Raw genomic sequence first — 56,143 nt, forward strand, 5'->3', positions numbered from 1 at the left:
ATCGACTCCATCTCGCCGTAAGACGCCTTGAAATCCGCCATCATCAACCCAATCACTCAAACCTTCGCCACCCGGAACCGGGCGGCCATCACGAGACTATGGCAACCCGCCGCACCTCGAGAATGGGGAGGACTCCCCATCCACGGTCGCCCGCCTGCGCCTGCTTCTCGCTGATGATCCCCGATGCGCGCAACTGAGCCAGCACCTCGCGTCGTGCGAGGACGATCTGCTCCCGCTCCTCAGGCGAGGTCCATGTATCGACCCGGCGCCACCACTCGTCCATCTTCTGGTAGTACTCGGGCAGGTCGCCCGGTTCGAGGATGTCCGATTCGAGGCCCTGCCAGGTCTGCGTCGCCGCCAGATCGTTGCGTTTCGCCGTCCGCCAGAGCATGAGCGCACCGAGGCCCGAGCCCGCGATCAAGGCCGCACCGAAATACACCTGAGCGGCGTCGTAGGGGTTCGGCTCCCACCGCCAGAGGATGCTCACCCCCGCCACGATCCAGTAGATCGCGAAGAAGAGCGTCATGGCCGCCGGCCACGCCCGTCGCGGCCACCAGTACGTACTCGTCCGATACGGCTCGAGCCAGACGAGAAGGCCGAGCACGAGGACGGTCGCGATCCCGGATACCAGCGACCCGCCGACGATCTGGAGGATCGTGTCGCCGTTCGACCGCGGGACGGGCAGCGTCGACCCTGCCGAGATGATCGCGAGCACGAACGCGACGGGCAGGAGGACATCATGCAGCCGTGTGGCCTGCTTGCCCGACGATCGGGACGGTGCGGGCGGCGCTGCGGTGCGGCGTCGATTCAGCTCGGCGATCGTGGCGCGGCGTGCGACCAGGTATTCCTCGGCTGCTCCCTGCACGGAGGCGAACAGCGCGATTCGTGAGACGTCGCGCATTGCAGCCTCACCGTCGGCGTAGTTCGAGACCTGGACTTCTCGCCGGATGCGCCGCGAAGCGGCGGGGTCGAGTTCGCTCACGGCCGCGGCTCCGCCCAGATCGATGCCCGACCATCGCGCAGCACGGCTCGCTCCTCATGCTCGGTGAGGAATCCGCCCCTGCGCAATTCGGCCAGCACCACCACTCCCGCCGATGCGATGAGCGCTCGCTCATCAGGAGTCGTGCGATCGTCGACGCGACGCCACCAGTCGTCCATCCGGCGGAGGTACTCCGGCACGTCGCTCCGGTCGATGAGCTCGGGTGCCACCTGCATCTCCCGGTCCAGCGCCGCGCGATCGTCGACCCGCGCCCGCCGCCAGAGGAACACCGCACCCACACCCGAGAGCGCGACCAGCGCCATGCCCGAGTACACCGCGACGGCATCGTCGGGGTTCGGTTCCCACCGCCACGGGATGCTGACCCCGACGAAGATCCAGTAGATCCCGAATCCGAGGGTCAACGAGGCCGGCCAGCCACCGATCGGCCACCACCGCGTACTCGTTCGGTACGGCTCGAGCCAGACGAGGAGCGCCAGGACCAGCCCCGTGGCGATGCCCGACACGAGGGCCCAGTCCTCGATCGGAAGCAGCGTGTGCCCATCTTTCCGCGGCACGGGCATCGTGAGCCCGGCCGAGAGGATCGCGAGCCAAGCGGCGTTGAGCAGCAGGATGTCGTGCAGCCGCGTCGCGAGCTTGACGGGCGACGACTCACCGGCGTGCTGAACGCCGGCCGCGTCGGGCCGCGTCGAACGAGCGCGGTTGAGATCGGTGATGACCTCGCGCCGGACGGCGAGATGCTCGCGGGCCGCGCGGGGCACCGCCGCGAACAGTGCGATACGCGAGACGTCGCGCATCGCCGCCGCGCCGTCGACGTACGTCGAGCGGACCAGTTCTCTGCGGAGGCGCCGGATCACGGCTCGATCGAGTTCCTTCACCGGCGCAGCATCCGGTTCTCCGGCTCGGCCGCCGGCATCACCCGGCCGCACGCGTCAGCAGAGCCCCCGCGCGAGGCATTCCTCGGCAGCGGCCTCATCGAGCAGGTGCCGCAGGTAGAGCACGCCGAGTCCGTCGATGACCGCCGAGCGGCGCACGAGGGCTTCGGGCGCCGTCTCGTCCGAGAGGATCGATCCGAGTTCTGCCAGCGTGGCCTCATCGAGCTGATCCGAAGCCTGCGAGGCCGCCGCGAGGGCGCGCTCGGCTTCGCCGACCGCCGCGGCCACGTTGCTCGTATGCCAGGCGCGGAATTCGAAGTAGGCACGTAGGTGGAGCACAATCGCGCCGACGAACATCGCCGTGCCGATCACGATGGGTGCGGTGACCCACCAGCCGTCGCGCGCGACATTCCACCAGAGCGACGCGAGGCCGAGGGCGGTGAGCACCACGACGACGATCAGGAGGCGAGGCGGGTAGTGCATCGCGAGCACGCTTCGCCGCTTCGGCTCGACGAAGGTCATCCACAGGGCGGCGAGGAGGCTGAGCGCGCCGCCCCAGAGCGCGGCCGCCTCCGGATCCAACAGGAACCCGCCGTCGGGGTCGGGGAATGCGAGCACCGCTCCGACGACCGCAACCAGGATCACGAGCGCGATCGGCCACATCGAACGGCTCCGTTCCGCCCCACCCGCTCCACCGTTGCCGATGCCCGCAAGGAACTCGGAGTCGGCCCGTCGGACGATCTCCAACCTCGCTTCGGCATCGCGACGAGCGAGCTCCGCGATCCTGTCGTCGGACCGTTCAGCGGTCGCCTCGCGCTGCAGCCCGAGCATGATGGGCACCAGCCCCGGCCCGTCGACTTCGTCGCCCTGCGCATACGTCCGCACGGCGCGTCGAGTCGTTGCTCCCCCGTCGCCGATCTCGGCGATGACCGCGGCGGACGCGGGCACTCGCCCGACGACGTCGATCCACGGCGCAACGACCGGGTCTTCAAGGCCGGTCTCTCGCATGTCTCCTCCTCGGCTCACTTGGATCGATCCACTCGGCTCACGCCTCGACGAGCGGCAGCTGCACGGTGACGAACGCGCCGTTCTCGACGAAGATGCCGCGGCCCTCGGGGTACTCGTGGCGGGCGACCTTCGGGAACGGCACCTTGAAGAGCGAGTCGCCGTCGTAGGTGTCGGGCCGCAAGGCGATGCCACGGCGCCCGGCCTTCAGCTCGCCGACGAGGCCGTATCCCGAGCTGAGCTGCGAGACGTCGCCGTCGCCGACCAGGAAGTGGTCGCTGCGGTTGATCGCCTGGAACAGCTCCTTCAGCGGCCGCTCGGCATCGGTGTCGCCGAACTCGCTGACGTTCTCGACGACGATCATGATGCGGCCCGGGATCGACTCGTCGGGCACGATGCCCGCGAGTTCCTTCGCCAGCGCACGGGCGTCCTCGATGTTCGTCGCACTCCGACGCCACGGGGCGAAGTCCTTCAGCGCCGCGCGGCGGCCGCCGAAGTGGAAGAGCTCCACCTTCGGGTCGAAGCGCTGCATCGACCTGACGAGGGCGCGCACGGCGTTCGTCTTGCCGCTCCGGGGCGGCCCGGCGATGACGAACGTGCCGATCGGCTCGAAGCCCTTGGGGCCGAGGATGTCATCGGAGACGCCGATGACGGGAGCGCCGTCGACGGAGTCGGGCAGGTCGGCGGTCGCCAGCTCCGTCGGGAGGGCTCCGATCTCGGATGCCTCGACGGCACCGCGAGCCCGCAGCGCGTCGGCGAACTCCTGCATCGCGCTCGTCTGCTCGGCGACGTTCGCGGTGCCGCCGATCGCGGCCAGCTGGGTCTCGAGCCCGTCGACGATCGCGCGCCCGGGAGCGCTGCGCTCGTTGAGCACGTCTTTCGGCGCCCCGAGGATCGAGTAGGCGCCCTCGTCCGACATCCGCAGGATGATGCGCTTCGTGACGTTCGCGCTCACGGCGGTGGGTACCGCGCCGTAGCGATCGGCGGTGGCGATCGCGTGGATGCCGAGCGGACGGCCCTCACCGAGCAGCCGCATGAAGATCGCGTAGAACGGCGCGCGGGCCGACGTCGTCTCCCACTCCTGCTTGAACGTGCCGAAGCCGTCGATGAGCAGCAGGATGCGCGCCTCGTCGGTGCGCCCGGTGATCGCCCGATACTCCGTGAGGGTTGCAGCGTTGACGGCCGAGAACCGCTTCGCCCGATCGTCGAGCAGCGAGCGGATGGTGCGGAGCATCCGCTGCACGCGCTCAGCGTCGTCGCCGGCGACGATCGACCCCACGTGCGGGAGCGACTCGATCGCCCGGAGGGAGCCGGTGCCGAAGTCGGCGCCGTAGACGATCACTCGACCGCGCTCGGGAGCGGCACCCGCCGCCATCGCGATGGAGCGCAGCGCCGTCGACTTGCCAGCACCGCTCGTGCCGTAGACGAGCATGTGGCCGTCGACGTCGGGCTCGAAGTACACGGCCTCCTGGAGCTGCCGCTCGGGGATGTCGGCGAGGCCGAGCGGGATGCGCGAGTCGCCCTCGAGCGGGAGTGCCCGCAGGTCGACGGCGGTCGCCAGGTCGTCGAGCCACGGGCGACGAGGCGCGGGAATGCGCGCGTCGACCGCCGCGGTGATCAGGTTCTTCACGAGCCGCTTCTGGTCGTTCGGGCCGAGGTCCTCGTCGTGCGTATCCGAGTCGGCGCCGGCCGCGCCCTCCCAGACGACGGCCCCGCCGAAGCGGAGCTCTGCGACCTTCGCCTGCGCCGCCTCGGGTGCATCGCTCGTCCAGCCGCCGGCATAGCCGGACTGGAACGAGACGAGACGACCCGGTCCGGTCTTGGCGATGCCGCGCCCGGGGATCGACGGGTCGAAGGTGCCGGCCACGGGGTCGCCGACGACGTCGTTCGAGTCCGCGACATCCGCCATGCGCAGTGCGACGCGGAGGTTGGTGTTGGCGCGCAGGTTGTCCTTGATGACGCCCGCAGGGCGCTGCGTCGCCATGATCAGGTGGATGCCGAGCGAGCGACCGCGCTGCGCGATGTCGACGACGCCGTCGACGAACTCGGGCACCTCGCCGGCGAGGGCCGCGAACTCGTCGATCACGAGCACGAGCGCGGGCGGGGTCTCGGGGTCCTGACGCTTCTCGAGCTCGAGCAGGTCCTTCGCCTTCTTGCGGTTGAAGAGGTGCTCGCGGTGGTGCAGCTCGGCCCGGAGGCTCGTGAGCGCGCGGCGCACGAGGTGCGGGCTCAGGTCGGTGACGAGACCGACGCAGTGCGGCAGGTCGACGCAGTCGGCGAACGCCGACCCGCCCTTGTAGTCGACGAAGAGGAACGTCACGCGGTCGGGGCTGTACTCGGCGGCCATGCCGAGCACCCATGCCTGCAGGAACTCGGACTTGCCCGAACCCGTGGTGCCGCCGACGAGCGCGTGCGGACCCTGCGTGCGCAGGTCGAGCGACATGGCGTCGGGGCTGCCCTGGCCGATGTAGGCCTTCAGCGTGCCGCTGCGCTTCAGCCGCGGACGAACACCGCGAGATCTGTCGAGCACCGAGTTGTTCTGGCGCCAGCGTTCGACGGCCGCACTCGGCTGGCTGGCCATGTCGGCGCCGAGCAGCTTCAGGAGCGAGACGCTGCGCGGCAGGTCGCTCGAGTCCGCGGCGACCGAGCTCGAATCCGCCACGGGGGCGAGTCGCTTCGCGAAGACCTCGGCGTACTGGTTAGAGACGCCCTCGACGGCGACCGTCGTGTAGTCCTCACCGGCGCGGACGTAGCCGACTCGCGCCCGGTCGAGACCGTCGGTCGCGTCGATGAACGTGCGGCACGCGGCCGGCAGCGACTCGACGGTCGGCGCGAGGAAGATCGTGTAGATGCCGGCATCGGCGCCGCGTTCGATGACCTGCGTCAGGCGCGGACGGTCGACCGGGGCGTCGTTCGAGGCGATGAGCACGAGCGCGATGTCGCCTTCGAGCTTGCCGGGAGAATCGGATGCCTCGCCGACGCGTGAGCCCAATGCGAGCGAGGTGTCCTCCTCACGCAGGGGCCCGCGACGGCTCGGCGTGCCCGAGAGCCGCTCGAGGATCGCCTCCTCGAGCCCGTTCAGGAGCGCGGTGCCGGCCGACTGGCTGTCGGCGAGCGCGAGGTCGGCGAACGGCGACTTCGGGCTCGTGGTGTGCGGGAGCCACTTCATCCACTCGATCTCACGCGCCCACGCCGGATCGACGATCGCGGCCGTGACGATCTCGTTCGGCGCGTGCAGGCCGAACAGCTGCACGCCGAGGCCCCTGAGCACGTCGGCGGCGAGGTGCCGTGGCCCGGCGATGCCGATCGCGCCCGAGCTCGGCAGCATCTCGACGAGCGGCACCTCGTCGATCAGGGCGTGCCGCTCGCGGAGCTTGTCGACCTGACGCGCGTACTGCGCGATGCCCTTCAGCTCGCTCGTCTCCTGCACGGTGTTGCGGCTCCTGGCCCGCCCGACGCCGAGGCGCAGCGAGAGGAAGTTCCAGTGCTCGGGCCGGCGCGTCCAGAGCAGCGGTCCGAGTCGCATCGCCTGTTCGTAGACCTTCGCGACGGCGGGTGCCTCCTCATGGCGGCGAGCCCGCTCCACCACGGTCTCGCGGGCGAGCTTCTCCTCGAGTTCCTCGATCTGCGTCTCGAAGGTGTCGATCTCGAGGCGCAGCTTCTTGCCCTGCTGGGTGCGCTGGCCGATGAAGTTGCCGAGCATCATGAGCGGCGACATCGCGATGATGAGCAGCGAACTCGGCCGCTGCGTGAAGGCGAACATCGCGAAGCCGAGCATGACGGGCGCCGCGACCATCGGCCACGGGAACATCCGCGGTTCCGCCTCGGACGGAACGGTCGGATGCCGGTGCTCCATGCCGGGGTAGCGCGCTTCGACCCTCGGCGAGCGGTTGAACATGAGGGTGCCGCCGCGTTCGAGCACGGGGTCGACCGCGCCATCCGTGCCGGCGACGAGCGAGAACGAGACCTCGGTGTCGCCGATCGTGATCACCTGCCCGGGGATCGCACGCACGCGCTGGACGAGCCCGCCGTCCACGATGAGGCCGTTCGCCGAGTTCAGGTCGACGAGTTCGACGCCCTGGTCGACCTCGACCCGGGCGTGCCGCTTGGAGACGAGCGAGTCGGCGAGCACGATGTCGGCGCCCGCTGCGCGCCCGATGACGCTGTTGCCCCTCGGCAGGGGGATCTCGCGGCCCGCTTCCGGCCCGTTGTGCACGTGCAGCACCGCGGCGGTCTGCGCATCGGCGCGGCCTGCACCGGCATCGGGCGTCTGCGCGACGACTGCGGCGTTGAACCCCGAACCGATCGGCGCGTCGCCGATCAACAGCTCGGGAGCGAGCACGATCGGCTCGCTCGACGTCGGCGGCGCAACGGCGAGGGTGAGGCCGACGCCGCTCCCCCGGGCGAGCAGTCCCGACGCGGGGTCGTTGTCGGCGATCGTGCGCGCGATGTCCTCGACCGTCGCGGTCGAGTCCGCGGTCACGACGATGTCGACCGGGGCTCCGGCCTGCCGTCGGAGTCCGAGCTTGAGTTTCATCCGCTACCTTCCGGAGCTTTCGGTCACGAGGAAACTGCGGCCGCCGAGCGTCACGCGCGCGCCCGGCGCCACCTGGGTGCGCACGCCGGGCGTCAACGGCCGGGCGGCGTCGCCGATGAGCGCCACCGTCGTTCCGTTCCGCGACGCCCGGTCGACGATCCAGAATCCGCTCGCGTCGACGCCGAAGGCCGCATGCGTCTTCGAGATGCGCATGCTCGGGTCGTCGAGCGGCACGAACTGGGAGACCTGCTCCCCCGGAGATGCGGCCGGGTCCCGGCCGATCAACCCCAGCGCACCGGGCTGCAGCCGGGTGCCGTCGTCGAAGATCATCAGGAACTCGACGCCGAGCACTGCCGGTGCCGGTGCGGATGCGGATGCGGATGCGGATGCGGTCGATCCTCCGATGACCGGCAGCTCGGCGGTGCCCCCTGCCGGGGCGACCGGCGGCACCGGAGCAGCCGGCTGCGACGCGGGCGTCTGGGACCCGACGGGCGGCGGCGACCATTCGACGTGCTCGGAGGGCGCGGCGGACACCACGCCCGAGCTCGAGCGGGCAGCCGGGATGAACAGGTCGCCGCGGGCCTGGTCGCTCGCGAGCGAGGGCAGCTTCTCGACGAGGTCGGGGCCCTCCGACTCGAAGGCGCGCCGCGCGTGCCGGAGTGCCTTGCCGTCGAGCGGGTTCAGGCCGCGCCGCACCTCGATCACGAAGCATCGGCCGACACGGTCGAGCCAGCTGCGACCGCGACGCTCGCGATCCCATGCCGACGAGGCGAACAGCACCGCGGGGCCGATGAACGGCAGCACGAGCTGGGCGCCCGCCAAGACGAGCGCCCGCAGCACCACTCGCCAGAATCCGGGGACCCCGAAGGTCGCGACGTTGACCGAACGGAGGCCGAACGACGCCTTGCCGACCGTGAGTGCGAGCCTGCCGTGGAGCACGAGCTGCGTGAGCCCGAAGATGAAGAGCAGCGCCTGGCTGACGATGGCGAGGATGAGCGGCAGCGTCAGGTCGGCGGCGAGCACCGACTGGGCGTCCCACCCGGTGGTCCCTGCGATGCCCGCCACGAGCACGGCCGCCACGACACCGGGCGCCGCGAGTGCGACCCAGATCGTCGCGTCGAGCGCGAACGCGGCGGAACGCCGCCCTCCGGGCGCGGCGACCAGGCCGAGCCCGGCCGCATAGGCGGGATCGGGTCGCCCTTCAGGGTCGAGCCCGGGCACGACGGCCGTGCCGTCGTCGAGTGTGACGCTCACCTCTGCTCCTCATCCGCGACAAATGCCTGGCCTGCCAGTTCACACGACGAAGCCCGGCGTGTCGATGGGGAGGGCTCACCATCCCCACCACCCTAACCAGTCGGAGGAGAGTGTTCCGCCGCCCGTCGTGACGGGGCGGCCGCGTGCCGTTCGAACCGAGCGGTCTAGTACCGCTGCACCTGCGGGCCGGCCGCGAGCTCGCGGTCGTACGCCTCGATCGCGAGTCGGTTGCGCTCGGTCACTGTACGCCCGCGGGCGGCGATCCAACCGCCCAGCCAGATCGGGATCTCCCGGGCGATGACGGCCGCGACGATCGCGTAGGGGTCGAGCCAGCGTTCGGCGATGAAATCGTTCGCCTGCTCGAGCGTGAGCGTCCACGCCTGCACGAAGAGCAGCGAGCCGCCGATGTAGGCGAAGTAGACGAGCGCGCCGACCAGCAGGCCGAACACGGCGTAGGTCCACCACGGACCGCGATTGACGATCGCGGCGAGCAGCGCGAAGCCCACGAAGAACGCGACCACGGGAACCCAGAACGTCGGTTCGATCAGGAAATCGCCGATGCCGATCGCCTCACCGGCCGGGGCCCCGAAGCTCAGGTAGAGCGCATAGGCGACGACGGCGTAGAGCACCCCGAACGCGACCGTGCCGATGAGGGCGACGAGCACGCCGAAGCCTCGGTTGCCCTTCGCCTTCGGCGGCGTCGGCGCCTGCACGTAGATCGTCTGCGGCCCGGGCTGCGGGGCGACGTACACGGGCTCGGGCACGTCCGCGAGCGTCGCCGCACCGGCTGCGGTGCCCGCGGCGACGGTCGCCGCCGGCACGTAGGTCTCCCGGCGCACGGCGTCGGCGGCGACCGGTTCGGGTGCCGACGCGGCATCCAGGTCGTCGATGCCGTTGGTCTCTTCTGGTACGGGATGCGCGCTCGCCCGTTCGACGGCCTCATCGAGTCGGGCGGTCGCAGCGAGGTCGGCGTCGGCCGCATCGGACTCGGCTGTGTCGGCGACCGGCGCGGATGCCGGCACGGCGGGCTCATCGGCGGGCTCGATCGGGGCCGGCTCGTCGACCGGACCCGTCTCGTTCACGTCGGGGGCGGGAGCGGCATCGTCGACGCTGCCCTCGTCGACCGGACCCGTCGCTCCGTCGTGACGTTCCGGGTCTGATCCGGGAGTCGTGCTGCTCATGATCGCGCTCCTTCCGGGCACCCCTCGCACCCGTGGTTGGCCAACTGTAGCAACGCGGTGGGCCGGAACCGGGGAGCGCTCGCGGCGCTTCGCTCAGCCGAAGATCGCCGCCACGATGTCGTTCGTGTACCCATCGGGGCCGGCGTTCATCCAGAGCGTGGCGATCCACACGCCCTCACGGATGAAATGCGACTCTCCGGACTGGCCGTCGGCGCTCTCCGGTGTCTCCGTGACGCACCGCGTGCCCTCGAGCTCCTCGTAGCAGCTGTATCCCATCGCACCGAAGTGGGCGAGCATCGCCACTGCCTGCTCCTCGGTGACATGGGCGATGTTCGTCGTGAGCCCGCGGTCGGACCCACCGGCCGGGCCGCCCCAGTTGCAGGTGATGGCCGAGTTCGTCGTGAGCAGGTCGACCGCCGTCCGGTCGTTCGACCCGAACTGCACTCCGCTGCCGGGTTCGAGCGCCCAGGCCGGGTTCAGCACGAGGGGTGCGAAGTCCTCCGACCAGTCGCGTGTGTAGATCGCCTCGCAGTCGGTCGGGATCTCGTGCGCGGACGGAGGCCGAGACGCCGGCGCGGACGATGCCGGCGGCGTCGCGGCCGCATCCGTGTTGCCCGGAGTCGGCGTTGAACCACCGCTCGAGCCGGTGCCCGCTCCGCCGATCACCGCGCCCACGACGAACGCGACGATCACGGCCAGGATCGCTCCGCCCACGACGAGCCAGAACTGCGGACGCCTCAGGAGGGGCCGTCGGGCGCCCGACTCGGATGCCTCGGGTGCCTGCGGCGTGTGATCGGTCATCGCGAGCCTTTCGGATCGGCGGCATCGTCGTCTCGAGCGATCGTAGCGCCGCACGGGCGCCGCTGTCGCCCGGCGCACGTCCCCCGGAAACGAAGCAGGGCCCCGGATCGCTCCGGGGCCCTGCTCTCGTATCGGCTGACTAGCTGTAGTTGCCGGGGGTGAAGTCGTCGCTCGAGAACGCGTCGAAGTCGACGAAGCTCAGGTCGCCCTCGGTGAACGCGGCGTCGTCGGTGAAGATGCGGTTCGGGTACCGCTCCGCCTTCGCCTCCTCGGTCGCCTCGACCGCGACGTTCCGGTACTTCTGCAGACCGGTGCCGGCGGGGATCAGCTTTCCGATGATCACGTTCTCCTTGAGGCCGACGAGCGGGTCGGACTTGCCCTCCATGGCGGCCTGCGTGAGCACGCGGGTCGTCTCCTGGAAGGACGCGGCCGACAGCCACGACTCGGTCGCGAGCGAGGCCTTGGTGATACCCATGACCTCCTGGCGAGCCGACGCCGTCTTCTTGCCCTCGGTCAGCGCGGCACGGTTGATGCCGTTGTACTTCAGGCGGTCGACGAGCTCACCGGGCAGCAGGTCGGTGTCGCCGTGGTCGACGACGGTGACCTTGCGCAGCATCTGGCGCACGATGACCTCGATGTGCTTGTCGTGGATCGGCACACCCTGCGAACGGTAGACGTCCTGCACGCCGTTGACGAGGTGCTTCTGCACTTCGCGCACACCCTTGACCCGGAGGACCTCCTTCGGGTCGACGGTGCCGACGATCAGCTGCTGGCCGAGCTCGACGTGCTGTCCGTCTTCGACCAGGAGGGTCGAACGCTTGAGCACGTTGTACGCGATCGGCTCGTCGCCGTTGTCGGGCGTGAGGATGACCTTGCGCTGCTTGTCGGTCTCGTCGATCGTGATGCGACCCGGGGCCTCGACGATGGGCGATGCACCCTTGGGGGTACGCGCCTCGAAGAGCTCCTGCACGCGGGGAAGACCCTGCGTGATGTCGTCGGCCGAGGCCGAACCACCGGTGTGGAAGGTACGCATCGTCAGCTGCGTACCGGGCTCACCGATCGACTGGGCCGCGATGATGCCGACGGCCTCGCCGATGTCGACGAGCTTGCCGGTCGCGAGCGAACGGCCGTAGCACTTCGCGCAGACACCGACGGCCGACTCGCAGGTGAGCACGGAGCGCACCTTGATCGTCTCGACCTCGGCAGCGATGAGCTTGTCGATGAGCACGTCGCCGACGTCCTCACCGGCATCCGCGACGACCTCGCCCTTGGCGTTGACCGCGTCGGCGGCGAGGCTGCGGGCGTAGACCGCGTTCTCGACGTTCGGGTCGCGCACGAGCGCCCCCGAGGCATCCGTCGTCGCGATCGGCAGCTCGAGGCCCTTGGTCGTGCCGCAGTCCTCCTCGCGGATGATGACATCCTGCGAGACGTCGACGAGACGACGCGTGAGGTAACCCGAGTCGGCCGTACGGAGGGCCGTGTCGGCCAGACCCTTACGGGCACCGTGCGTCGCGATGAAGTACTCGGCGACCGAGAGGCCCTCGCGGTAGCTCGAGATGATCGGGCGAGGGATGATCTCACCCTTCGGGTTGTTCACGAGGCCTCGCATACCCGCGATGTTGCGGATCTGCAGCCAGTTACCACGAGCACCCGACGACACCATGCGGTTGATCGTGTTGTCCTCGGGGAAGGCCTCGCGCATCGCGACAGCAACCTCGTCGGTGGCCTTCGTCCAGATCTGGATGAGCTCCTGGCGACGCTCGAGGTCGGTCGTGAGACCCTTCTCGAACTGACCCTGGACCTTGGCGGCCTGCTTCTCGTACTTCGCGACGATCTCGCCCTTGTTGGCCGGCGTCAGGATGTCGGAGAGTGCCACGGTCACGCCCGAACGGGTCGCCCAGCGGAAGCCGGCGTCCTTGATCCGGTCGAGGGTCGCGGCGACCTCGGTCTTCGGGTAGCGCTCGGCGAGGTCGTTGACGATCTCCGAGATCTGCGTCTTGCCCGCCTGCGCGTTCACGTAGGGGTAGTCGACCGGAAGCGCCTCGTTGAAGAGGGCGCGACCGAGGGTCGTCTCGAGCAGGTACGGCTTGCCGGGAACGAAGTCCTCGGGGGTCTCGCCCTCGGCGAAGTGCAGGCCCTCGAGACGGATCTTGACCGTGGCACCGAGGTCGAGCGCGAAGTCGCCCGGACGGTTCTGGTCGAAGGCGAGGATGGCCTCGGCGATCGACGAGAACGCGCGACCCTCACCTGCGGCGCCGGACTTGCCGGTCGTCAGGTGGTGCAGGCCGATGATCATGTCCTGCGTGGGCAGGGTCACCGGACGGCCGTCGGACGGCTTCAGGATGTTGTTCGAGGCGAGCATCAGGATGCGGGCCTCGGCCTGCGCCTCCACCGAGAGGGGAAGGTGCACGGCCATCTGGTCGCCGTCGAAGTCCGCGTTGAACGCAGCACACACGAGCGGGTGGAGCTGGATGGCCTTGCCCTCGACGAGCTGCGGTTCGAAGGCCTGGATGCCGAGGCGGTGCAGCGTGGGTGCTCGGTTCAGCAGAACCGGGCGCTCACGGATGATCTCCTCGAGCACGTCCCAGACCTGGGGGCGCGAACGCTCCACCATGCGCTTGGCGGCCTTGATGTTCTGAGCGTGGCTCAGGTCGATCAGGCGCTTGATCACGAACGGCTTGAACAGCTCGAGCGCCATCTGCTTGGGCAGACCGCACTGGTGCAGCTTCAACTGCGGGCCGACGACGATGACCGAACGGCCCGAGTAGTCGACGCGCTTGCCGAGCAGGTTCTGGCGGAAGCGACCCTGCTTTCCCTTGAGCATGTCGCTCAGGGACTTCAGGGCGCGGTTGCCGGTACCGGTGACGGGGCGACCGCGGCGGCCGTTGTCGAACAGTGCGTCGACGGCCTCCTGCAGCATCCGCTTCTCGTTGTTGACGATGATCTCGGGGGCACCGAGGTCGAGCAGACGACGAAGACGGTTGTTGCGGTTGATCACACGACGGTAGAGGTCGTTGAGGTCGGAGGTCGCGAAGCGGCCACCGTCGAGCTGGACCATCGGACGAAGCTCCGGCGGGATCACCGGCACGACGTCGAGCACCATCGCGGCCGGCGAGTTGCCGGTCTGCAGGAAGGAGCTGACGACGCGCAGACGCTTGATCGCGCGGATCTTCTTCTGGCCCTTGCCCTCGGCGATCTGCAGGCGCAGGTCGTCGGCCTCGGCGGCCAGGTCGAAGGCCTCGAGGCGCTTCTTGATGGCCTCGGCACCCATGTAGGCGTCGAAGTACATGCCGAAGCGGTCCTGGAGCTCGTGGAAGACCGAGTCCTCGGGCTTGAGGTCGCCGACCTTGAGGGTGCGGAAGTCCTCCCACACGCGCTCGAGGTGCGCGACCTGCTCGTCGCCCGACTTGCGGACCTGCGTCATCTCCTTGTCGGCGGCGGCTTCAGCGCGCTTCTTCTGGTCGGACTTGGCGCCCTCTGCCTCGAGTGCGGCGAGCTCCTCCTCCTTGCGCGCCATGAGCGTCGCGATGCGGGCATCGCGCTGGTCGCCGATGGTCTTGATCTCGAGCCGCAGCTCGTTCTCGAGGCCGGGCATGTCGGCGTGACGACCCTCGTCGTCGACGTCGATCACCATGTAGGCGGCGAAGTAGATGACCTTCTCGAGGTCCTTCGGCGCCATGTCGAGCAGGTAGCCGAGACGGCTGGGCACACCCTTGAAGTACCAGATGTGCGTGACCGGAGCGGCGAGCTCGATGTGGCCCATGCGCTCACGACGAACGGAGGACTTGGTGACCTCCACGCCGCATCGCTCGCAGACGATGCCCTTGAAGCGGACACGCTTGTACTTGCCGCAGGCGCACTCCCAGTCGCGGCTCGGGCCGAAGATCTGTTCGCCGAACAGACCGTCCTTCTCGGGCTTCAGGGTGCGGTAGTTGATGGTTTCAGGCTTCTTGACCTCACCGTAGGACCACTTGCGGATGTCCTCTGCGGTGGCCAGGCCGATGCGAAGCTCGTCAAAAGTCGTTGCGTCGAGCAATTTCTCTCCTTGGAAAGTTTCTGTAGTCGTCTACTGGCCTGGCTTAGATCTCGTCGATGTTCGACGACTCGAAGCGCGCGGAGATGTTGATGCCGAGCTCTTCCGCAGCGCGGAAGGCCTCGTCGTCGGTGTCGCGGAGCGAGACCGCGGTGCCGTCGGCCGAGAGCACCTCGACGTTCAGGCAGAGCGACTGCATCTCCTTCATGAGCACCTTGAAGGACTCGGGGATGCCGGGCTCCTGGATGTTCTCGCCCTTGACGATCGCCTCGTACACCTTGACGCGGCCGAGGATGTCGTCGGACTTGATCGTGAGGAGCTCCTGCAGCGCATATGCGGCGCCGTAGGCCTGGAGCGCCCAGACCTCCATCTCACCGAATCGCTGGCCACCGAACTGCGCCTTACCACCGAGCGGCTGCTGGGTGATCATCGAGTACGGGCCCGTCGAACGCGCGTGGATCTTGTCGTCGACGAGGTGGTGCAGCTTCAGGATGTACATGTAGCCGACCGAGACCGGGTACGGGAACGGCTCGCCGGAGCGACCGTCGAGGAGCTGCGTCTTGCCGGACGAGTCGATGAGTCGCTCGCCGTCGCGGTTGGGGAGCGTCGAGTCGAGCAGACCCGCGATCTCCTCCTCGAGGGCGCCGTCGAACACCGGGGTCGCGACCTTGGTGCCGGGAGCGGCCTCGTGTGCTTCCTTGGGGAGCTTCTTGGCCCACACCGGGCTGCCGTCGACCTTCCAGCCCTGCTTGGCGACCCAGCCGAGGTGGGTCTCCAGCACCTGGCCGAAGTTCATGCGGCCCGGGATGCCGAGCGGGTTCAGGATGACGTCGACCGGAGTTCCGTCGGCGAGGAACGGCATGTCCTCGACCGGGAGGATCTTCGAGATGACGCCCTTGTTGCCGTGGCGGCCGGCGAGCTTGTCGCCCTCGGTGATCTTGCGCTTCTGGGCGATGTAGACGACCACGCGCTGGTTGACACCCGAGCCGAGCTCGTCGTCGCCGTCCTGCGAGTCGAACACCTTGACGGCGATGATCGTGCCGCGCTCACCGTGGGGCACCTTCAGCGAGGTGTCGCGGACTTCGCGGCTCTTCTCGTTGAAGATCGCGCGGAGCAGACGCTCTTCGGCCGACAGCTCGGTCTCGCCCTTCGGCGTGACCTTGCCGACGAGGATGTCGCCGGGGCGGACCTCGGCGCCGATGCGGATGATGCCGCGCTCGTCGAGGTCTGCGAGCAGGTCGGGGCTGACGTTCGGGAGATCACGGGTGATCTCCTCCTTGCCGAGCTTCGTGTCGCGCGCGTCGACCTCGTACTCCTCGATGTGGATCGACGAGAGCACGTCGTCCTTCACGAGGTTCTGGCTGAGGATAATCGCGTCCTCGAAGTTGTGACCCTCCCACGGCATGAACGCCACGAGGAGGTTCTTGCCGAGCGCGAGCTCGCCGTTGTCGGTCGCAGGACCGTCGGCGATGACCTCGCCGACCTCGACGCGGTCGCCCGCGTTCACGAGCACGCGGTTGTTGTACGACGTTCCCTGGTTGGAGCGGTCGAACTTGCGCAGGAAGTAGGTCTGCGTGCCGCCCGCATCGAGCTGCACGGTGACCGAGTCGGCCGAGACCTCGGCGACGACACCGGCCTTGTCGGCGGTGATGACGTCACCGGCGTCGATGGCCGCGTAGCCCTCCATGCCGGTTCCGACGAGCGGCGAGTCGCTGCGGAGCAGCGGCACAGCCTGACGCTGCATGTTCGCACCCATGAGGGCGCGGTTCGCGTCGTCGTGCTCGAGGAAGGGGATGAGCGAGGTGCCGACCGACACCATCTGGCGCGGCGAGACGTCCATGTAGCCGATCAGGTCGGCGGGAACGAGGTCGACCTCGCCGCCCTTCTGACGGGCGAGGACGCGGTCTTCGGAGAAGTGGCCGTCGGCCTTCAGCGGCGCGTTGGCCTGGGCGACGATGTAGTCGTCCTCCTCGGACGCCGTGAGGTAGTCGATCTGGTCGGTGACCTTGCCGGCGACGACCTTGCGGTACGGGGTCTCGATGAAGCCGAACGAGTTGATGCGCGCGAACGATGCGAGCGATCCGATCAGGCCGATGTTCGGGCCTTCGGGGGTCTCGATCGGGCACATGCGGCCGTAGTGCGAGGGGTGGACGTCTCGGACCTCGACGCCGGCGCGGTCGCGCGAGAGACCGCCGGGGCCGAGCGCCGAGAGGCGACGCTTGTGGGTCAGACCCGCGAGCGGGTTGTTCTGGTCCATGAACTGCGACAGCTGCGAGGTGCCGAAGAACTCCTTGATCGCGGCGACGACGGGTCGCACGTTGATCAGGGTCTGCGGGGTGATCGCCTCGATGTCCTGCGTGGTCATGCGCTCGCGGACGACGCGCTCCATGCGGGACAGGCCGGTGCGGACCTGGTTCTGGATGAGCTCGCCCACCGCGCGGATGCGACGGTTGCCGAAGTTGTCGATGTCGTCGACGTCGAGACGCAGCTCGACCGCCTTGCCGGCGCGACGGCCGGGCAGGGTGGTGCGCTCGTCGTGCAGCGCGACGAGGTACTTGATCGTGGCGACGATGTCCTGGACCGTCAGCACCGAGTCGGTGAGGGGGGCCTCGAGACCGAGCTTGTTGTTGATCTTGTACCGGCCGACCTTCGCGAGGTCGTAGCGCTTCGGGTTGAAGTAGAAGTTGTCGAGGAGCGCACGCGCGGCCTCGGCAGCGACCTGCTCGCCCGGACGGAGCTTGCGGTAGATGTCCTTGAGCGCCTCTTCCTTCGTGAGGATGTTGTCCTTCTCGAGGGTGAGGGCGATCGACTCGTAGCCGGCGAACTCTTCGAGGATCTCCTCGGAGGTCAGGCCGAGGGCCTTGAGGAACACGGTGACGCTCTGCTTGCGCTTGCGGTCGATGCGAACGCCGACCTGGTCGCGCTTGTCGATCTCGAACTCGAGCCATGCACCACGGCTCGGGATGACGCGTGCCGAGTAGATGTCCTTGTCGGAGGTCTTCTCGGGGGTGCGCTCGAAGTAGACGCCCGGCGAACGCACGAGCTGCGAGACGACGACACGCTCGGTGCCGTTGATCACGAACGTGCCCTTGGGGGTCATGAGCGGGAAGTCGCCCATGAAGACGGTCTGCGTCTTGATCTCACCCGTGAGGTGGTTCATGAACTCCGCGTTCACGTACAGCGGTGCGGAGTAGGTCTTGGACTTCTCCTTGCACTCGTCGATCGTGTACTTCGGAGGCTCGAGCTCAGGGTTGGTGAACGAGAGCTGCATGGTCTCACCGAGGTCTTCGATCGGGGAGATCTCCTCGAAGATCTCCTCGAGACCGGTGGTCTCGGGCAGGTCCTGACGTCCTGCTGCCTTGCCCTCGGAGAGACGTGTCTTCCACGCCTCGTTGCCGACGAGCCAATCGAAGCTCTCGGTCTGGAGGGCGAGCAGGTCGGGTACCGTGAGGGTGTCGGTGACCTTGGCGAACGAGAGACGGCTTGCACCGCGTCCGTTCTTGGGGGTGGGCGTGGTCGCGTTGCGCGCAGCAGCCAAGTGAATAACCTCCATGGCCCCGTCGGGCCGGTTCACTGTCGGTAGCGGAGAGTGGAACCCCTCAGACGAGTGCGGATGCCGGAGACCTCAGGATCTCGACACGCACGGAAGCCGACCGCAATATGAAGGCATGGTGGGTCTGGGAGCGCAAAGGTTAACTATATGTCGCCGGACGCGCCGTGTCCAGTCGATTCTTGATTTGTCTCCGAATCTCCGGTATAACGCGATTCCGGCCGGGCCCGGACACCGGGAGATCGCCCACGGGGCGGCCCGATCCCGGCGTCGTCTGCGGCATCCGTGACACGATGCAGGCGTGACGCGGCACATCGAATTCGAGACGGACGTCTTCTCGGCGCACGGTCTGACCCTCCTCGTCGACGGCACCGCGCAGTCGCACGTCGACCCGGTCGACCCGACCCGGTTGTTCTTCGAGTACACCCGTCGCATCGGCCACGTCATCGATGTGCTCGGAGCCCCCGGCGTCCCGCTCCGTGCACTTCACCTCGGAGGCGGCGCGCTGACACTCCCCCGCTACGTCGCGGCGGCCCATCCCGGGGCGACACAGGTCGTGGTCGAGCTCGACCCAGCAGTGCTCGACGCGGTGCTCACGCGTCTCCCACTGCCGGGCGACGCAGGCATCGAGCTCGTCGTCGGCGACGCGGCATCCGTCATCGACACGCTCGCCGGCCCCTTCGACCTCGTGATCGTCGACCTGTACAGCGGACTGGACGCGCCGGCGTTCGTCGACACCGCCGAGTTCATGACCGGATGCCTCCGGCTCCTCGCGCCCGGTGGCGTGCTCGCCCTGAACGTCGCCGACGCCGCCGGCCTCGAGCGACTCCGCGGCCAGGCCCGTGCGATCGCCCGTGCCGACCCGGCGGCGGCACTCCTCGCCGCCGGCGACGCCGGCGTGCTCTCGGGCGCCGAGGAGGGCAACGCAGTGCTCGTCGCCGCACCCGGCGGACTGCCCGACGGACTCCGCGAGCGCCTGCTCGCTGAGGGCCCGCATCCGGCGACGGTGCTCGACGGCGCCCGGCTCGATTTCGTGCTGTGGGGCGCGTGCTGACGCTCGCCGTCTCGCGCGGACGCCGCCTTCGCAACGGCGCGGGGTAGCGTGGCATCCGTGTCAGAGTTCGAACGCCGCCTCGCCGTCAGCGGCCACCTCGCCCGGCTCGAGGAGTCGCGCCAGTCGCCGGGCTCATGGACGCTCTACGTCGACGGCACGCCGCAGTCGCACGTCGAGCTCGACCGGCCGGACTGGCTCGGCTTCGAGTACGTGCGCCGCATCGGCCACGCGATCGACCTCGTGCGCCCCGAAGGTCAGCCCATCACGGCCGTCCACCTCGGCGGAGGGGCGCTCACGCTGCCGCGCTACGTCGCGGCGACCCGGCAGGGCTCTCGCCAACAGGTCGTGGAACTCGAGTCCGACCTCGTCGAGTTCGTTCGCGAGCACCTGCCGCTGCCCCGCGGCGCCCAGGTGCGCGTGCGGCACGGCGACGCCCGCGAGGTGCTCGCGAAGCTGCCGGCGGGGCTCGACGGATCGGTCGACATCGCGATCGTCGACATCTTCTCGGGCGCGCGGACCCCGGCCCATGTGACGAGCACCGAGTTCTACGGGCTTGTCTCGCCGCGCCTGGCACCGGGCGGCATCGTCGCGGTCAACGTCGCCGACGGCGCCGGCCTCGCATTCGCCCGTTCGCAGGCCGCGACGCTCGCGCACGTCTTCGAGCACCTGGCGATCGCCGCCGACACCTCGATGCTGAAGGGGCGCCGGTTCGGCAACGTCGTCATGTACGCCTCGCACGACGAGCTGCCGTTCGCCGGCCTGCCGCGGCGGCTGGCGAGCGACCCGGCTCCGGCGAAGCTCGTCGACGGCGAGGAGCTCCGCCGATTCATCGCCGGCGCACCGGTCGTGACGGATGCCACGGCGGTGCCGTCGCCGCCCCCGGCGCGCTCGGTGTTCCTCTCGAAGCCCTGACCGGCTCGCGACACCCACTCTGCACACTGCACGGCCCCGCCGCACGGTCGGAGTTCTGCGCGGAATCGGATGGATTCCCGCGCGGATCTCCGATCCTGTGCAGAACTCCGATTTACGGGCAGCTCAGGCGGGGTGCGCGTGCCGGAACCGCACCTCCTGGCCCGGCCGGAGCTGGGCGACCGCGTCGAGCGATGCCGGGGCCACGATCGCGATGACGGGGTAGCCGCCGGTCACCGGGCGGTCGGCGAGCAGGATCGTCGGCCGCCCGTCGCCCGCGACCTGGATGGAGCCCGGCACGGTGGCCTCGCTCGCGAGCTCACCGGGCACGCGCCGCTCGAGCGCCGGGCCGAGGAGCCGGGCGCCGACCCGGTCAGCCTGCTCGGAGAAGCGCCACGCGGCATCGAAGAGCGCGGTGTGCGCGGCATCCGTGAACCAGTCGGCCCGCGGGCCGGGCAGGAGCGCGAGCGTCACGGCGCCCGCCGGTGGCGGGAAGGCGGCCTCGCGATCGAGCAGGGGCACGGATGCCGCGGGCACCGGGCCGATCTCGAGCACCCGTCCGGCGGCTACGGGTGCCGGACCGAACGCCGCGAGCGTGTCACGCGATCGCGAGCCGAGCTCCATCGGCTCGTCGATGCCGCCTCGGACCGCGAGCACGTAACGCGCACCCCGCTCGGCCGGGCCGATCTCGAGCACCGCACCCGCCGTTACCCGTGCCGCGGCGTACGGTGCCACAGGCCGCCCGTCGACCACGACGCGGCCCCAGGCGCCGGTGATGGCGATCCACGTCTCCTCGTCGAATCGGGCGCGGAACCCGCCCATCAGGATCTCGAGCCCCGCGGCACCGTCGGGGTTGCCGACGAGCCGGTTCGCGAGCGCGAGCGCCGACCGGTCGAGGGCGCCGGACCCGGCGACGCCGAGGTGCGCATGCCCCGGCCTGCCCAGGTCCTCGACGAGCACGAGCGGGCCGGGCACCTCCACCGTGACGCGGGTCATGGCCGGTCGACCGCCCGGAAGCGCACCCGGCGGCCGGGCACGAAGAGCGTCGGCGAGTCCGCCGCCGGGTCCCAGAGCACGGCGTCCGTGCGGCCGATCAGGCGCCAGCCGCCTGGGCTCTGCCGCGGGTAGACCCCGGCGAACGCTCCGGCGAGCGCGACGGCACCGGCCGGCACCCTGCTGCGCGGGGCGTCGAGTCGGGGCACCTCGAACGGCCAGTCGTCGCTGACGAGGTACCCGAACCCGGGCGCGAAGCCGATGAACGCGACCCGCCATTCGGCGGCCTGATGCCGGGCGGCGAGCGCCTCGGGCGAGACGCCGAGGTGCCCGGCCGCGCCGCGCAGGTCGTCGCCGTCGTACACGACGTCGACGGTCACCTCGTCGGCCACGTGCCCCGCGCGCCGGGCCGCGGCCTCGGCCGGGATGCGGCGCACCCAGGTCGCGGCGGACTCGAGCGGCAGCCGCTCGGGGTCGACGGCCACGAGGATGGTGCGGGCGGCCGGCACGAGTTCGACGAGGCCGGCCGGCGCGTCGGCGGCGAGCGCGTCGTGCAGCGCGAGCACCTCGTCGAGCGTGTCGCATTCGACGAGCAGCGCCGCGTCGCCGCTCGGCAGCAGGCGGCGGCTCATGCGAACGCCTCGATCGCGATGCCGGCGCCCTCGAGTGCGCTGCGCACCGCGCGGGCGATCGCGACGGCGCCGGGGGTGTCGCCGTGCAGGCAGAGCGAGTCGGCGGCGAGCTCCACCCGGCTGCCGTCATCGGCGGCGATGCCGCCGGTCTCGGTGATCTCGAGCGCCCGATCGGCCGCCGCGGCCGGATCGACGACGACGGCACCCGGTTCGCCTCGCGGCACGAGAGAGCCGTCGGCCACGTAGCCCCGGTCGACGAAGGCCTCGCGGGCGTAGCGGAGGCCCGTGGCATCCGCTGCCCGAGCGATCGCGCCGGTCGGCTGGCCGAGCACGGTGAGCGCCGGGTCGAACGCGGCGACGGCCTCGACGAAGGCGTGGGCGGCCGACTCGTCGGCCGCGAGCCTGTGGTAGAGCGCTCCGTGCGCCTTGACGTAGCGCACCCGGGTGCCCGCGGCTCGGGCGACGCCGTCGAGGGCGCCGAGCTGGGCGAGGAGTTCGGCGGCGATCTCGGCCGGGCTCGTGTCGAGGGCGCGGCGCCCGAACCCCGCGAGATCGCGGTACCCGGGGTGCGCGCCGAGCGCCACGCCATGGCGGGCGGCGAGACGGGCGCTCGCGAGCATCGTCACCGGGTCGCCGGCGTGGAACCCGCAGGCGACGTTCGCGCTCGAGACAAGGGCGAACATCGCCGCGTCGTCGCCGAGGCGCCACGCTCCGAAGGACTCTCCGAGGTCGCTGTTCAGGTCGATGCTGTTCACATCGTTCTCGGCGGACATGCTCCCATTCTGGCGCGGACCAGGGGCACACTGGGAAGAGGAGGACGGATGCCACGCAGTCGGGTTCCACCGGGTCGCGAACACGTGGGCGCACGCCGAGTGCCGCGATCGCGGTCAGTCGGGCGCAGGGCATCCGCTGCGGGGCTGGTGCTCGCGACCTCGCTGCTCGCGTTCGCCGCGTGCTCGCCGACTCCCCCGTTGCCGACGCCGACGCCGCTGCCGAGCACTCCGGCACCGTCGACGCCGCCGCCCGCCACGCCCGTGCCGCCGCCGCCCGTGCTGCAGCCGTCCGGCAGCCCCGAACCGATCGCCGCGGGGCTCGACGCGCCCTGGTCGATCCTCGTGCTGCCGAGCGGCGGAGTGCTCGTCAGCGAGCGCGACCGCGGCGACATCGTCGAGGTGCTGCCCGACGGCTCGCTGCGCCCGGCGGGTTCCGTGCCCGGCGTCGCGGCCGGCGGCGAGGGCGGACTGCTCGGGCTCGCGTTCCTGCCCGGCGATGGCGAGCGGCCCGATCGCGTCTACGCGTACCACACCGCCGAATCCGACAACCGGGTCGTGCGGATGCCGCTGACCGGCGCCCCCGGCTCCCTCGCGCTCGGCCCGCCCGAGGCCGTGCTCACCGGCATCCCGCGCGGCGGCTCCAATCACAACGGCGGCCGCATCGCATTCGGACCCGACGGCCTGCTGTACATCACGAGCGGCGATGCCGGCAACCGGGATGCCGCGCAGGATCCCGCCTCCCTCTCGGGGAAGATCCTCCGGGTGACGGCCGACGGCGCAGCCGCACCCGGCAGCCCTTTCGGCAATGCCGTCTGGTCGCTCGGGCACCGCAACCCGCAGGGCATCGCCTGGGACGCGAACGGTCAGCTCTGGGCCGCCGAGTTCGGGCAGAACAACTGGGACGAGCTGAATCGCATCTCGCGCGGCGCCAACTACGGGTGGCCGATCGTCGAGGGCGTCGCCGGCGACCCGCGCTTCATCGACCCGGTCGTGCAGTGGTCGACGTCGGAGTCGAGCCCGAGCGGTCTCGCGGTCATCGGCGACACGCTCTTCCTCGCGGCGCTCCGCGGCGAACGCCTCTGGACGATCGCACCGGCCACGACCGGTGGCGAGCTCGGCACGACGCCGTGGTTCACCGGGGAGCTCGGCCGCATCCGCGATGTCGCCGCGGCGCCCGACGGCTCGCTCTGGCTGCTCTCGAACAACACCGACGGGCGGGGTTCGCCGAGCGAGGGGGACGACCGGCTGTACCGGGTGCCGCTCGCACCGCCGGCGGGCTGACCGCCGCGGGCCGACGACCGGTCCGGAAATCGGCACCCGATCGGGGGTCGCGGCCTCCTCGCCGGTGACGGCGGTCGGGGCTATTCTCAGTTTCATGGCGGATCTCGAGCGGGTGCGACGATGGGCCGACGCCCTCATCGTGCTGCATCTCGACGCCGACACCTGGAGTTTCGCGTTCGACAACGCGAAGAAGCGCGCCGGTCTCTGCAACTACACCGAGAAGCGCATCTCGGTCTCCCGCTACCTCGCGGCCCGGTACGACGACGACGAGATCCACCAGATCCTCCTGCACGAGGTCGCGCACGCCCTCGCAGGGCCGCGCGCCGGCCACGGACCGAAGTGGGCCTCGATCGCCGCGGGGCTCGGCTACGTCGGCCGACGCACCCATGACGGCGAGGTGGCGCACGAACTCGCACCCTGGGTCGGGCAGTGCCCTGCCGGCCACGAGCACTTCCGCTATCGCGAGCCGCAGCGCCAGTTGAGCTGCGGATTGTGCCGACGTGGATTCGACCGGGCGAACCTCATCGTGTGGCGCCGCCGCGAGATCACTCCCGCGGTTCGCCGCAAGGCTGCGAGCGCCGCCGCCGGCTGAGGATATTCCGGCGGGCGCATGCATTCCGGAGCTGCCGCGGTCGCGGCCATGGCCCTGGAGGTCCGGCCGGTCACGGGGTCGGCCGACATCGCCGTCACCGGCTAGATTGGTGGCGTGCCCGTCTCAACCGTCTCGATCGCCGTCGGGCAGTGGTTCACCACCGGTGAAGGCGTTCGCTGGTGGTTCGACTCGGGTTCGTTCGCGCTCGACTTCGCCTACACCGGCCAGATCGGCGGACTGCGCACCGACGAGCAGCTGCACGCGCCCGACGACCTCACCCGCTGGCTGCACGAGCGGTTCCCCATGCCCGTCGGCGCCGCCCGGTCGCGCGACCTCTTCGACGCGGTGGCCCTGCGCGACGCGATCAGCCGCATGGCGGTCGCCGCGAGCCAGGGCGAGGCGGTGCGCGCCGCCGACGTCGACCTCGTGAACCTCTACGCGGCAACGCCCGACATCCCGCCGTCGCTCCTCGGCGGCACCCGCCAGGCCGGCCGCTCGGTGCAGACCGTGGCGCAGGCGCTCTCGACGATCGCCCGCGACGCCGTCGACCTCTTCGGCCCGGCGAACGCCGAGCGCATCCGCTGCTGTTCGAGCGGCGACTGCGAGGTCGTGTACCTCGACACCTCGCGTGCAGCGAGTCGCCGCTGGTGCTCGATGCAGCGCTGCGGCAACCGCGCGAAGGTGCGGGCGCACCGCGCACGGAAGGCCGGCCGCGTCGCGGCCTGAGCCCGGCACTGGCACTGGCACCGGCACCGGACCAGCAGGGTCGGTCAGTCGGCGGATGCCCCGGCGCCCGAGCCGAGCCTGACCACTCGGGCCTCCTGGCGCGCGTCGAGTGCGGCCGCCTCGTGCAGTGCCGCGGTGCTCATCCCCGCAGCGGCCGCGGCCCGGCCCGAGGCGGACGCGGAGGTCAGGTGCCGCACCGCCCGGCGGAGTCCGGCGAACGCCGATGCCGCCACGGCAGCCTCCGGCGAGGTGTCGTCGATGCCGAGTGCGGCGAGCGCGTCGATGACGGCGCCGGCGCCGAGCAGGTCGTCGGCCGTGAATCCGGCCTCTGCGTCCCCGGCAGCGACGATCGCGAGAGACGCCCGCCGTCCGAGCCGCTCCTGCTCGGCGAGGATCCAGCGTGCCGTCGCCGAGGCATCGGCGAGCCCCGCCGCCAGCACGGCGGCGTGACCGGGAACGAAGCCGACGACCTCGACGAGCGATGACGCCGAGGCCTCCGGCAGCACGTCCACCCACACGAGGATGTCGACGCCCTCTGTGATGCGCGCCGCTCCGCGACGACCCCAGTCGAATCGCACCTGGTACGTCGTCTGTGCGGCGGGATGGGGGCTCTGCGCGTTCACCCGCACAGGCTATCCGGTGCCGGCGCGGTAGAGCGCGAGGGCTTCGGCGTCGCTCGCGCGCGAGGTCGAGCGCCGGGCGGCATCGAGCGCGGCGACGGGGTCGGGCTCCTGCCGTGCGATCACGAGTTGCCGCTCGGCTTCGGCGAGGCGGGTCCGGGCATCGGCGCCGACCGCGCGGCCGCCGCGGTCGATCGCCGCCCGGGCGACCCGCAGCTGGCTCTCGGCGATCGCCATCGCCCCGCCGAGCGCACCGCGCGCCCCGTCGAGCCGGCCCTGGGCGTTGCGAGCCGCAGCGCGGGCGACCTCGAGGCGGTCACGGCAGGCGCGCAACCGGTCGCGATCGGCGACCGGATCCCCGGCGAGCTCTGCACGACCGGCCATCGCCGCCGACCCCGTGCCGATCACGGCGCCGAGCGCCTCCCCGGAATCGGGATCCTCCTGGGCGTCGCGCTCCCTCCTCGCAGCCACGAGCTCGCGGTCGAGCGCGGCGGCCTCATCGGCGGCATCCTGCTGTGCCGCCGCGAGCGCCAGCTCGACGGCATCGATCCCGTCGAGCTCGCGGCCGGCTCGCTCGAGGCGCCCGCTCGCGGTCCCGAGCAGGTCGGAGGTCGGCTCGGAGCGGCCGAGTCGCCCCTCCGCATCATCGAGCGCGATGGCCGCCTCGGCGAGCGCACCGTCGACGCGGGTCACCGCTCCCCGGGCGGATTCCAGCGCCGAGGGGGTGAAGCGGGTGCCGAGGCGGCCGAGCATGGCCTCGGCCTCGATCCGCCGCCGCGCGAGCCGCTCTGCCTCCGCGCGGAGCGACGGCAGTTCCTCTGGGGCGCCGCGCTCGGTGCGGCGCCGTGCCGCGAGCGCGGCCTCTGCGTCGTCGAGCGCCCCGATCGCCGAGGTGCAGAGCCCTTCGATGCGCGCGCTCCACGTGCGGCGTTCGGCGGCCGAGTCGGCTTCGGCGTCGTCGAGTCGCTGCTGCAGGATGAACGCCTCTCGCATCCACTTGCGGGCGGAGCCGAGCGCGGTGCGCAGCGCATGCGCCTCGTCGGCTCCGAACTGGGCCTCTGCGTACGACAGCTCGCGCTCGGCATCGCGCACCGCGTTGTCGGCCTGCACGATGAGCCCCTTCGCGCGCACCTCGGCGGCGGCCGCCTCGGCGAGCGCGGTGCGCTCCCGTCGCGCGCCGCTCCGGCGCAGCGCCACGACCGCACCGACGAGCGCCGCCGCGGCAGCGGCGAAGACGAGGAGGGAGGGCAACCACCAGAGTCCTTCGGGCATGTGCGGGAGTCTAGGCGTTCGCGGTTCGCGCCCGCCGAGTACCGGCATCGAATCCGGCGCGGCGCTTGGCAGCGGCATCCGACCGCCCTACTCTCAGCTCATGCGGGTGCTCTTGAAACTCACGCTCGATTGCACTCCGGATGCCGCGTGGCGGGCGCTCCGGAGCCCGGCCGTGCTGCGCGAGGTCGTCGCCCCGTGGCTCGACTTCGAGTCGCTCGAGCCCGGCGGCCTGCCGACGACCTGGCCCGATGGGCAGCACCGGCTGCGGGTGCTCGCCTTCCGCAGGTTCCCGGCCGGCGAGGAGCGTGTCGACCTGACGAGCCCAGGAGGGCTGCCCGAGGGCGTGCGGATGCTGCGCGACGGCGGTGGCGCGGAGACCGGTCCGTTCGCGGCCTTCGGCAACTGGGACCACCGCATGGCCGTCTCCGCCCTGCCCGACGGCCGCACGCTCTACCGCGACCAGCTGCTCGCGAGCGCCGGTGCCGCGGACATGCTCGTGTGGTATCCGACCTGGGTGTTCTGGCAGTGGCGGGGCATGCGGTTGCGGCAGCTCGCGCCGACCTGGCGGTTCGATCCGCCGGGCACGGCCGACGCCGGTGCGAGCGCGGTGAGCGCGGCAGCGGCCGCGGAGAGCAGGGCAGTGACATGACCGACTCGATCGGCGCCCTTCAGCTGGCCGACTGGCGGCGCCGCGTCTTCGGGCTCTACTCGGGCGTGCGCCAGCTCAGCGTGCACTCCCCCGCCGCCGGCCACGAGCTGTGGAAGTCGGCGCGCGACGAGCTGTTCGCGGGGCATCCGCAGTCGCCGCTGCTGCCCGACGACCGCGCGAGCTTCACGGGTCTGACCGTCGCGAGATACGACCCCGACTGGCGCTTCGAACTCGAGGTGCGCCGCCCCGACGAACCGATGCGGCTCGTCGTCGACAGCGCGACCGACGGTGCGATCCCGTTCTCGCTCGTGGGCGAGGTGCGCCTCCCATACCTCGGCACCCTCGACGTGTGGCGGCTCACCGGGTACGGCGGCGGCCTCTTCGTGCCGGTCAAGGACGCCCTCGCCGGCGCCCCCGGCGGCACCTACGGCGGCGGGCGGTACCTGGTCGACACCGTGAAGGGCGCCGACCTCGGGTCGGGCACCGAGCCCGACAGCCTCATCATCGACTTCAACTTCGCCTACAACCCGTCGTGCGCGTACGACCCCTCGTGGTCGTGCCCGCTGGCGCAGCCGGGCAACACCCTGCGTCAGGAGGTGCCGGTCGGCGAGCGGATGCCGCGCTGACTCGAACGCCGAGCCGCCCGGTCTCGTGGCCCGTTCATGGCGTGTTTCCGGCCGCTCAGGGGGTGCACAGCGGGGCATCCGCTAGACTGTCCCTCGGTGTGCGCAGATTTGCGCCGCCTGCGTCGTAGAAACGCTTTCCGGGCACCGTGCATTCACAGTGGCCCGTTGACTCTCATACGGCGAACGGATGCGCCGACCGGCGCCTTCGCCACTACCCACCGCCGGGTCCCACCTCTCCGTTCACGGAGCGTTCGACCCTGCGGTGTGCTCTGCCCTGAAAGGCACCAGTGACCGACATCACCTTCAGCACGCTCGGCGTGCCGGCTCCCCTCGTCTCCGTACTCGCGGCCGACGGCAAGACCACCGCGTTCCCGATCCAGGTCGACACGCTGCCCGACACGCTCGCCGGGCGCGACGTGCTCGGCCGCGGCAAGACCGGCTCGGGCAAGACCATCGCCTTCGCGCTGCCCATGGTGGCGCGCCTCGGCACCTCGCTCGCCGGCGGCCGTCGCCGCCCGGGCCGCCCCCTCGCCCTCGTGCTCGCTCCGACCCGTGAGCTCGCCACGCAGATCGACGCGGTGCTCGCACCGCTCGCCGCCGCCTACGACATGAAGACCACGACGATCTTCGGCGGCATCAACCAGAAGCGCCAGGTCGACGCGCTGCGCGCCGGCGTCGACATCGTCGTCGCCTGCCCCGGTCGCCTCGAGGACCTCATGAAGCAGGGCTTCGTCACGCTCGACGCCGTCGAGATCACCGTGCTCGACGAGGCCGACCACATGGCCGACCTCGGCTTCCTCCCGGTCGTCACGCGCATCATGGACAAGACGCCGACCGACGGCCAGCGTCTCCTGTTCTCGGCGACCCTCGACAACGGCGTGGACAAGCTCGTCAAGCGCTTCCTCCACAACGAGGTGCTGCACTCGGTCGACGAGGCCACCTCGCACGTCGCCGCGATGACCCACCACGTGTTCGAGGTCGCCGACGTCGATGCGAAGAACGACCTCGTGAAGACGCTCGCGAGCGGCACCGGCCGCCGCATCCTCTTCATGCGCACGAAGCACCACGCGAAGAAGCTCGCGAAGAAGCTCACCGAGCAGGGCATCCCCGCGGTCGACCTGCACGGCAACCTCTCGCAGCCGCAGCGCGATCGCAACCTCGCGGCGTTCGCCGACGGCTCGGCCAACGTCATGGTCGCCACGGATGTCGCGGCGCGCGGCGTGCACGTCGACAGCATCGAGCTCGTGATCCACGTCGACCCGCCCATGGAGCACAAGGCGTACCTGCACCGCTCGGGCCGCACGGCTCGCGCCGGCAGCGAGGGCGACGTCGTCACGATCAGCCTGCCCGCGCAGAAGCAGGACCTGAAGACGCTGCTCCGCAAGGCGGCGATCACCGTCACGCCGCAGCAGGTCACCGCGAACTCCCCGGCCGTGACGAGCCTCGTCGGCGATGTCGCTCCCTATGTGAAGCCCGCGCCGCGTGCCGAGACCCAGTCCCAGGGCGGCGGTCGTTCGCAGGGCGCCAACGCGCAGCGCAAGCGCGCCGCTCGCGACGAGCGCGGCGGCGAGGCCCGCACGGCCACCGGCCAGGGCCGCGGCCGTGGCCGCGGCGGCAACGGCGGCCAGGCGGATGTCGCCGGCGCACCCCGCCGCGACCGCTCGGGTCGTCCGGCAGAGGCACGTGCGAACGCCCCCAAGCAGGGTGGTGGCCAGGGCCGTGGCGCGCAGACGACGGGCGCCCAGCGCTCGACGAACCCCCGCTCGGGCGGCAAGGCGCCGCTGCGCGTCGGCAGCCTCGTCTCGCCGTCGGGCAACTCGCGTGGGAACCGCCGCGCCCAGGGCTGACCCGCCCCGACACGCTGAACGGCCCCGACGAGTCCACTCGTCGGGGCCGTTCGCGTTCACTCCGGCGTCGCACCGGAGGCGCCGCCATCCCGGCGGTGCCGGTCGGTGTCCCCCGACAGACCGGCACCGGCGGCATGGCGCGCCCCGGTGAGGTGCTGGGCGCTCAGACCGGTATGTCCGGCTCGGCTCGGGCGGTTCCATCGGATGCGCGCGAACTCCGAGAACCGTGGCGGACGGACCCCTATTCGGCGAGGGGCGCGAGACCGAGCGCGACGCAGATCGACGCGTTCGACGACGGCACGACGGCCGCGCTCCCGTCGGGCATGACGCAGGCCTGCAGCTCGTCGGGCACACGGCCCGGCGGGTTGCTCGCCGCCGTCGGGTCGAACGCCTCGTCGAGCACGCCCTGCTCCCACATGAGCGTGCAGAGTCCGATCGCGTCGACGACGCGGCCGGCGCCGCTCGGTGAGGCGATCGACGCCGACGAGCCCGGGTAGCCGCCGTCGGCGCCCCGCTCCGCCTCGGTCATGCAGAACACCATCTCGGTGTTCGACACGGTCGCGGGCTGCAGCAGCACCGAGCCGGCGGTGGCCGCGACGCCGATCGCGAGCGCGCCGACGCCGCTCCAGCCGAGCAGTCGCCGCCGTCGGCGCTGCGCCTGCGCGACCGGTTCGCGGCGCACATGCTCGACGAGCATCGCGCGGATCGCGGCATCGCGCTCGGGACGCATCTCGGGCTCGGTCATCGGGTCACCCCCAGGTCTTCGTCGACGGGCTCGGGTGCGGTGCTCGCGGACGGGGGCTCGTCGGGCTCGCGGAGCGAGTCGAGTTCGGCCCGCAGCTTCGCCCGCGCCCGCGAGAGTCGGGACTTCACGGTGCCGACCGGCAGGTCGAGCACGCTCGCCACCGCGGACATGGGCAGCTGGTCGACGAGGCAGAGATCGACGATGCGCCGGTCGTTCGCGCCGAGTCGTTGCAGTGCGGCCGTGATCTGCTGCGACATCCGCTCGCCGTCGAGGCGCTCGCCGACCTCGTGACTCGGGTCGACCGCGTGCTCGGCGGCGGGCAGCTTCGCGAGCAGGCGCCGGTAGCGCCGCCCGGAGCGCTCGGTGTTGAGCGACACGTTCGTGGTCACGACGAGGAGCCAGGGCAGCAGCGAGCCGTCGACGAAGCGCACATCGCGGCGGCGGCGCCACGCCTCGAGGAAGACGACCGCGACGACGTCCTCGGCGTCGGTGCGGTCGGACACCCGGGAGTAGGCCTTGCGGAAGATGCGGGCGCGGTAGCGATCGTAGACCACGCCGAACGACGCTTCGGTGCCCGACGTCGCCTCGAGCCAGAGCTCGGCGTCGGAACGGGCGTCGTCATCCATGGTCGAGCCAGCTTAACCGGGCGACGCACCACCCGAGCGTGCCGGCCGTGATGCGCGGCCTCGCCGGTGGCTCGTGGACCGTCGTGGTCTCCCATGCCGTTCTCCCCCTCCGAGTCCGCCGGACTCGGTGCTCACAGGGGGAATGTCCGGATGGCCGTGCCGGGTTCCCTCGGCCGCCGCCGACGCCGTCAGGCCGCCGGGGCCTGCGAGATGCGCACCGTGTTGCCCGACGGGTCGCGGAACGCGCAGTCGCGCGGCCCCCACGCCTGGTCGATGGGCTCCTGGAGCACTTCGGCGCCCGAGGCGCTCACGGTCTCGAAGAGGGCGTCGACGTCGTCGGAGCGGAACACGAGCATCGGCAGCACGCCCTTCGCGAGGAGCTCCTGCATCGCGTCGCCGTCGGCCTTCGATCGGCCGGCGTGCGGGTCGGAGATCACGATGCCGAGTCCCGGTTGCGCGGCGCTGCCGAGCGTGACCCAGCGGTGATCGCCGGATGCCACGTCGTTCTGCACCTCGAGGCCGAGCGCGTCGCGGTAGAAGCCGAGCGCCTCGTCGACATCGTTGACGGTGACGTTGGTGTACTGGAGTGCGATGGTCATGGCAGCGACGTTACGCCGCGGCGTCGCCGCTCGCTTCTCCGTTCCTGCTCGAAGCGCTGCGCACGGGGCGGGTGTAGGTCTTCGCGACGCACGAGGGCATGGCGTTGACCGCCGCATGCTCGCGACTGCGGTAGGCCGTGGGCGTCTCCCCGACGATCTCGGTGAACCGCGAGCTGAACGAGCCGAGCGAGGTGCAGCCCACGGCCATGCACGCATCGGTGACGCTGGCCCCCGCGCGCAGCAGCGCCATGGCGCGCTCGATGCGGCGAGTCATGAGGTAGCTGTACGGCGTCTCGCCGTAGGCGGCACGGAACCTGCGCGAGAAGTGCGCCGGCGACATGAGCGCCCGGTCGGCCATCGTCGGCACGTCGAGCGGCTTGGCGTACTCGCGATCGATCAGATCGCGGGCCCGGCGCAGATGGACGAAGTTCTCGAGCTCCTGCGGAGTCATGCATCAACGCTAGCACCGGGGCATCCGCCGCTCGATTTCGCGCGACGCGCGTGCTGGCTTAGTCTCGGGGCATGAGCACCGAAGTCGCTGCCGATGTCGTCGTCCGCCCCATCAGGGACTCCGATGTCGAAGCCCTGGGCCGCGTTCACGCCACGTGCTGGCACGAGACCTACGACCACCTGATCAGCGCCGCCGCGTTCGAGCACCTCTCGCCCCGCCGCATGGCCGAGCTCTGGACGCACATGGCCGCCCGCGGCGAGGAGTACAACCAGTTCGCCGCCCTCGTCGACGGCGAGATCGTCGGCTTCGTCGGCTCGGGCCCGGCGCGCGACGAGAACCCGCCGCGCGAGCGCGAGCTCTACTTCATCTACCTGCTCGACGCCTACCACGGCACCGGCATCGGCCAGAAGCTCTTCGACGCCGCGTGCGGCGATCGGCCCGGCTACCTCTGGGTCGCTGAGGACAACCCCCGCGCGCACCGCTTCTACGCGCGCAACGGCTTCACGCCCGACGGCGCAGCGCAAGACGTGCCGTTCCTCGGCGAGGAGATCCACGAGGTGCGGCTGGTCCGCTGACCACCGCTGGTCGAGGAGCGAAGCGTCTCGAGACCGCGCGGCTTCAGCGCAGCGCGCCCACCGAGGCGAGCGCCTGCTTGACGAGCGTGCCGCGGCCGCCCTCCATCTCGGCGGCGACGCTCGGGCTGACCGCCTCCGCCGGGGTCATCCAGGTGACCTCGAGCGCGTCCTGACGCGGCTCGCAGGTGCCGGTCACCGGCACCACGAAGGCGAGCGACACTGCGTGCTGCCGCTCATCGCTGAACGGTGTGATGCCGGGCATCGGGAAGTACTCGGCGACGCTGAACGGCACCGAGCTCGCGGGCAGCAGCGGGAACGCCATCGGCCCGAGGTCCTTCTCGAGATGGCGGAACAACGCGTCGCGGATCGTCTCGCCGTACATGACACGGCCCGACACGAGCGTGCGGGTCATCTCGCCCACGGCGTTCGCACGCAGCAGCACGCCGACCTCGGTCACCTGCCCGAGCCCGTCGACCCGCACCGGCACGGCCTCGACGTAGAGCAGCGGCAGTCGGCCCCGCACCTCGGCGAGTTCGAGGTCGGTCAGCCACCCCGGATTCGCCGGAGGCCTGACGACGGGTTCGTCGTCGGGGTTCCAGTCCGGGTCGGGGGTGCGTACGCTCATGCCTCGATTCTGCCCCACCCGGCTAGCGTTGACCCCATGACTCCCGTGCAGATCGACGATGAAGCAGTGCTGTGGTCGGCCTCCGCAGCCGATCGCGAGGGGCGTCCGCTCCTCGTGCTGCTGCACGGCTACAACTCGAACGAGAGCGATCTGTTCGGCCTCACGCCCTATCTGCCGCTCTCCCCGGCGGTCGCGTCGCTCCGCGCGCCGACGTTCACCGGGTACGGGCACTCCTGGTTTCCGCTGATGAACGAGGGCGTCGAGCTGTCGATCGGCGGTGCGGATGCCGCGGTCACCGCGATCATCGACTGGCTCGACCGGGTCGCACCCGAGGCCGAATCGGTGGGCCTGCTCGGCTTCTCGCAGGGCGGTGCGATGGCGATCGAGCTCCTGCGGCGAGCGCCGGAGCGCTTCGCCTTCGCGGTGAGCCTCGCCGGGTTCGCCCTTCCGGGCGACCGCGAGGGCGATGAGCGGATGTCCCAGCTCCTGCCGCCCGTCTTCTGGGGGCGCGGCACGTACGACGAGGTGATCCCCGCGGCATCCGTCGCCCGCACGCAGGCGTGGCTGCCGGCGCATTCCGCGCTCGACGAACGCATCTACGAGGGCCTCGGCCACTCGGTGTCGGAGCGAGAGCTCGCCGACGCCGCGGCGTTCCTCGCCGCGCGCTACGCCTGACGCCGCCGGGGCCGGGTCTGGATCCGGGTCAGACTCCCGAGCCGCCGCTGTTGCGAGCGGCACGCTCCTTGTCGCGTTCGGCGACGCGGATCTTCTCGGCGCGCACGGCGGCCTGCGTGGCGCGCTCGGTCACGAGCCATGCGGGCGGGGCTTCGAGCAGCGCCTTGATCTCGGCAGTGGTGAGCGGGTCGGTGACGCCGCTCCGGGCGAGGCCCGAGTTCGAGATGCCGAGCTTCGCGGCGACGACGGTGCGCGGATGCGGGCCGTCGCGGTGCAGCACCTCGAGCCACTCGGGCGGCTCCGCCATGAGCGCCGCGAGCTGGTCTCGCGTGATGAGCCCCTCGCGGAACTCCTCGGGCGCGGCCTCGAGGAGGATGCCGAGCTTCTTGGCTGCGGTCTCCGCCTTCATGGTCTGGGAGTTCTTCGACTGGCTCACTCCAACACCGTAGCCCGTCTCGGCGCATCCGCCCACCGGAGAGCCCCGCGGGCATCGTCTACGCTGGGAGCAGGCTGCAAACGGCCTGCAGGGGAACGGGGGCCGAGGTGACACTGCGACTCCGCTACGTCGCCGGGGTGAGCCCGTCGAAGTGGCTTCGGGTGTGGAACGATCTCCGCCCCGACCTGACCCTCGAAGCGACCGTCGTCGACGAGGCCGAGCAGCTCGACGCACTCCTCGCGGGCGAAGCCGACATCGCCTTCGTGCGACTCCCGGTCGAGACCGAGGGCATGCACGCCGTCGCGCTCTGGGAGGAGCTCGCGGTCGTCGTGCTGCCGAAGGAGCATCTGCTCGCCGAGGCCGAGACGCTCACGCTCGCCGACCTCGAGGACGAGACCCGCGCCCCTGCACAGCCCGACGTCGCGATGACCATCGAGCTCGTCGCAGCCGGCACCGGCTACGCGATCGTGCCGCACTCGGTCGCCCGCCTGCATCGCCGCAAGGACGTCGTCGCGATTCCGGTGACGGATGCCCCGCCGAGCCGGATCTCCCTGCTCTGGCCCCGCGACCGCGATGACGCCGACATCCAGCAGTTCGTCGCCGTCGTGCGCGGCCGGGGCGCCAAGAGCTCGCGCGGCTCGGCCGACGATCCGCCCCCGATGAAGCCCGCGAAGGCCGCGAAGCTCGCCGCCGCCGAGCGACGGGCGGCCGCGGCGAAGTCGGGCGACGGCAAGGGCAAGGGCAAGAAGGGCGGTGCGAAGGGCGGCCGCCCTGCGCCGCGCACCGGAGCGGGCGCCAAGCAGCGCAGCCGCAGGAGAGGTCGATGAGTTCGAAGCCCTTCCTCTTCCTCTCTGCACGCCCCGAGGTCGAGGCCGTCGGCCCCGAGTACGAGTCGGTGCGCCGCGCCATGGGCGTCGACGCCGGCCGACTCGAGCACGTGCGCCTCGATGTCGACCCCCTCGGTGATCTCACGCTCGACACGTACGCCGGCATCGTCGTCGGCGGCAGCCCGTTCAACGTGACCACGCCAGAAGCCGGCAAGCACGAGGCGCAGCGCCGGGTCGAATCCGACCTCACCCGGCTCGCCGAGGCGGCGGTCGCGGCCGACTCCCCGCTGCTCTTCACCTGCTACGGCATCGGCGTGCTGACCCGGCTGCTCGGCGGCCAGGTCGGCACGGCATACGGCGAACAGGCACAGGCCGTCGAGATCCGGCTCACCGACGACGGCACGGCCGACCCCCTGGTCGGCGCGTTGCCCGAACGGTTCGAGGCGCTCGTCGGGCACAAGGAGGCCACCGACCGGCTGCCGGTCGACGCCGTGCTGCTCGCCTCTTCGGCCGGATGCCCCGTGCAGATCTACCGGGTCGGAACCAACGTCTATGCAACCCAGTTCCACCCCGAGGTCTCGACCGCCGACTTCATCGCCCGCGCGCAGGTCTACCGGCACCACGGCTACTTCCCGGCGAGCGAGCTGCGCGAGGTCGGCGAGCGGCTGGCCGCGGCATCCGTCACCGAACCGCAGCGGATGCTCCGGCGCTTCGCCGAACTCGCAGACGCGCCAACGCACGACTGAGCCGCGCGCCGGTGGTCTCGCGATATCGCGGGATCCGACCGGCACGCGGGGTCGACGATCTGGAGACTAGGCGGCCGTGCTCTTGCTGCGGTTTCGGGTGATGAGCCCCCAGATCAGGAGCACGACGATCGATCCGGCGATGGCGAGGAGCCACGTTCCGAGATCCCAGAACTGATCCATCGGGATGCCGAAGATGGCACTGCCGATCCAGCCGCCGAGCAGGGCTCCGACGACGCCGAGCAGCAGGGTCATGAACCATCCGCCGGCTTGCTTGCCCGGCAGGATCAACTTGGCGATCGCGCCGGCGATGAGGCCGAGGATCAGAAACGCGAGGAAACTCATGGTGTGCTCCTTCGTTCGATAGTCCAACGAAACCACCGCGAATCGGCTGGTGCAAGCCCCACATTCCGCGTGGCGTCGTTGGCAGCCGGCGCCGGTCGGGCCGCGATCAGGCTGTTCGCGCCTCGAAGAGCGGGTAGCGGCGGCGAAGCAGCACTCGTTGCCCGAGCGTCCACGCGACCGTGACGAACAGGTAGAGCGCCGCGGCCAGCGGCACGAAGATCGCGATCACGGCGGTGATGAACTGCATCGCGCCGAGCAGACGCGCGGCCCCCGGCCCGGCGAGCGGGTTCACCGGCGCCCCGGGGAGTGCCGCGGGCGACGGGGCATCCGCTCGGCTCGAGGTGGAGCCCGCCTGCGGCGGCGTGAACGCCCGCCGGGTGAGTTCGCCGACGACGGCGATGCCCGCGATCACCACGCCGAACACGAGCATCGCGCCCGGCGTCAGCGTGCCAGCCGCGATCTGGCCGGCCAGGCTCGACCCGAGCGGTACGCCGAAGAAGGTCTGCTCGAGCAGGGCGTTCGGGTGGCCGGCGATCGTCGGCAGGATGAAGAGCGCATAGATGACGCCCACGATGGGCGCCTGCACGAGCATCGGCAGGCAGCCGGCGAACGGCGTCGTCCCCTCATCGCCGTAGAGCTTCATCGTCTCGCGCTGCAGTCGCTCGGGGTTCTTCCTGTGCTTCTGCTGCAGGGCTGCGAGTTTCGGCGCGAGACGGGAGCGGGTCTGCTCCGCCCTGGCCTGCGAGACGCCGACCGGAATCAGCGCGGCGCGCACGAGGAGTGTGACGAGCACGACGGCGGCCGCGGCGCTCGCGATGCCGATGACGGGTTCGAGGAGGCCGGCGAGGGCCATGAGCACGGCGTGCGCGCCGTCGAGGAGGCCGGCGATGGGTGGGAAGGCGTAGAGGTCCATGAGGGGTTCCTTGCGGTCGAGGATGATGGGATCCATCTGGCCGCGAGGAGTCGCCGAACGGTCGCCCGAGCGGGCGAGGTGTGCGTCGGTCGGAGAGTGCGCTACGCGGCCGGGATGCCGCGTGCCGGCGCCCTGGGGCGGGCGCGCCCGGGTGCGTCGGGGTCGCTCTGCGCGAGGAGTCGCCACGGGTCGGCCGTCTGCCGGAACCGGGTGGCTGCGCCACTCGCGTCGGCCGCGACGATCGCGGGCATCGCCTGCGAGGTGACGACGACCACGGCGACGGCGGCGGCGCCGACGACGCCGAGGAGCACGATCGACATCTGCCCGTTCGAGGCGAGTGCGATCTCGAGCGAGGCCTGGGCCACTCGGAAGAGGGCGACGAGGAGCTCGATCACGTCGTCTCCTCCCCTCGGTGGCTGCTGCGATGGCCGCTGCTGCGGTGCTCGCTCCACGCTAACACCGGCACGGGCGCTCGGGAGGGTCTACTCGTCGAGCAGCCGCTCGAAGAGCACGTGGTCGCGCCACTCCCCCGCGATGCGCAGGTAGCGCCGCGCGAGGCCGAACCGCTCGAAGCCGTTGTGCGCGAGCACCGCCTGCGACGCGGCGTTGTGCACCAGCGTGCCCGCCTGCACCCGGTGCAGCCCGATGCCGCGCGCCGCGTGCACGGCGAGGCCGACCGCCATCGTCGCGATGCCCCGCCCGTTGTACCGCCCGTCGACCCAGTAGCCGAGGTTCGCGTTCTGGAAGGCCCCGCGCACGATGTCGGAGAGGTTCATGCGGCCGATGATCTCGTCGCCGTCGGTGATCACGAACGGCACTGCGAGACCCGCTTCGAGGCGCGTGATCGCCGCCTCGACGTCACGGCGGTGCGTCTCGACGTCGAAGAACTCCTCGCTGCGGGACGGCTCCCATGGTGCGAGGTGCTCGCGGTTGCGCAGGTAGGCGGCGGCGAGCGCGGGGCCGTCGCCCGGTCGGAGCTCACGGAACACGACGCCATCGCCGAGGTCGACCGGTTGCTGCACGCGACTGCCCCTGTCTCGCTGAGGGCCGATGCGACGGATGCCGCGAGGCCGGGCATCCACGCTAACACCGGTGGGCGGTGCAGACTGGTGGGGTGACCGGACACCGCACGTCCTGGGTGCTGCACGTCGACCTCGACCAGTTCGTCGCGGCCGTCGAGGTGCTGCGACACCCCGAGCTCGCGGGCAAGCCGGTCATCGTCGGCGGCCGCGGCGACCCGAGCGAGCGGGCCGTCGTCTCGACCGCCTCGTACGAGGCCCGCGAGTTCGGCGTCGGTTCGGGCATGCCATTGCGGATCGCCGCCCGCAAGGCGCCCGATGCGGTGATCCTGCCGGTCGACGCGGAAGCGTATGCCGAGGCATCCGCTGCCGTGATGGCGACGCTGCGCGTGCAGCCCGGCGCGATCGTGCAGGTGCTCGGCTGGGACGAGGCCTTCGTCGGCGTGGAGACCCCCGACCCCGAGGCGTACGCCCGGCGGATCCAGCAGGCGGTGCTCGAACGCACGCGCCTGCACTGCAGCGTCGGCATCGGCGACACGCTCGTGCGGGCCAAGGTCGCGACGGGCTTCGGCAAGCCGCGCGGGGTGTTCCGGCTCACGGCCGAGAACTGGCTCGAGGTGATGGGCGACCGGCCGACGATCGATCTCTGGGGCGTCGGCACGAAGATCTCCCGCCGACTGGCCGGGCTCGGCATCGCGACGGTCGCCGAACTCGCCGTGGCCGACCTCGATGCACTGGCCGCCGAGTTCGGGCCGCGCATGGGCCCCTGGTACGCGGAGCTCGGTCGCGGCGACGGCGCGGATGTCGTCGACGACACGCCCTGGGTGGCTCGGGGCCACAGCCGGGAGACGACCTACCAGCAGGACCTCACCGAGCCCTCGCAGATCGCGGATGCCGTGCGCGAGCTGGCCGCGCACGTGCTCGACGACGTCGCCGCAGAGGGCAGGCCGGTGATCGGGCTCACGCTCAAGGTGCGCTACGCGCCGTTCATCACCAAGGTCTTCACGAAGAGGATCCCGTCGACGAGCGACCGTGCAGTGGTGCTCGAACGCGCGCTGGAGCTCGTCGGACGCATCGAGCCCGACCGGCCGATCCGGCTGCTCGGGCTTCGCGCCGAGATGACGATGCCGGAGGACGCGCGCGACGGTCACACGCCCACCCGCGGCGGGTGGTAGTCCGGCCGGGCACGGAGACCTCAGCCGTCGAGTCGTCTGGCCCGCGCGAGCAGGTAGTCGCGCTCGGGGATCGAGAGCGTCATCCGGGCGGCGGCGCGGTACTCGTCGATCGCCGCCGTCCTCCGGCCCGCACGTTCCAGCAGGTGGGCGCGCACCGAGGAGAGGCGTTTCCCGTCGGGGATCCCCCGGCTCCCGGCGAGCGCGTCGACCGTGGCCAGGCCGGCGTCGGGCCCGTGCACCATCGCCTCGGCCACGGCACGGTTGAGGGTGGCGATCGGGTTCCGGGTCGTCTGCTCGAGCAGGCGGAACAGGACGAGGATCTGCGGCCAGTCGGTGGTCTCGGTGCTCGGGGCCTCATCGTGCAGTGCCGCGATGGCCGCCTGGATCGAATACGGCCCAGGGGGGCGCCGGGCTCCCTTCGCCAGCGCAGTGTCGAGGAGGTCGGTGGCGTCACGGATCGCGTCCCGGTCCCAGAGCGAACGGTCCTGTTCGTCGAGCGGGATCAGCGCGCCGTTCGCATCGGTGCGAGCGGCCCGACGCGCATCGGTGAGCATCATGAGCGCGAGCAGTCCGGCGACCTCGATCTGGTCGGGCAGCTCGACGTGGAGCAGCCTCGCCAGACGTATCGCCTCGTCGCTCAGGCGGATGTCGTTCGCGTCGTCGCCGGCGCTCGAGGTGTGACCCTCGGTGAACATCACGTAGACGACATCGAGCACGGGGTCCAGCCGGTCCCCCGGCCCCAGCGGCGGCGGGAAGCCGGCTCCCGCCGCACGGATGCGAGCCTTGGCGCGGCTGATCCGCTGCGCCACGGTCGCCTCGGGGAGGAGATACGCGTGGGCGATCTGGGCGGTGGTGAGCCCCGCCACGGCCCGGAGGGTCAACGCGACCTGCGCCGATCGGGTGAGTTCGGGATGACAGCACAGGCGGAGGAGCCGCACGCTGTCATCGGTCTGGACGACGGACGCGTCGGAGAGCGGATACCGCAGCTCGACGTAGTTGCGCTCCCGTTCGCGCCGTTGGTGGTCGCTGCGGATGCGATCGATCATCCGGCGCCGCGCCGCGGTCAGCAGCCACGCGAACGTGTCATCGGGGACCCCGCCCTCTGGCCATTGACGGTGCGCCGCGAGCAGTGCCTCCTGCACGGCGTCTTCGCAGATGTCGAACTGACCGACGCCGTACTGGCGGAGGAGCGCGGCGAGGACCTGCGGCGCGCGTGCGCGCAGCAGGTCCTCATGCGGTGCAGGACTCAGATGTCCGCTCCGGCCGAGAACATCACGGGCCGGATCTCCAGCGCGAGGCCATCGATGCTCGCATCCGGGATCTCCCCGGCGAGTTCGATGGCACGCTCCTCCGATTCGACATCGAGCAGGTAGTAGCCGCCCATGAACTCCTTCGTCTCCGCGAACGGGCCGTCGACGGTCTCCGGCTTGCCGTTCCGGCTGCGCACCACCTTCGACTGGCTCGGCGCACCGAGCGCGTGCGTGCTGAGCATCTCGCCCGTCTCGGTGGTCTTCGCCATGAACGCCTCGTGGCCGGCGCCGATGGCCTGCTGCTGCTCGGCGCTCAGGGACTCGAGGACCTCGGGGTCCACGTGCATCAGGATCAGGTACTTCACGATTCGTTCTCCTTCGTCGTGCATCGAGGCGGCACGGTGCCGCGTCATCCTATGGTCGGAGTCGAGGGCTCGTTCTCGACGCTATCGCTCGAATCGATCGATGTGGCGCAGCCGGACGGCGGTCACGACCGCGAGGATCGCCATGATCACGGCCGCGATCAGCGCCGAGGCCTGCACTCCGGAGCAGTACGCCGCAGCCGAGGCCGCTCGCAGCACGTCGTCTCCCGTCGACACGGCGATGTCGACCGCGCCGGCGAGGCTCTCAGCGGCGATGCCGTGCTGCGCCGTGCTCCCCTCGGACGGCGACGTCATCTGCAAGCGGTACACGGCGGTGACGATGCTGCCCAGCACGGCGATGCCGAGGGCGTAGCCGAGCTGACCGCTGGTCTCGGAGGTGGAGGCCGCCGACGAGGCGTTCTCGAGCGGCACGGAGCCGATGATCAGGTTGGTGCCGAGCGTCGGCAGCGGCGCGGCGCCGAAGCTCACGAGGCTGAACCCGAGGATGAGCGGCCACGGGCCGCTCGCCGGTGAGATCTGTGTCATGACCAGCAGCCCCACGACGGTCAACGCCAGCCCCGCGGAGATCACGAAGCCGGGACGGATGCGCCGGGCCGCCAGCGGCGCGACGACGAATCCGGCGAGCCCCACGACCGCGGCCGGTACGGTGTAGAGACCGGCCGCGAGCACATCGGCCCCGGCGACCAGCTGGAAGTACTGCGTGTTCAGCATCATCAACGGACCGGTGAGCATCGTCATCAGGAAGAGGCTGACGAGCACCAGGCTGAACCCTCGCCGATGGAACATCGAGAGGTCGAGCAGCGGCTCGCGATGCGGGTCATCGGCGAGCCGCTTCTGGCGTCGGACGAATGCGACGAGGAAACACACGCCGAGCACCGTGGAGACGACCGCCACCCACTGGATGCCGACCCGCGCCGACTCCTTGAGCCCGAAGACGATCGGCAGCACTGCGAGGAGGGAGAGCGGCACGCTCACGAGGTCGATCCCGCGACGGTGCGGGTTCGCCTGGGCCGCGCCGTCGCCGTTCACCTCGCCATCGCTCACGAACGGGAGCATGGCGACCACGAGCGCCATGACGGGCACCGCGATCAGGAAGACCGACCCCCACCAGAACGAGCTCAGTGCCATCCCGCCGACGAGCGGTCCGACGATCATGCCACCCACGAGGCACGTCATGAAGATTCCGAGGGCGACCGAGCGCTGCCGGCCGTCGCGGAACATCCCGGTCAGCAATCCGTAGAGCGACGGGGTGAGCGCTGCCGCTCCGACACCCGTGAGCGCTCGGGCCGCGATCAGCACATCGGGCGAGGGGGCGAACGCCGCAACGGCAGACGCGATGGCGATGGTCGCCGCTCCGAACACCGCCATCCGGCGCCGTCCCAACCGGTCGGCGAGGCCTCCGAACGCCACGAGCAGCCCGGCGAGGGCGAACCCGTAGGCGTCGACGATCCACAGCTGTTGACTGGCGTCAGCGCCCAGCTCCACGGCGATGCTCGGCAGCGCCAGCAGCACGACCGAGGTGTCGATCGCGATCACCAGGGCTCCCATCGCGAGCACCGCGAGCCCGAACCACTCTCTCGGCCCCGCCCGTCGTGCCGTCTCCGCTGCTCGAGCCGTCGCCGATGCCATCGTGTTCTCCTGTCTGTCGATCTCCATGCACGGTGGTCGGAGACGCACCGTCGTTCTCGACAGCCACGGGGTATTGATGCAACGGCCCGTGGGGACGAGACTTGCGATATGGATCACACGGAAGAAGTTCGCGCCGTCGACGAGGTGATCGACCGGCTCGTCAGCCGGTTCCCCGATCTGCCCCGAGACCACATCGCCGCCGTCGTCGAAACGGCTCACCTCGAACTCGAGGGCAATCCCGTGCGCGACTTCGTTCCCGTGCTCGTCGAGCGCACCGCGAAGCAGCGCCTGAAGCAGGAGGCGAAGGCCGCACCGGTCCTCACCGATGCGGCGCTGGGCGAGACCATCGCGGGCGACGACGTCGTCGAGCTCGACCCGATGGAGATCGAGCGCCGCGCGCGCGAGCGCGAATCCGGATTCCTCTTCGGCGACCTCGGCGGCGGACCGAGCTGAGCCGACCGCTGAGGCGGCAGAAGGGCCGGTCCCGGAGGATTTCCTCCGGCTCGCGTCATCGTGCGTCATGAGAGCGGGGTCACGAGAGCCATCCGTCTCGCTGTGTTGCCGCCGGCCATGATCGAAGCCAGACTCTTCCGCGAGCCGTTTCCCCCTGCGGTTCAGCGCGTCGCGACGGCGCTGCCGAGCCCCCAATCGCCGCCGTCGCGACGCGCCCTCACCACGCGGTCGAATGTGCTTTCCGCAGCTGACCGGAGGGTCTAGGCTCGCGGGCACAGCACCGTGGGTCCGCTTCGAGAGGCCCGGGAGGGACCACGATGGATTGGCTGATCCTCATCGCTTCGGGCGTGCTCGAAGCCGTGTGGGCGACGGCGCTCGGTGCGTCGAAGAACTTCCGGCGCCCCTGGCCGACCGTGCTCTTCGTCGTCGCGCTCGTGCTCAGCATGGCCGGGCTCGCGTTCGCGATGACCACCATCCCCGTCGGCACCGCCTACGCCGTCTGGGTCGGCATCGGCGCCGTGCTCACGGTCGCCTACGCCATGATCTTCGGCGGCGAGCGCGCGAGCGTCGTGAAGGTGTTGCTCCTGCTCGGCATCATCGGGTGCGTCATCGGGCTGAAGATCGTCGGGGAGGCCTGACATGTACTGGCCCGTCCTCATCGTGAGCGCCGTGCTCGAGGCCGTCTGGGCGACCGCACTCGGCTACTCAGAGGGCTTCTCCGAGCTTGTTCCGACGATCGTGTTCTTCGTCGCGCTGGTCGGCAGCATGGCTGGACTCGCCTACGCGATGCGCGGCATCCCGATCGGCACCGCCTACGCGGTGTGGACCGGTCTCGGGGCCGCGCTCACGGTGACCTACGCGATCACCTTCGGCGGCGAGTCGGCGAGCGTGTTGAAGGTGATCTTCCTCGCCGGCATCATCGGGTGCGTGATCGGGCTGAAGCTCGTGCACTCCCGTGAAGAGCGCGAAGCCGAGGCATCCGGTGCGCCGCCGATTCCTGACGTGTGACGCCTCGGTCTCTCGGGAGTGACTGCTCAGCCCGATCTCCGAGGAGATCTCAGGTGAAGCCGGCGCCCAGGTCAACGCCCGATCGCCCGGTCACATTCCAATGAAGCTGATGGTTTCCGTCATGTCTGCCCGCCCTGTACGCAGTGGTGGCACCCCCTCCTTCTCGAATCCAACCGCGACACCACAGAACAGCTCGAGGCCGTCATCGGCTCCGACAACCTGGCTGACAGTCTTGCGATACATCGTCCACATCACTTGGGGGCAGCTGTGCAGGCCTTCCGCTCTCAGCAGCAGCATGACCGTCTGCAAGTGCATTCCCGCGTCTCCCCATTGCCCCGGCCCCATCGTCTGATCGAGGTAGCAGAACAGCACGACCGGGGCCCCGAACGCCTCCGAATTCAATGCGGCGACCTTCATAGACCTGTCGGGGTCGTCGCGCTCGATCCCGAGTGCCTTGTACCGCTGTCCAGCCGCGGTGGAAAAGCGGTCGACGTATGGCGAGGTCAGTTCGGCCGGATACATCGGGTACTCACGCTCATCGCCGGGGTCTCCCGCGAGCGCCCTGGCCGTCGCCCGCCTCTTCAATCGGGCCAAGGGATCGCCGGTCACGACGAACACCTGCCATGGCTGGAGGTTCCCACTCGACGGCGCCCGCGTCGCTGCGGTCAACACGCGTTCGAGTACTTCTCTGGATACCGGCTCATCGCTGAACGCCCGTACCGCCCGACGGCTTTCGACAGCTTCATAGACATCCACGCCTGCTCCTCCTCTCAGCTACAGGCTGCCCCGCGATTCGAAGCGGAGCGAGTCGAGATGCGCTGCCGGCACGAAGTGGCGTCATACTCGCGACCCTAATGGGTCGACCTGCGATGGATCGCGGCCAGCAACCGGTCGTGGGTGCTTGGCCGCACAGAGCGTCCGCTGATCTCAGTCCACGGTGCAGAGCAATCCCGTTACTCGCCGGGGGCTCACCGTCACACGGCCGATGCCCACCCGGCTGTGTCGTTCTCCCCTGGGATCGCCAGAACACCGTGCCAGAGGACGAGGATCTCGAACCAGAACGCCTCGGCAGGAGTGAGCGGCCGGACCGACTCGTAGCCGGCACGCAGGCTCCGACGCACCTCCGCCGTCGTCGGCCGCCAGTCGGTGAACCGCGTTCCCAGATAGACGCACGCCTTGGCCAGATCGCTGACCCGGTGTTCGACCACCACCTCGTCGAAATCGAGCACCCCGACGACCTGTGAGCCTCGCGTCAGGATGTTCGCCGCCCGGAAGTCGTTGTGCACCAGCTGGGGCTCGTCCCGGAGCTCGGGGGCTTCGGACAACAGCCCCGCGAGTCGATTCGAGGCCTCTCGCGAGAGTCCGCGATCCTCGTGCGCCAACCACTGATCGATCCGCTTCCTCAACGGTGCAGTTCGCATCGACGACAGCGAGGCATCGCGATCGCTCGCACCGAGCGCCAGGTGCACCTCCGCCAGACACGCCCCCGCCGACCGGACCGCCGCGTCGTCCGCCACGTCCAGCCAGTCGCCCGTCAGCTCCGGCAGCACGGTCACCGAGAGTGCCCCTGACGGGCCCTCCAACGTCACCCGGTCGAGCCCGTCCGCTGTCGCGATCGGCGGCGCCACCGGGACACCTCGCCCGGCGATTGCGCGCAGCAAGCGCGTCGATGCATCCAGCCTCGCGAATCGTTCACGAGCCCGCGACCACTTCACCACCAGGTCGCCGCGGTCGCTGTCGACCCAGACGATCGCGTTGTGGTCGCTGATCACCATGCGCGAGCACCCGCCTGCGGTGATGCCCCAGGTCTCATCGAGCGCTGTCGAAGTCCACTCCGCAACCGCGCCGAGGCCGTCGAACCCGAACCGGTCCCTCAGTGCGCCTTCCGGCTCCACCGGCTCCCACAGCATCGACAACCCGAGCGGCAACATGCCCCCAACTGTAGTCAGGCGAGCAGACGCCTCGGGGACGCCGCAACCCTGCGAAGTCGAGCCGTTCCGGAATCGCCGATTCCGTCGGGGACTCAGTACCCCGCGGGCTCGGTGGGCTCGACGCACACCGCCTTGACCTTGTCGACCGCTTCCTGGATCGAGGCCTGCTGCTCGGCGAGCGCGTCGGGGTCGGGCTCGACCTCGCCGTCGGCATTGATGGGAATGGTCCCTGCGAATGCCGCCGCCTCGCTGAGCTTCTCATCCACGGTGGCGAGCGCGTCGGCCACGTCGGGGTTGTCGGCTTTCTCGGCCAACTCGGCGGCTCGCGAACTGTAGTCCTCGAGCTTGGCCTGGATCTCCTCGGGGCTGCCGACCGCGTTGAGGGCGTTCTGCGCACCGTTCGAGACATCCCGCAGTGCACCCTGCAGAGTCTCGCACGCACCGGCGACCGCCGTCGAGGGTGTGCCGCCGCCCGAAGCGCAGCCGGAGAGGAGCAGCGCGCTCGCGAACACGAGCACGGCGGACGTCTTGGTTCCTCGCATGGTGGGATCCCCCGATCCTGATGCCCTCGCGTCTCGGGAGCACCACTTCGACTGTGGCACGTCCCCGTGACGGAGTAAATAGCGAGTTTCGCTCACAGTTGGCGGGGGCGGGATGAACGGGAGACCGGCGTCTGGGAAGGTTGGACTGTGCGATACACGGACGTCGAAGAATCGATACGGCAATGGGCGGCGGCGGCGGACGGCGTCGGTCGCCGCCGCATGGCGACCTACGCCGCGGAAGAACTCACCCGGTTCGATGACCTCGAAGCAGTGGCAGCAGCCGAGTTCACCCCGGAGGCCGCCACGGCCTTTCTCACGGCATGCGCCAACCTCACGAAGGCGGATGCCTCCACGATCGACGACTGGCTTCGGCTCATCGATGCTGGAACCCTCTCCGACGGCGACATGGACACCGAAGCGCTTCGGGCCTTGACCACGGTCGAGGCGTGGCGGGACTTCCTCCGAACCGGGGACAGCGCGCCGGTCGCATCGCTGGCGATCACGCTGCTTGAAGTCATCGACTTCGAGGTCGACGCGGATCTCGATGACTTCCTCGCCGATCCGCGAATGTCCGCCCGGTACAGCAAGATCCAGGCGCTTCTCACTCAAGAGGGTCAGCACTGAGCCGAAAATACAGGCTCCGCGAGCTTCGACTTCTGAGCGGCCGCGGAGCTGAGTGCCAGCAACCACGCCTCAGTGCGAAAGCGATTCGACGAAGAGCAAGTTGTGTTGGTCCTCGGGCCCACGGAAGTGGTACCTCGGTACCTTGTCGTCGCCGCGAGGCATCTCGTAGCCTCCGGAGGAGCAACTGGACCTGATGATCGAAACCGAGAGGATGACATGATCGAGACGATTTCCGCATCCGCCGTGATCCTCGCCGTGGGAGTTCTCGTGCTCTGGTGGGCGCGAGAGTGTCGTCGGGGCACGCTCCCTCGCAATTGGATCTTCGGCTATCGCACGAAGCTGACGCTGAGCGATGACCAGGCGTGGGTCGTCGTCAATCGCGCCTCGGCTCCGTTCATCGCGATCGCAGGATTCGGCCTGATCGTCGCTGCGATCGTCGGCATCATCGCTGCACTTGTCGGCGCGAGCGCTGTCGCTTCTGCTCTGATCGGTTCGTCCATCGTCTGGCTTCTCGGCTGGGTGCTCATCGGCATCATCCCGGCCGCCCGTGCCGCAAGAAAGTACCAGGAGACGTCGCGCACGGCCTGAGGCGAGCGAGGCGGCCTCTCCAGATAGGGTCACGCCCGTGACGGAGATAGACGCGTCGCGAACCGACGCAGCGACGACGACGTGGTCGGTCGTTCGGACTGCGGTCCACGTCGGCGGCGGATTCGCGCTCGCAGTCGGCGTCATGCTCGTCGCCGGGCTGATGATCGGAACCGATTGACGCCGACTTCGCCGCCAGGGACCGCCCCCATCGCCCCGCTCCGAGCCACTGCGATCCTCACTCCACCGCGAGGATCGCAGGGATCGTCCGTCGTGACGGCGTCACCGCCGGCCCGACGGTCGCGATGCCGACGATCACCAGGCCGGCGAGTCCGATGAGCGCCGCGGTCGCGATGCCGAACACGGGCACTATTCCAGGCACCGCGCCGGCGAGGGAGATCGACGCGGCGAGTCCGACGAGGACGAAGACCGCAGCGGCGAGCAGGAACGCGGTCATCACGTAGATCATTGCTTCGAAGGCCGCGGACAACGCTGTCGTGGCGATGGTGCCGCCGCTGATCTGCACGAGCGCCCCGTCGCGTTCTCGGGTGCGACCCGTCATGAACACGATCGCGGCGGCCCCGAGCGCAGCGAGCAGCAGCGCAGGGCCGAGGACTGTGAAGATCGAGCCTGAGTTCACATCAACCGGTCCATCGGTGGCCTGGGCCGTGGTGAGGGCCATGGTGTACATCGCGCCGGGCAGGGCGATGCCGACCATGAGCGGTGTAACTGCAGCGGTGCTCTGCGTGATCCGGTAGCTGCAGGAGCGGCGAGCGAGGAACCAGGTGCCCGATCCGCCCGAAGGCACCGCCGCAGTCCAGGCACGCAGCACGAGCGGGTACAGCACTGGTCCGCTCGCGGCAACGAGCGCGGTCAGGGCGATGCTCAGCATCATGCTGAGCCCCGTGACCGCGGAGAGTCCGACCAGCTGGCCATCTCCGTCCAGCCGGGGCCTCGCGAGTGCCAGACCGAGGCCGAGCCCCAGAGCGGCGGCAGCTGCGATGCCGACGCCGATCCAGCGCATCGTTCCCATGCGGATCCGCGGGGGCTCCGGATCTCGCAACGCTTCGATCGGCCGCACACGTCCTGCGCGGAAGGCAGCCCGCGCGCCGGAGATGAGCACGACACCGCCCATCAGGGAGAGCGTCCACACGATGGTGGTGTGCCCGAACGATGCCTCGGGAACCTCGCGCAGGCTGATCTGCGCGATCGTGAGCTCGAGCATCGGTCCGGCGAGCAGGCGGCCGACGCCGAGGCCAAGACTGACGCCCGTGGCGGCGAGGATGAGCAGCTGCACGAACACGATCACGACAAGCTGCCTCGGAAGCGCCCCCGCCAGTTGGAGCAGCGCATACCCGCGCCGACCGGAAGCGACAGCGAGATTGGTCGTTGCGGCTGTGATGGCGATCGCCGCGAGAAGCCCGAACGCGACGATGCCTTGGCTCATCGACTGCAACGCAACTCCGTCGTCCTCCGGAAGGGCAGCCGCGGTCTCGAACTGCGAGATCGCCGCTGCACACACTGCTGCCGATGCGACGATGACGGCCAGGCTGCCGGCCCAGAGACGCCAGCCCCGGACGAGTTCCCGCGCGGCGACTGAGATGATCATGCGGCAGGCACTTCCTCGCCGGCTGCGCGCACAGCCTCCAAGACGTTCTCGGAGGTCGGCGCGTGAAGTTCAGCGTGGATCACGCCGTCGCGCAGCACGAGTACTCGATCGGCACGCGATGCTGCCTCGAGGTCATGCGTGACGATCACGACGCTGCGCTCGCCCGTTGCCGCGTCGCGAAGCAGCGACAGCACTTGCTCGCCGGTCCGCGTGTCCAGGGCACCTGTCGGCTCATCGGCGAACACCAGCATCGCACCTGACGCCAGAACCCGGGCGATCGCCACGCGTTGCTGCTGCCCGCCCGACAGCTTGCCTGGAAGGAACCTGCCTCGGGAAGACAGTCCGACTGCTTCCAGGGCTGATCGGGCCGCCGAGGCGGCGCCCTTGCGACGTGCGAGCCTGCCGGGCAACCCTGCATTCTCCTCGGCGGACAGCGACGGGATCAGGTTGTAGGCCTGGAACACGAAGCCGATCTGGTCGCGACGGAGCTTCGCCAGCGCGTTGCGACCGAGCGTCGCGATGTCGCGGCCGAACAACTTCACCCGACCTGTGGACACCGGCTCGAGCCCTGCAAGGCAGTACAGCAGTGTCGACTTCCCGGAACCGGATGGACCAACTATCGCGACCATCTCACCGGGCGCGACCCGGAGCGATACTCCGCGGAGCACCGTCGTCTGCGCTGCACCCCTCACGCCGTCGAATTCCTTCGTCACGTCCTCCACATCGAGGAGCGTCAAGCGGTCAGCAGATCCGGTCATGACGCCATTGTTGCGGGAATGCGGCAGGAAGCAAGGGCTTCAGCCTCGATCAACGCCAGGCCCAGAACGTCCAGAACAGCCAGCCGCCGAGCCAGTGAAGAGGTCTCACCGGCCCGGCCATCGATGATCTACGCGGGTAGGGTCGCGGTTCCATCGATGGCGCACGCATTCACGCTCGCGTAATTTCGGGGGCGAAGAGAGGGGCGATCATCTCGGTCGTGTCCACCACGGCCTGTTGCCTGTTCCTTTCGGTCAGACCGCACAAGAAAGCCCCCCTGGTGACTGGTTCGGTGGCGCTGAGTGGTGACGAAGTCCTGCGGCCAAGAGATGTGTCGTTGCCGGAACAACCGGATCTCAGTCGAGGGCGACGAGCTCTCGATAGCTCTCGCGCCAGAGGTCTTCGTCCGCATCCGGCAACAGCAGTACCCGGTCGGGACGGAGCGCGTCGAGCGCCTGCTCGTCGTGCGTTACCATGACGACCGCCCCGGGGTAGGAGCCGATCGCCGCGAGCACCTCGTCGCGAGAGGCTGGGTCGAGGTTGTTCGTCGGCTCGTCGAGCAGCAGCACGTTCGCCCCGGAGTGCACTAGCGTGGCCAGGGCGAGGCGGGTCTTCTCCCCTCCGGAGAGGATGCCCACCTTCTTGTCAGCGTCGTCCCCGCTGAACAGGAACGCGCCGAGCACTTGCCGCGCCTCGCCATCGCTGAGGTGCGGCGCGGCGTCGGACAAGTTCTGCTGCACGGTGCGCTCGATCGAGAGAGTGTCGTGCTCCTGCGCGAAGTAGCCCAGGCGCAGGCCATGACCGTGCACCACCCGGCCGCCGTCGGGCTGCTCCTGCCCGGCGAGCACGCGCAGCAGCGTCGTCTTCCCCGCGCCGTTGAACCCGAGCACCACTATCCGGCTCCCGCGGTCGACGGCGAGGTCGATGCCGTCGAAGATCGTCCGGCCCTCATACGCCTTGGTCAGGCTCACCGCGCCGAGTGGCATCCGTCCGCACGGCTCCGGCTCGGGAAGCGCGATGCGGGCGACCTTCTCGACGCGGCGCACCGGATCGAGATCGGCAAGCATCCGATCGGCGCGACGGGCCATGCTGCGCGCCATCGTCGCGGTGGCGGAGCGCGCCTTCATCCGGTCGGCCTGGGTATGGAGCGCCGCAGCCTTGCGCTCGGCGTTGGCCCGCTCCCGGGTCCTTCGCCGCTCGTCCGCGGCCCGCTGCGCCAGGTGTTGGTTCCATCCGGTGTTGTACACGTCGATGGCGGCACGAGTGGGATCGAGGTGGAATACGCGGTTGATCACGTCGGCAAGCAAGCTGGTGTCGTGGCTGATGAGGACGAGACCGCCGCGATGCCCTTGTAGGAACGTGCGGAGCCATGCGATCGAGTCGACGTCGAGGTGGTTCGTCGGCTCGTCGAGCAGTAGCACGCGGTTGCGCCCTCCGAACAGGATGCGGGCCAGCTCGACGCGGCGCCGCTGTCCACCCGAGAGCGTGCCGACCGGGCTGGACAGTACCCGTTCCGGCAAGCCGAGGCCTGCCGCCACCTGAGCGACCTCCGCCTCGGCGGCGTAACCCCCACCTGCCTGGAACACGGCATCCGCGCGCACATAGCCGCGCATCGCGCGATCGAGCGCGGCCTCATCCGATGCCGCGGACAGCGCCGCCTCGGCTGCGAGCAGGTCCCGCACGGCATGGTCGAGCCCGCGGGCCGAAAGGACACGCTCTGTCACGCTGACCGAGGGGTCGGTGGCGCGGGAGTCTTGCGAGAGGTAGCCGACATCACCGGTTGTGGTGATCGAGCCCTCGACGGGGGCGGACACGCCAGCAAGCGCCGACATGAGAGTGGTCTTGCCTGCGCCATTGCGCCCGACGAGGCCGATGCGGTCTCCGGGGGAGACGGTAAATGAGATGTCTGAGAGCAGCAGGCGGGCACCCGCGCGCAGCACGACATCATGAACAGTGATCATGATCCGAAAACTCCGATTGAAAGCGAAAAGGACACACTTCTGGTGGGGAAGCGGGTCCTCAGCTAGGAGATTCGGGTGATAGCCACATCCGTAGGCTACCAGGGTTCTCTGACAAGGCGCCGGTCCGTGTTCTCAATCAGAAGTCCCTCGTCGTCGTAGAACTTCGCGAGAATGTACGCGACTCTCTGCTCACCCGCGCGGGCGAGCTGTGCGTCAGTCGGGGCGGTGGTCGACTCGACGAGCGTGAAGCCCATCTCCTTGAGGACGGCGGCTGCGAGGTCATCCTCCCCGATGGGCACGCAGACCGTGTCGTTGGTGTCCAGGATGATCGTGCAGTTCACGTCTTCGGCGACGGGCTCTGCACTACTTGCCTGGGCCGGAAGCAGCGAGCGCCAGCGTGGACATCAGTGTGGCGGCGATCATGCCCGTTCCCAAGGCAGGCGCACCCATGACGAACCCGAATTCGTCCTGGGCGCTGATTGCGGCAGATCCCTCGCTCTGTAGGGAGAGGCGACGGGCCTGCCTGCTCATCAATTTGCAGCCGCTCAATAGCCGGGCGGGGTGCCCGCAAGGAGAGGCCGATAGGGTCCGCGTTTCGCGCGTAGGGAGAGGAATCCTTCCTCTTCGCATGGTCGAGTAGCGCCCAGCGGCGGCGTTCCACCGGTCATGCGTATGATCGCCGGATAGGGAGAACGTGATGTCGAAGATCATCTGGACCGTCGTCGGGATCGCCAGCCTTGCGGCCGTGGCGGTGCTCCTGGTGCTGTTCCCTGAATCGGCCGGTCCGTGGATCGCCGCGGCGCTCTGGGGATCGATCGGCGTCGGCATGGTGATCAGGATCTTCACGAAGCGGTCTGGGCCGCCGGCGCAGGAGCCCGGTCGCGGCGCGCTCGAGGCGTACGAGGCGAACTACCTCGGAAGGCGCCCGCATCGAGCCGAGTGGCCGGTCGACGAGGAGCCGACGACGTCGATCATCGAGGACGGCGGCCAGGGCGACATCCATGGCAACCGCATCGTCGTGAACCCGGGTGAACAGACAGGACCGACCTCCTGACGCAGTGCGCGACAAAGGCTCCTCTCGGCCGACTGGCGGGCCTTACTTGACGCACCGGGTAGAACTCATTGGTGCTGAGGATGAGCGTCAAGATGAGCATCGGGAGCATGGCAATGCCATACGGGCCGAGTACCACCCAAACCAGCAAATCCATCTCCGGGTAGCTCGTAATGACCAGGATCAACCCGACGATGATCGCGATCACCCACAGGGTGCTCATCCAGCGGCACATGGAACGCGCAGCTCGAGAACGCCGCTGACGTTTCAGAGACCGCCAGATGACTACGAGAAGAGCCGGTGCGACAAGCACCGTCACGAAGGGAAGCGCACGGAGATGTAACGACTTGGTGCCTTCCGGAAACAGACCTTGTAGAAGCGTCTTCGCCGATGCGCGCTTCGTGCAACCGTGCAACCGTGCAACCGTGCAACCGTGCAACCGTGCAACCGTGCAACCGTGCAACCGTGCAACCGTGACCGGACATACCTTCACTGGAGCCGTTTTCACGGCTCGTTCCAACCTGAGGGGAAGGGCACCATCATGCAACCGGGCATTCCGATTCTGTTCCCGTCCCCGGGTGCCCACCTCACGCTGATCTCGCGAGACGAGTCAGCTGGCCAATCGAGAACACGACGATGAGTAGTGACAGAGCGATCCGAGTCGTCGTCGCCGACGACCACGACATCTTCCGCGCCGGCATGCGCGCGCTGCTGGCCGCAGAGACCGGCGTCGAGGTCGAGGGCGAAGCATCCGACGGCGCCGGCGCCCTCGCTGCGACACTCGCCGCGCGCCCCGATGTGCTGATGCTCGACGTGGAGATGCCCGGCGTTCCCGTGCTCTCGACAATCACCCGTGTGCTCGCGGAATCGCCAGGCACCCGCGTCGTCGTCGTCACCATGCACCGCGATCGAGTGCTCACGGACTCCCTGCTCACCGCCGGGGCGAGCACTTTCATCTCGAAGTTCGCCACCTCGGCTGAGCTGATCGCCGCCGTGCGCATGGTCGCGCCGAGTGCCGAGCAGCGCTCAGCGCCACAGCTCGCGAAGTCGGTGCTCTCGCCTCGAGAGCGCGAGGTGATGGCGTTGATCAGCAACGGCCTGTCCAACGAGGCAATCAGCCGGAAGCTCTCGATCTCCATCAGCACCGTGAAGCGCCACAACACCCACATCTACGCCAAGCTCGGCGCGACCTCGCGCACAGATGCCGTACGGCGGGCCTGGACCCTCGGCGAGTTCGCAGAGGCTGGGTCCTCGACGAATTTTGCTCGAGTGGCCTAGCGTGGTCGTCGTGAGTGACACCGAGCAGAAGCGCGAATCGTCGTCCGTCTGGTACTTCGTCGGAGCGACGTTCCTCTTCACGGCCGCAGTCTTCGTCATGACCATGACGGACGGTCTGATGATCGTCGCCGGCGTGATCCTCGCGCTCGGGGCAGTGGGGGCGATCGCTGGCGCGGTCGCTCTGCGGCGGGAGTTGCAGAACAAGCAGCACTGAGGTCGTGTGCGACAGACGCTGCTCAGTTCGCCCCGCGGACCCGCTCAACTCGTCTGGCCTGCATGCTCGAACGGCGATCCCGCCTCATCCGCGGCGTTGCCCTCGGCGCTGGATTGATCGGCGCGTGCGCACGGCCACTGCGGCCGCCGCCATCCTGCAGGTCTTCACGACGGCCGGATGGCCCGGCGAGGTCGTCGTGGTCGCAACGACGTGAGGCCGGACGGTCGATACGGTGGAGAGGTGACCACATTGGAGGCAGTCGACGGTTTCGAGCGCAGTGTTCTCGCGGCGAATGCGCCGCTCGCGGGGCTGTTCGAGTCGTCGGCCGTGGCAGGTGCGGCGCGGATGCGTGAGCTTGCTGCACGAACCACGTTTCCGTCGTGGCCCGGCGCGACGTCTGCGTCGAAGTTGCGTGCGGCGGCGCACGAGGCGGAGACCTTCGCGATCCTCGATGAGTACGCTGCGGCGGCGCAGGAACTGCTCCGCCCGGCGGATGTCGAGCGCTGGCAGGCGCTCGTCGTCGACGCACAGCGCCGCGCTGGTCGGGGCGTGCTGACGGACGAGCTGGGGTGCAGCACCGTCGGCGCGTCTCTCCTGCGCGATCGATTGGGTTGGCGACCGTTTCGGTCGCCTCAGCGCAGCCGCATCAGGTGCGAGTGCGGCTACGCGGCCGACGGAGTACTCCCGAAGGTGCTGTGCGACGAATGCGAGGAGTTGCTGCTGCGGCGATGGGTGGCAGAGGAACGGCGTCTGCTTCGAGGAATGCCCGCGTACGCCGAGGAGGTCGCCCTGGTGATCGAGCGAACCGCGGAGAAGCAGGCGAAGGTCTTTCAGACGCCGGGCGACGATCTTTACTCTGAGGCGTTCGGTCAGCGCAAGGCCGGAGGCCGGCGGCTCGCGAAGCTCGG

Annotated in this window: 57 protein-coding genes (1 of these 57 cut by a window edge); 23 read left to right on the forward strand and 34 right to left on the reverse strand. The window is 70.0% G+C overall.

What is annotated here, in order from left to right:
* Positions 1-88 precede the first annotated feature (88 nt).
* The 9 genes from ASE14_RS07595 to rpoB form a co-directional block, all read right to left on the reverse strand.
* The gene (locus tag ASE14_RS07595; RefSeq protein ID WP_056653061.1) at positions 89-982 is read right to left on the reverse strand and encodes a hypothetical protein; all 894 of its coding nucleotides are present in this window, start codon (positions 980-982) and stop codon (positions 89-91) included.
* Positions 979-1,875, reverse strand: a complete 897-nt coding sequence (locus ASE14_RS07600; RefSeq protein ID WP_056653064.1) for a hypothetical protein — start codon at positions 1,873-1,875, stop codon at positions 979-981. Before ASE14_RS07600 ends, ASE14_RS07595 begins: the two co-directional genes overlap by 4 nt.
* 54 nt (positions 1,876-1,929) lie before the next feature.
* Positions 1,930-2,880 (reverse strand): hypothetical protein, encoded by a 951-nt coding sequence (locus tag ASE14_RS07605; RefSeq protein WP_056653067.1) that lies wholly within the window; start codon positions 2,878-2,880, stop codon positions 1,930-1,932.
* Positions 2,881-2,917: 37 nt separating this feature from the next.
* A complete protein-coding gene (locus ASE14_RS07610; RefSeq protein ID WP_056653070.1) occupies positions 2,918-7,414 on the reverse strand; it encodes an FtsK/SpoIIIE domain-containing protein in 4,497 nt (1,498 codons plus the stop codon).
* 3 nt (positions 7,415-7,417) lie between these two features.
* Positions 7,418-8,668: an RDD family protein gene (locus tag ASE14_RS07615; RefSeq protein ID WP_056653073.1), complete on the reverse strand. Its 1,251-nt coding sequence runs from the start codon at positions 8,666-8,668 to the stop codon at positions 7,418-7,420.
* A gap of 164 nt (positions 8,669-8,832) precedes the next feature.
* Positions 8,833-9,849: a hypothetical protein gene (locus ASE14_RS07620; RefSeq protein ID WP_056653077.1), complete on the reverse strand. Its 1,017-nt coding sequence runs from the start codon at positions 9,847-9,849 to the stop codon at positions 8,833-8,835.
* Positions 9,850-9,942: 93 nt separating this feature from the next.
* Positions 9,943-10,650, reverse strand: a complete 708-nt coding sequence (locus ASE14_RS07625) for a hypothetical protein (protein WP_056653079.1) — start codon at positions 10,648-10,650, stop codon at positions 9,943-9,945.
* A gap of 139 nt (positions 10,651-10,789) precedes the next feature.
* A complete protein-coding gene (gene rpoC, locus ASE14_RS07630; protein ID WP_056653082.1) occupies positions 10,790-14,686 on the reverse strand; it encodes a DNA-directed RNA polymerase subunit beta' in 3,897 nt (1,298 codons plus the stop codon).
* 43 nt (positions 14,687-14,729) lie between these two features.
* Positions 14,730-18,221 carry a DNA-directed RNA polymerase subunit beta gene (gene rpoB, locus ASE14_RS07635; RefSeq protein ID WP_056653087.1) on the reverse strand — a complete coding sequence of 1,164 codons (3,492 nt, stop codon included), beginning with the start codon at positions 18,219-18,221 and terminating at the stop codon, positions 14,730-14,732.
* A 313-nt stretch (positions 18,222-18,534) separates the two neighbouring features.
* Here rpoB and ASE14_RS07640 point away from each other — a divergent pair, with 313 nt between their 5' ends.
* Positions 18,535-19,287, forward strand: a complete 753-nt coding sequence (locus ASE14_RS07640) for a spermidine synthase (RefSeq protein ID WP_082600317.1) — start codon at positions 18,535-18,537, stop codon at positions 19,285-19,287.
* A 57-nt stretch (positions 19,288-19,344) separates the two neighbouring features.
* Positions 19,345-20,199: a spermidine synthase gene (locus tag ASE14_RS07645; RefSeq protein WP_056655977.1), complete on the forward strand. Its 855-nt coding sequence runs from the start codon at positions 19,345-19,347 to the stop codon at positions 20,197-20,199.
* 123 nt (positions 20,200-20,322) lie between these two features.
* On the opposite strand, the gene ASE14_RS21120 is transcribed toward ASE14_RS07645, so the two are convergent.
* The 3 genes from ASE14_RS21120 to ASE14_RS07660 are packed head-to-tail and all read right to left on the reverse strand — an operon-like array spanning position 20,323 to position 22,594.
* Complete coding sequence (locus ASE14_RS21120) at positions 20,323-21,192, reverse strand: biotin-dependent carboxyltransferase family protein (protein ID WP_056653088.1); 870 nt, start codon at positions 21,190-21,192, stop codon at positions 20,323-20,325.
* Positions 21,189-21,821, reverse strand: a complete 633-nt coding sequence (locus ASE14_RS21125; RefSeq protein ID WP_056653089.1) for an allophanate hydrolase subunit 1 — start codon at positions 21,819-21,821, stop codon at positions 21,189-21,191. Before ASE14_RS21125 ends, ASE14_RS21120 begins: the two co-directional genes overlap by 4 nt.
* Positions 21,818-22,594 (reverse strand): LamB/YcsF family protein, encoded by a 777-nt coding sequence (locus ASE14_RS07660; protein WP_056653090.1) that lies wholly within the window; start codon positions 22,592-22,594, stop codon positions 21,818-21,820. Before ASE14_RS07660 ends, ASE14_RS21125 begins: the two co-directional genes overlap by 4 nt.
* Before the next feature lie 48 nt (positions 22,595-22,642).
* Here ASE14_RS07660 and ASE14_RS07665 point away from each other — a divergent pair, with 48 nt between their 5' ends.
* The 3 genes from ASE14_RS07665 (at position 22,643) to ASE14_RS07675 (ending at position 25,193) form a co-directional block, all read left to right on the forward strand.
* The gene (locus ASE14_RS07665; protein ID WP_082600319.1) at positions 22,643-23,875 is read left to right on the forward strand and encodes a sorbosone dehydrogenase family protein; all 1,233 of its coding nucleotides are present in this window, start codon (positions 22,643-22,645) and stop codon (positions 23,873-23,875) included.
* Positions 23,876-23,969: 94 nt separating this feature from the next.
* Positions 23,970-24,467: a SprT-like domain-containing protein gene (locus tag ASE14_RS07670; RefSeq protein ID WP_056653092.1), complete on the forward strand. Its 498-nt coding sequence runs from the start codon at positions 23,970-23,972 to the stop codon at positions 24,465-24,467.
* 114 nt (positions 24,468-24,581) lie between these two features.
* Positions 24,582-25,193, forward strand: a complete 612-nt coding sequence (locus ASE14_RS07675; protein WP_056653096.1) for an ABATE domain-containing protein — start codon at positions 24,582-24,584, stop codon at positions 25,191-25,193.
* A 44-nt stretch (positions 25,194-25,237) separates the two neighbouring features.
* Here the strand turns inward: ASE14_RS07675 and ASE14_RS07680 are convergent, their stop codons facing one another.
* Together ASE14_RS07680 and ASE14_RS07685 are read right to left on the reverse strand one after the other, a co-directional pair.
* Positions 25,238-25,816: a hypothetical protein gene (locus ASE14_RS07680; protein ID WP_157372864.1), complete on the reverse strand. Its 579-nt coding sequence runs from the start codon at positions 25,814-25,816 to the stop codon at positions 25,238-25,240.
* Between the two features lie 9 nt (positions 25,817-25,825).
* A complete protein-coding gene (locus tag ASE14_RS07685; RefSeq protein ID WP_056653101.1) occupies positions 25,826-27,085 on the reverse strand; it encodes a hypothetical protein in 1,260 nt (419 codons plus the stop codon).
* Positions 27,086-27,185: 100 nt separating this feature from the next.
* Here ASE14_RS07685 and ASE14_RS21130 point away from each other — a divergent pair, with 100 nt between their 5' ends.
* From ASE14_RS21130 to ASE14_RS07700, 3 genes are all read left to right on the forward strand, one after another.
* Positions 27,186-27,734, forward strand: a complete 549-nt coding sequence (locus tag ASE14_RS21130) for a hypothetical protein (RefSeq protein WP_235511140.1) — start codon at positions 27,186-27,188, stop codon at positions 27,732-27,734.
* Entirely contained in the window at positions 27,731-28,360 is a 630-nt protein-coding gene (locus ASE14_RS21135; RefSeq protein WP_056653102.1) for a DUF1684 domain-containing protein, read from the forward strand. Before ASE14_RS21130 ends, ASE14_RS21135 begins: the two co-directional genes overlap by 4 nt.
* Before the next feature lie 287 nt (positions 28,361-28,647).
* The gene (locus tag ASE14_RS07700; protein ID WP_056653103.1) at positions 28,648-30,207 is read left to right on the forward strand and encodes a DEAD/DEAH box helicase; all 1,560 of its coding nucleotides are present in this window, start codon (positions 28,648-28,650) and stop codon (positions 30,205-30,207) included.
* Positions 30,208-30,448: 241 nt separating this feature from the next.
* On the opposite strand, the gene ASE14_RS07705 is transcribed toward ASE14_RS07700, so the two are convergent.
* The 4 genes from ASE14_RS07705 to ASE14_RS07720 all read right to left on the reverse strand — a co-directional run bounded on the left by ASE14_RS07705 (position 30,449) and on the right by ASE14_RS07720 (position 32,628).
* Positions 30,449-30,952 carry a hypothetical protein gene (locus ASE14_RS07705; protein WP_056653104.1) on the reverse strand — a complete coding sequence of 168 codons (504 nt, stop codon included), beginning with the start codon at positions 30,950-30,952 and terminating at the stop codon, positions 30,449-30,451.
* Positions 30,949-31,578 carry an RNA polymerase sigma factor gene (locus tag ASE14_RS07710; protein WP_056653105.1) on the reverse strand — a complete coding sequence of 210 codons (630 nt, stop codon included), beginning with the start codon at positions 31,576-31,578 and terminating at the stop codon, positions 30,949-30,951. The genes ASE14_RS07705 and ASE14_RS07710 overlap by 4 nt, the downstream gene beginning before the upstream one ends.
* Before the next feature lie 188 nt (positions 31,579-31,766).
* Positions 31,767-32,177 carry a VOC family protein gene (locus ASE14_RS07715; RefSeq protein WP_056653108.1) on the reverse strand — a complete coding sequence of 137 codons (411 nt, stop codon included), beginning with the start codon at positions 32,175-32,177 and terminating at the stop codon, positions 31,767-31,769.
* A 10-nt stretch (positions 32,178-32,187) separates the two neighbouring features.
* Positions 32,188-32,628 carry a helix-turn-helix transcriptional regulator gene (locus ASE14_RS07720; protein WP_056653111.1) on the reverse strand — a complete coding sequence of 147 codons (441 nt, stop codon included), beginning with the start codon at positions 32,626-32,628 and terminating at the stop codon, positions 32,188-32,190.
* Between the two features lie 71 nt (positions 32,629-32,699).
* Here ASE14_RS07720 and ASE14_RS07725 point away from each other — a divergent pair, with 71 nt between their 5' ends.
* Complete coding sequence (locus ASE14_RS07725; protein WP_056653114.1) at positions 32,700-33,203, forward strand: GNAT family N-acetyltransferase; 504 nt, start codon at positions 32,700-32,702, stop codon at positions 33,201-33,203.
* 43 nt (positions 33,204-33,246) lie between these two features.
* On the opposite strand, the gene ASE14_RS07730 is transcribed toward ASE14_RS07725, so the two are convergent.
* Positions 33,247-33,828 (reverse strand): NUDIX hydrolase family protein, encoded by a 582-nt coding sequence (locus ASE14_RS07730; protein ID WP_056653116.1) that lies wholly within the window; start codon positions 33,826-33,828, stop codon positions 33,247-33,249.
* Positions 33,829-33,864: 36 nt separating this feature from the next.
* Between ASE14_RS07730 and ASE14_RS07735 the strand changes: the two genes are divergently transcribed.
* Complete coding sequence (locus ASE14_RS07735) at positions 33,865-34,503, forward strand: alpha/beta hydrolase (RefSeq protein WP_056653119.1); 639 nt, start codon at positions 33,865-33,867, stop codon at positions 34,501-34,503.
* Between the two features lie 28 nt (positions 34,504-34,531).
* Here ASE14_RS07735 and ASE14_RS07740 read toward each other — a convergent pair whose 3' ends face one another.
* Complete coding sequence (locus ASE14_RS07740; RefSeq protein ID WP_082600321.1) at positions 34,532-34,912, reverse strand: DUF5997 family protein; 381 nt, start codon at positions 34,910-34,912, stop codon at positions 34,532-34,534.
* Positions 34,913-35,046: 134 nt separating this feature from the next.
* Between ASE14_RS07740 and ASE14_RS07745 the strand changes: the two genes are divergently transcribed.
* Together ASE14_RS07745 and ASE14_RS07750 are read left to right on the forward strand one after the other, a co-directional pair.
* Positions 35,047-35,766, forward strand: coding sequence for a LysR family substrate-binding domain-containing protein (locus ASE14_RS07745; protein WP_082600323.1), 720 nt, complete (start codon positions 35,047-35,049; stop codon positions 35,764-35,766).
* The gene (locus ASE14_RS07750; RefSeq protein ID WP_056653125.1) at positions 35,763-36,512 is read left to right on the forward strand and encodes a glutamine amidotransferase; all 750 of its coding nucleotides are present in this window, start codon (positions 35,763-35,765) and stop codon (positions 36,510-36,512) included. The genes ASE14_RS07745 and ASE14_RS07750 overlap by 4 nt, the downstream gene beginning before the upstream one ends.
* Before the next feature lie 66 nt (positions 36,513-36,578).
* Here the strand turns inward: ASE14_RS07750 and ASE14_RS07755 are convergent, their stop codons facing one another.
* From ASE14_RS07755 to ASE14_RS07770, 4 genes are all read right to left on the reverse strand, one after another.
* Positions 36,579-36,854 carry a GlsB/YeaQ/YmgE family stress response membrane protein gene (locus ASE14_RS07755; RefSeq protein WP_056653127.1) on the reverse strand — a complete coding sequence of 92 codons (276 nt, stop codon included), beginning with the start codon at positions 36,852-36,854 and terminating at the stop codon, positions 36,579-36,581.
* Between the two features lie 106 nt (positions 36,855-36,960).
* Positions 36,961-37,767: a membrane protein insertase YidC gene (locus ASE14_RS07760; RefSeq protein ID WP_056655983.1), complete on the reverse strand. Its 807-nt coding sequence runs from the start codon at positions 37,765-37,767 to the stop codon at positions 36,961-36,963.
* A gap of 101 nt (positions 37,768-37,868) precedes the next feature.
* Positions 37,869-38,162, reverse strand: a complete 294-nt coding sequence (locus ASE14_RS07765) for a DUF6412 domain-containing protein (RefSeq protein ID WP_056653128.1) — start codon at positions 38,160-38,162, stop codon at positions 37,869-37,871.
* Between the two features lie 87 nt (positions 38,163-38,249).
* Positions 38,250-38,789 (reverse strand): GNAT family N-acetyltransferase, encoded by a 540-nt coding sequence (locus tag ASE14_RS07770; protein ID WP_056653129.1) that lies wholly within the window; start codon positions 38,787-38,789, stop codon positions 38,250-38,252.
* Between the two features lie 116 nt (positions 38,790-38,905).
* Between ASE14_RS07770 and ASE14_RS07775 the strand changes: the two genes are divergently transcribed.
* The gene (locus ASE14_RS07775; protein WP_056655987.1) at positions 38,906-39,961 is read left to right on the forward strand and encodes a DNA polymerase IV; all 1,056 of its coding nucleotides are present in this window, start codon (positions 38,906-38,908) and stop codon (positions 39,959-39,961) included.
* A 20-nt stretch (positions 39,962-39,981) separates the two neighbouring features.
* On the opposite strand, the gene ASE14_RS07780 is transcribed toward ASE14_RS07775, so the two are convergent.
* The 3 genes from ASE14_RS07780 to ASE14_RS07790 all read right to left on the reverse strand — a co-directional run bounded on the left by ASE14_RS07780 (position 39,982) and on the right by ASE14_RS07790 (position 43,223).
* On the reverse strand, positions 39,982-41,211 hold the full coding sequence (locus ASE14_RS07780) for an RNA polymerase sigma factor (RefSeq protein WP_056653130.1): 1,230 nt from the start codon (positions 41,209-41,211) through the stop codon (positions 39,982-39,984).
* On the reverse strand, positions 41,208-41,576 hold the full coding sequence (locus ASE14_RS07785; RefSeq protein WP_056655990.1) for a YciI family protein: 369 nt from the start codon (positions 41,574-41,576) through the stop codon (positions 41,208-41,210). The genes ASE14_RS07780 and ASE14_RS07785 overlap by 4 nt, the downstream gene beginning before the upstream one ends.
* An 81-nt stretch (positions 41,577-41,657) precedes the next feature.
* Complete coding sequence (locus ASE14_RS07790) at positions 41,658-43,223, reverse strand: MFS transporter (RefSeq protein WP_162257716.1); 1,566 nt, start codon at positions 43,221-43,223, stop codon at positions 41,658-41,660.
* 108 nt (positions 43,224-43,331) lie between these two features.
* Here ASE14_RS07790 and ASE14_RS20415 point away from each other — a divergent pair, with 108 nt between their 5' ends.
* The 3 genes from ASE14_RS20415 to ASE14_RS07805 all read left to right on the forward strand — a co-directional run bounded on the left by ASE14_RS20415 (position 43,332) and on the right by ASE14_RS07805 (position 44,684).
* Positions 43,332-43,676 (forward strand): three-helix bundle dimerization domain-containing protein, encoded by a 345-nt coding sequence (locus ASE14_RS20415; RefSeq protein ID WP_157372865.1) that lies wholly within the window; start codon positions 43,332-43,334, stop codon positions 43,674-43,676.
* 317 nt (positions 43,677-43,993) lie between these two features.
* The gene (locus ASE14_RS07800; protein ID WP_056653132.1) at positions 43,994-44,314 is read left to right on the forward strand and encodes a multidrug efflux SMR transporter; all 321 of its coding nucleotides are present in this window, start codon (positions 43,994-43,996) and stop codon (positions 44,312-44,314) included.
* Position 44,315: 1 nt separating this feature from the next.
* The gene (locus tag ASE14_RS07805; RefSeq protein ID WP_056653133.1) at positions 44,316-44,684 is read left to right on the forward strand and encodes a multidrug efflux SMR transporter; all 369 of its coding nucleotides are present in this window, start codon (positions 44,316-44,318) and stop codon (positions 44,682-44,684) included.
* Between the two features lie 90 nt (positions 44,685-44,774).
* On the opposite strand, the gene ASE14_RS07810 is transcribed toward ASE14_RS07805, so the two are convergent.
* The 3 genes from ASE14_RS07810 to ASE14_RS07820 form a co-directional block, all read right to left on the reverse strand.
* The gene (locus ASE14_RS07810; RefSeq protein ID WP_056653134.1) at positions 44,775-45,440 is read right to left on the reverse strand and encodes a nitroreductase; all 666 of its coding nucleotides are present in this window, start codon (positions 45,438-45,440) and stop codon (positions 44,775-44,777) included.
* Positions 45,441-45,658: 218 nt separating this feature from the next.
* On the reverse strand, positions 45,659-46,615 hold the full coding sequence (locus ASE14_RS07815; protein WP_056653135.1) for a phosphotransferase: 957 nt from the start codon (positions 46,613-46,615) through the stop codon (positions 45,659-45,661).
* 92 nt (positions 46,616-46,707) lie between these two features.
* Positions 46,708-47,157, reverse strand: a complete 450-nt coding sequence (locus ASE14_RS07820) for a hypothetical protein (protein ID WP_056653137.1) — start codon at positions 47,155-47,157, stop codon at positions 46,708-46,710.
* A 147-nt stretch (positions 47,158-47,304) separates the two neighbouring features.
* Between ASE14_RS07820 and ASE14_RS07825 the strand changes: the two genes are divergently transcribed.
* From ASE14_RS07825 to ASE14_RS20420, 3 genes are all read left to right on the forward strand, one after another.
* On the forward strand, positions 47,305-47,781 hold the full coding sequence (locus ASE14_RS07825; protein ID WP_056653139.1) for a hypothetical protein: 477 nt from the start codon (positions 47,305-47,307) through the stop codon (positions 47,779-47,781).
* A gap of 216 nt (positions 47,782-47,997) precedes the next feature.
* The gene (locus ASE14_RS07830) at positions 47,998-48,369 is read left to right on the forward strand and encodes an SdpI family protein (RefSeq protein ID WP_056653142.1); all 372 of its coding nucleotides are present in this window, start codon (positions 47,998-48,000) and stop codon (positions 48,367-48,369) included.
* A gap of 37 nt (positions 48,370-48,406) precedes the next feature.
* Complete coding sequence (locus ASE14_RS20420; protein WP_157372866.1) at positions 48,407-48,547, forward strand: hypothetical protein; 141 nt, start codon at positions 48,407-48,409, stop codon at positions 48,545-48,547.
* A gap of 57 nt (positions 48,548-48,604) precedes the next feature.
* Here the strand turns inward: ASE14_RS20420 and ASE14_RS07835 are convergent, their stop codons facing one another.
* The 4 genes from ASE14_RS07835 to ASE14_RS07850 form a co-directional block, all read right to left on the reverse strand.
* Positions 48,605-49,975 carry an ABC transporter permease gene (locus ASE14_RS07835; RefSeq protein ID WP_056653145.1) on the reverse strand — a complete coding sequence of 457 codons (1,371 nt, stop codon included), beginning with the start codon at positions 49,973-49,975 and terminating at the stop codon, positions 48,605-48,607.
* On the reverse strand, positions 49,972-50,733 hold the full coding sequence (locus ASE14_RS07840; protein ID WP_056653148.1) for an ABC transporter ATP-binding protein: 762 nt from the start codon (positions 50,731-50,733) through the stop codon (positions 49,972-49,974). Before ASE14_RS07840 ends, ASE14_RS07835 begins: the two co-directional genes overlap by 4 nt.
* Positions 50,734-51,087: 354 nt before the next feature.
* Positions 51,088-52,692 (reverse strand): ABC-F family ATP-binding cassette domain-containing protein, encoded by a 1,605-nt coding sequence (locus ASE14_RS07845; RefSeq protein ID WP_200953293.1) that lies wholly within the window; start codon positions 52,690-52,692, stop codon positions 51,088-51,090.
* Positions 52,693-52,787: 95 nt separating this feature from the next.
* Positions 52,788-53,033, reverse strand: a complete 246-nt coding sequence (locus tag ASE14_RS07850) for a hypothetical protein (protein ID WP_056653151.1) — start codon at positions 53,031-53,033, stop codon at positions 52,788-52,790.
* A 356-nt stretch (positions 53,034-53,389) separates the two neighbouring features.
* Here ASE14_RS07850 and ASE14_RS07855 point away from each other — a divergent pair, with 356 nt between their 5' ends.
* The 4 genes from ASE14_RS07855 to ASE14_RS07870 all read left to right on the forward strand — a co-directional run.
* A complete protein-coding gene (locus ASE14_RS07855) occupies positions 53,390-53,746 on the forward strand; it encodes a hypothetical protein (protein WP_056653154.1) in 357 nt (118 codons plus the stop codon).
* A gap of 633 nt (positions 53,747-54,379) precedes the next feature.
* The gene (locus ASE14_RS07860; protein ID WP_056653157.1) at positions 54,380-55,021 is read left to right on the forward strand and encodes a response regulator transcription factor; all 642 of its coding nucleotides are present in this window, start codon (positions 54,380-54,382) and stop codon (positions 55,019-55,021) included.
* Positions 55,022-55,031: 10 nt separating this feature from the next.
* Positions 55,032-55,235, forward strand: coding sequence for a hypothetical protein (locus tag ASE14_RS07865; protein ID WP_157372867.1), 204 nt, complete (start codon positions 55,032-55,034; stop codon positions 55,233-55,235).
* 240 nt (positions 55,236-55,475) lie between these two features.
* Positions 55,476-56,143, forward strand: the 5' portion of a protein-coding gene (locus tag ASE14_RS07870; protein WP_157372868.1) for a hypothetical protein. 229 nt of this gene lie beyond the right edge of the window; the window shows 668 of its 897 coding nt (coding positions 1-668); its start codon is at positions 55,476-55,478; its stop codon lies off the right edge, out of view.

It is taken from the genome of Agromyces sp. Root81, from assembly GCF_001429165.1.
Taxonomy (GTDB): Bacteria; Actinomycetota; Actinomycetes; order Actinomycetales; family Microbacteriaceae; genus Agromyces.

Coding starts and splice junctions, on each gene's coding strand:
- ASE14_RS07715 (WP_056653108.1), bottom strand. CDS start 32,177: ATGACCATCGCACTCCAGTACACCAACGTCACCGTCAACGATGTCGAC.
- ASE14_RS07845 (WP_200953293.1), bottom strand. CDS start 52,692: ATGATCACTGTTCATGATGTCGTGCTGCGCGCGGGTGCCCGCCTGCTG.
- ASE14_RS07625 (WP_056653079.1), bottom strand. CDS start 10,650: ATGACCGATCACACGCCGCAGGCACCCGAGGCATCCGAGTCGGGCGCC.
- ASE14_RS07660 (WP_056653090.1), bottom strand. CDS start 22,594: ATGTCCGCCGAGAACGATGTGAACAGCATCGACCTGAACAGCGACCTC.
- ASE14_RS07820 (WP_056653137.1), bottom strand. CDS start 47,157: ATGCGAGGAACCAAGACGTCCGCCGTGCTCGTGTTCGCGAGCGCGCTG.
- ASE14_RS07835 (WP_056653145.1), bottom strand. CDS start 49,975: ATGATCATCTCAGTCGCCGCGCGGGAACTCGTCCGGGGCTGGCGTCTC.
- ASE14_RS07815 (WP_056653135.1), bottom strand. CDS start 46,615: ATGTTGCCGCTCGGGTTGTCGATGCTGTGGGAGCCGGTGGAGCCGGAA.
- ASE14_RS07620 (WP_056653077.1), bottom strand. CDS start 9,849: ATGAGCAGCACGACTCCCGGATCAGACCCGGAACGTCACGACGGAGCG.
- ASE14_RS07855 (WP_056653154.1), top strand. CDS start 53,390: ATGTCGAAGATCATCTGGACCGTCGTCGGGATCGCCAGCCTTGCGGCC.
- ASE14_RS21130 (WP_235511140.1), top strand. CDS start 27,186: ATGCGGGTGCTCTTGAAACTCACGCTCGATTGCACTCCGGATGCCGCG.
- ASE14_RS07720 (WP_056653111.1), bottom strand. CDS start 32,628: ATGACTCCGCAGGAGCTCGAGAACTTCGTCCATCTGCGCCGGGCCCGC.
- ASE14_RS07665 (WP_082600319.1), top strand. CDS start 22,643: ATGCCACGCAGTCGGGTTCCACCGGGTCGCGAACACGTGGGCGCACGC.
- ASE14_RS07860 (WP_056653157.1), top strand. CDS start 54,380: ATGAGTAGTGACAGAGCGATCCGAGTCGTCGTCGCCGACGACCACGAC.
- ASE14_RS21135 (WP_056653102.1), top strand. CDS start 27,731: ATGACCGACTCGATCGGCGCCCTTCAGCTGGCCGACTGGCGGCGCCGC.
- ASE14_RS21125 (WP_056653089.1), bottom strand. CDS start 21,821: ATGAGCCGCCGCCTGCTGCCGAGCGGCGACGCGGCGCTGCTCGTCGAA.
- ASE14_RS07840 (WP_056653148.1), bottom strand. CDS start 50,733: ATGACCGGATCTGCTGACCGCTTGACGCTCCTCGATGTGGAGGACGTG.
- ASE14_RS07790 (WP_162257716.1), bottom strand. CDS start 43,223: ATGGCATCGGCGACGGCTCGAGCAGCGGAGACGGCACGACGGGCGGGG.
- ASE14_RS07755 (WP_056653127.1), bottom strand. CDS start 36,854: ATGAGTTTCCTCGCGTTTCTGATCCTCGGCCTCATCGCCGGCGCGATC.
- ASE14_RS07730 (WP_056653116.1), bottom strand. CDS start 33,828: ATGAGCGTACGCACCCCCGACCCGGACTGGAACCCCGACGACGAACCC.
- ASE14_RS07605 (WP_056653067.1), bottom strand. CDS start 2,880: ATGCGAGAGACCGGCCTTGAAGACCCGGTCGTTGCGCCGTGGATCGAC.
- ASE14_RS07610 (WP_056653070.1), bottom strand. CDS start 7,414: ATGAAACTCAAGCTCGGACTCCGACGGCAGGCCGGAGCCCCGGTCGAC.
- ASE14_RS21120 (WP_056653088.1), bottom strand. CDS start 21,192: ATGACCCGCGTCACGGTGGAGGTGCCCGGCCCGCTCGTGCTCGTCGAG.
- ASE14_RS07830 (WP_056653142.1), top strand. CDS start 47,998: ATGATCGAGACGATTTCCGCATCCGCCGTGATCCTCGCCGTGGGAGTT.
- ASE14_RS07740 (WP_082600321.1), bottom strand. CDS start 34,912: ATGAAGGCGGAGACCGCAGCCAAGAAGCTCGGCATCCTCCTCGAGGCC.
- ASE14_RS07760 (WP_056655983.1), bottom strand. CDS start 37,767: ATGGACCTCTACGCCTTCCCACCCATCGCCGGCCTCCTCGACGGCGCG.
- ASE14_RS07710 (WP_056653105.1), bottom strand. CDS start 31,578: ATGGATGACGACGCCCGTTCCGACGCCGAGCTCTGGCTCGAGGCGACG.
- ASE14_RS07800 (WP_056653132.1), top strand. CDS start 43,994: ATGGATTGGCTGATCCTCATCGCTTCGGGCGTGCTCGAAGCCGTGTGG.
- ASE14_RS07685 (WP_056653101.1), bottom strand. CDS start 27,085: ATGCCCGAAGGACTCTGGTGGTTGCCCTCCCTCCTCGTCTTCGCCGCT.
- ASE14_RS07705 (WP_056653104.1), bottom strand. CDS start 30,952: ATGACCGAGCCCGAGATGCGTCCCGAGCGCGATGCCGCGATCCGCGCG.
- ASE14_RS07725 (WP_056653114.1), top strand. CDS start 32,700: ATGAGCACCGAAGTCGCTGCCGATGTCGTCGTCCGCCCCATCAGGGAC.
- ASE14_RS07670 (WP_056653092.1), top strand. CDS start 23,970: ATGGCGGATCTCGAGCGGGTGCGACGATGGGCCGACGCCCTCATCGTG.
- ASE14_RS07735 (WP_056653119.1), top strand. CDS start 33,865: ATGACTCCCGTGCAGATCGACGATGAAGCAGTGCTGTGGTCGGCCTCC.
- ASE14_RS07805 (WP_056653133.1), top strand. CDS start 44,316: ATGTACTGGCCCGTCCTCATCGTGAGCGCCGTGCTCGAGGCCGTCTGG.
- ASE14_RS07750 (WP_056653125.1), top strand. CDS start 35,763: ATGAGTTCGAAGCCCTTCCTCTTCCTCTCTGCACGCCCCGAGGTCGAG.
- ASE14_RS20415 (WP_157372865.1), top strand. CDS start 43,332: ATGGATCACACGGAAGAAGTTCGCGCCGTCGACGAGGTGATCGACCGG.